Origin of the sequence: Geminicoccus harenae (genome assembly GCF_019800005.1) — a bacterium.
GTDB lineage: Bacteria > Pseudomonadota > Alphaproteobacteria > Geminicoccales > Geminicoccaceae > Geminicoccus > Geminicoccus harenae.
Genome location: NZ_JABGCL010000016.1, coordinates 55334 through 111207, shown reverse-complemented (window position 1 = coordinate 111207; position 55874 = coordinate 55334). Strand labels below are relative to the sequence as shown.

The window sequence follows — 55874 nt, the reverse complement described above, 5'->3', positions numbered from 1 at the left end:
ATTCCCCGCGCAGGCGGGGAATCTACCAGTGCAGGCCTCCACCTGTGGATCCCCGGACGAGCCGGGGGATGACGGATGGTGGCGGGGGCGGCTCGGGTTCGTTTCGTCGTCGCGATGCGCGATGCCGCTCGGGTTCGTTTGGTAGAAATGCTGTTCGGATCGGGTACGAGCGGCATCGGCCATCCGGCGCGGGTGGATCGCGCAGGATGATACGTTTAGGCCTGAATTCCCAGATCCTTCAGCGGACGATCAGTTCCAGCGGCGCCTTCGCCAAAGGCTCGGCCTTCCCTTCGGTGACAAGCGAGGTGCGGGCCAGGGTCATGGCGCGGCCGGTCTCGCTGTTCATCAGGATGATGTGGAGGAAGAAGGTCATGCCCGGGCCGATCACCACCGGGTTGCCGGTGTAGAACATCGGCCAGTCCATCCAGGACGGGGCATAGACCGCACCCAGGGAGTAGCCGGTGGCATTCAGGCGGTGGGCCTGCATGCCGTGGCGGTCAAGGACGGCGGCCTGGGTGTCGAATACCTCGCCCATGGTGCGGCCGGGCACCAGCGCGGCCTCGGCGGCGAGCAGCGCCTCGCGGGCGGCGTCGAACATTCGGCGGTGCTCGTCGTCTGGCTGGCCCACCAGGAGCGTGCGCATCAATGCTGCGTGGTACTGGCGGTAGACGCCGGCGAACTCCAGGGTGAGCTGGTCCTGCGGGTCCAGCCTGCGCCGGCCGCTCTGGTAGCGGCAGAGCAGGGCCTGGGGGCCACTGCCGATGATGAACGGGTTGCCCGGATAGTCGCCGCCACCCTCGAAGATCGCGTCGTGCATCCGCGCCAGGATCACGCCCTCGTCGGCACCGGGGCCGGTGGCCGCGACCGCGGCGTCCAGGGCGGCATCGCCGAGCCTGGCCGCCTCGCGGACATAGGCAAGTTCCTCGTCCGACTTCACCAGCCGGATTCCGGACAGGAGCAGCGAGGCGTCGGCCAGCGTGGCGAAGCCGTCCAGTGCCGCCTCCAGCCGCTTGCCGTTGCGGTAGGTGAGCCCGTGCGTGTCGAACTCCACGCCGATCCGCCGGCCGCGCAGCCCCAGTTCCTCCAGGACCGGCAGGAGGTCGGTCCGGGCGGGATCGGCGCCGTCGCGGTCGACCCAGATCCGGATGTCCTGGATGTTGGAGGTGAGCTGCGCCTGGCGCAGGTCGGCCGAGCGGGTCACCAGCACCTTTTGGCCATCCGCGGTCAGCACCAGGCACTGGAAGAAGCAGAAGCCGAACGTGTCGTAGCCGGTCAGCCAGTACATGCTCTCCTGCTTGAACAGGAGCAGGCCATCCAGCCCTTCTTGGGCCATGGCGGCCCTGGCGGCATCGAGGCGGCGCTCGAACTCGGCGGACGAGAAGTGCAGCGGCAAGGTCGCCTCCCGGGGATCGTGGCACGACCAGGAGCCTTCCGACTTTCCGCCCCGGCTGTCGAGGCTCCAGCGGCAGCCTGCCCGGCATCCCGCTTCGTCTGATGGCGCGGACACGAGGGCGCAGGTCGTTCGCGGCTCTAGCGCTACGCCGTAGAAACCAGCACGATCCGCTACGAAATCGATTTCCGGGGGATTGGTCTTGGCGGGACGGGTAGCGGATCGGGTGGCAGTGGTGTTCGGGGCGGCGCGCGGGATCGGGGCCGCGGTGGCGACCAGGCTGGCGGAGGAAGGGGCAAAGGTCTGGATCGCCGACCGGCGGGTCGAGGGCCAGGCGACCGCGAAGGCGATCGGCGGACGCTATCTCGCCTGCGACCTCGCGGTGGAGGCCGACATCCAGGGCGTGATCGACACGGTCCTGGCCGAGCATGGCCGGCTCGACATCTGCGTCCAGAACGCAGGGATCTTTCCGGAGACCCTGATCGACGGGATCAGTGCTGCCGAATGGGACCAGGTGCTGGGCGTGAACCTGCGCGGCTCGTTCCTGGCGGTCCGCGCCGCGTTTGCGCCGATGAAGCGGCAGCGCTACGGGCGGATCGTGCTGACCAGCTCGATCACCGGGCCGCGCGTGGTGCCGCCGGGCCATGCCCATTATGCCGCGTCCAAGGCCGGGCTGAACGGGCTGATCCGGGCGGCAGCGCTGGAAGGTGCCCCGTTCGGCATCACGGTGAACGGGATCGAGCCCGGCAACGTGCTGACCGAAGGCATGCAGAGCGAGCGCTCGCAAGAGTTCATCGACGGCATGGCGCGCGCCATCCCGCTCGGGCGGCTGGCCGGCCCGCGCGACGTGGCCCATGCCTTCCTGTTCCTGGCCTCCGACGAGGCCGCCTACATCACCGGGACCACCATCGTGGTGGATGGCGGGCAGACCCTGCCGGAGGGCAAGGCATAGGCAGGAGCACGGGCCGGCCAGTCACCTGGCCGGCCGGAGCGATGGGAACCATTGCTTCACGGCGTGGATGATGATGGGTCAGGATCGGGCTGCCAAACTCTGGGCGCGTACAGCCTGGTCGCGCGCTCACCACGGCACGGTGCTCCCCTCTCGGTCGAGAAATCGCAGACCGGGCTTCCCGCGCCGGGAAAGGAGAACGTCCACAACTTTCGGGACCGCTTCCTCAATGGCAAGCGGCGCGTCCGGGCCGCCCAGCGCCGTGCGGATCCAGCCTGGAGCCATCAGGACCATTGCGCGACCCGGCTTGGGTTCTCGTGCTGCGAAGCTGCGCATGAACATGTTCAGCGCGGCCTTGCTGCCTCGATAGACTTCCCGCATCCCTGTTTCGTTATTGCTGATGCTGCCCTGTCCTGATGACATTGCTCCGATCAATCCGTCTGCGGGAACCAGATCCTGCAAGGCCTCGATGGCACGCATCGGACTCAGTGCGTTGGTGACCATCACGCGCGTGAACTCTTCCGTGCTCACCCGCCCGATAGGAACATGCTCGTCATGCGTGGTCGTCCCCGCGTTGACGAACAGTATGTCGAGCGTCGTGCCTGAGAGTCGGTCTCGCAATCCTCTGATCTGCTCCGGTTCGTTGATGTCGAGAGTTTCGATGTCTACCTGGCCGTCGTAATCATCTGCCAGAGCATGCAAGTCGCTCCGGACGCCGGTCCTCACCGTTCCGATCACATGCCAGCCCTTGGCCAGGAACCGAGCAGCCATGGCGTGCCCGATCCCACGCGACGCTCCGACGATCAGGATCGTACCTGCTGCATCGGATGACTTGGAACTCATCGGCGATTCGTCCTTCAGCTCGTTCCGTCAGCGATAAGTCCCCTCGCTTATCCGGCGCCAGACGCACAGGATGCACATTATGGTTGCACGAGGCGCTATGCCACTTGTGGCAGGCGATGTAAGCGTCGCCGATGGCCACCTTGGACTTGAACCTTCTGGCAGCGCTTGATGCGCTGTTGGCCGAAGGCAGTGTTACAGGCGCAGCCCGCCGTCTCGGCCTGAGCTCCTCTGCCATGAGCCGGACCCTCACGCGGCTACGAGCTGCAACCGGCGATCCGCTCCTCGTGCGTGCCGGGCGAGGCCTCGTGCCCACGCCACGAGCCGCTGAAATACGCGACGATGTTCATCGGCTTCATCATCACGTACGTCAGGTTCTGAGCCCGCCGAGCAGCCGATTGGACTTTGCCCGGCTGGAGCGCACCTTCACGATCCGCGCCAGCGAGGGCTTCGTCGCGCTGTTTTCGGTTCCCTTGCTGACCGCCATCGCAGGGATTGCGCCGCACGCTCGCCTGCGCTTCGTACCCAAGCCTGTAAAAGACGCGACACCGCTCCGCGAAGGCCAGATCGATCTCGAGATCGGAGTTCTCGGAGCATCTGCACCGGAGGTGAGGACCCGTCCTCTGTTTCGTGACAAATTCGTGGGCGCGGTCCGGCAGGGACATCCATTGCTGGCCGGCGATATGACGCCGGAACGCTATGCGGCGTGCGGCCACGTCGTCGCGTCTCGCAAGGAAGTCCTCACGGATCCGGTCGGCGAAGCTCTCGACGAAATTGGGCTCAAGCGAGAGATTGCCGCTGTTGTGCCCAGTCACCTGGACGCGATACGGGTTGCCCGGCAGTCAGACCTGGTGGCGCTGGTCCCGCGTTCATGCGTCGGAAGGGCCATGATCGCCATTGAACCGCAGATAGGGGAGCTGGTGAGCTTCGAGCTTCCTGTCCATACGCCGGAAATCCTCATATCCGCCATGTGGCACCCACGCATGAATGCCGATCCAGCCCATCGCTGGCTGCGCGAGCGAGTGAAGACGGTGTGTCATGCGACGTTTCCCGCGGCAGACGATCCAAGATTCGCGGGATTCTAGTGGGCATCGACGTTCACGCCCCAAGCCTCGATGAACCGTAACCTTGCCCCCTGCGCATGCCGCAACGATCAGGCGGGCGTTGCTGCCGGGCCGGAAGCCGCTCTAGGGTCCTGTGGGCAGCCAAGTTCCGTGAGCCATCATGACCACCCCGCTCCTCACCATCGACCATGTCGCCAAGCGCTTCGGCGCGGTAACGGCGCTGGCCGATGTCAGCTTCGACGTGCTGCCGGGCGAGGTGGTGGCGCTGCTGGGCGACAATGGCGCCGGCAAGTCGACGCTCATCAAGATCATCGCCGGGACCCAGCCGCCCTCCTCGGGCCGGCTGCTCTGGAACGGGCAGGAGGTCACGCTCAGCGGCCCGGCCGATGCCAAGGCGCTGGGCATCGAGACGGTCTACCAGGACCTGTCGCTGGCACCCAACGTGGACGTGGTGGGCAACTTCTTCATGGGCCGCGAGCTGACCCGGAGGGTCGCGGGCATCCCCTGGCTGCGCGAGAAGGAGATGGAGGAGGTCACCCGGGCAGCACTGCACCGTTTGGGCACCAAGATCCCGGACGTGCGGGCCAAGGTGGAGAACCTGTCGGGCGGGCAGCGCCAGGCGATCGAGCTTTGCCGCTTCGTCCATTTCGGCGGCAAGCTCGTGCTGCTGGACGAGCCGTTCGCGGCACTCGGCGTCGAGCAGACCCGCAAGGGCCTGGACATGATCGAGCGGGTGCGCCGGGAAGGCATCTCGGTGATCGTGATCACCCACAACGTCCTGCACGCGCTCCAGGTCGCCGACCGGATGGTGGTGATCCGCCAGGGCCGGGTCGAGGGTGTGCGCACCCGCGCGGAGACCTCGCACGACGAGCTGATCGAGCTGATCACCGGCGATACCAGCCTGACCCGCCGTCAGGACGCCGCCTGAGCCGGCTCCAGGCGGCGCCTGGCGTTCACAGCACCGGTATCGATCACCGCGATCATCGCCTGGCGGGCGGCCTCCTGGTCGCCCGCCTCGATCGCCTGGCAGATCGCCTGGTGCTGGAGTGCGGAGCGGTGCAGCTGCCTGGGGTCGTGCAGCGGCGTGGAGCGGGCAAACGCCGCGGCCAGCGCCGCCTCGATCAGCCCACCCAGCGACTGGAGGAACGGGTTGGCCGAGGCGTCGCTGATCAGGACGTGGAAGGCCAGGTCCAGCTCGATGAAGCGACCGGAATCGTCGCACTCGATCATGGCGCCTGCGATCTCGCGGAGCTCCTGGAGCTGCTCCTGCGTGCGCCGCTTGGCCGCCAGGGCCGCCGCCTCGGGCTCCAGTGCCCGGCGGACCTCGAACAGCGAGGCGATGAACTCCGGGTCCATCCCGAGCCGGGTCCGCCATTCCAGCAGCTCGGCGTCGAACATGTTCCATGACCGGGGCGGGGTCACCCAGGTACCGACCTTGGTCTTGGACGCGACCAGCCCCTTGGCGGCCAGGGTCTTGAACGCCTCGCGCTGCACGGTGCGCGACACCTTGTAGCGCAGCGCCAGCTCCTCGGGGCTGGGCAGCAGCTCCCCGCTCTTGAACTCGCCCTTCAGGATGCCGAGGCCGATCCCTTCGGTCACGGCCCGATGAGCCGATCGGGCGCCCGTCTTCGGCCGCCCGCGAGGACCCGTCATGTTCTTCCCTACCTCGCCTGACCCGGACAGGTGATCGCCGGATCGGGCGATCCGTCAAGCGGCGTCGATGCCCATCTGCTCTATCACCCGCGCGAGGTCGGGCTGGCTGGGACTGCATGGACGAGCTGCCCAAGGGGAGCAGTCGGCACGGCCTGCCGGCCATCTTGATGAAGAATTGCGCGCTTGTCATGATTCGCAGGCGCCCGGATCAGCGGTCGGGCCGCGGGGGTGGGATACGAGGGCGCACGGCATGGTCACGATCAGCGGTTCGCTGGGCAGTAGCGGGCGCAGCGGCGCCGAAGGACGGAGCGTCCTGAGCGGCGGCGCCGGCAACGACATCATCGGCGGCAATGCGGCCGACAACTTCATCTATGGCGGTGCCGGCGACGACGTGCTGAAGGGCGGCGGTGGCAATGACCAGCTCTCCGGCGGTGCGGGCGATGACCTCCTGCAGGGGCATGTCGGCGACGACCTCCTGCTTGGCGGGGCCGGCGCCGACCGGCTGGAGGGGATGGAGGGCGACGACGTACTCTGGGGCCATGCCGGCGACGACGTGCTGTTCGACATCCATGGCACCAACCTGCTGCTCGGCGGCGACGGCAACGACCAGTTGCGGGGTGTCGGCGTGCTGCGCGGCGGGAGCGGCGACGACCGCATCGACGGGCGGGGCCGGGATGGCGGCGAGGTCGCGGACGGCAACAGCACGCTGTTCGGCGATGCGGGCGACGATTTCATCACGGCCGGCGAGGACAGCGTGGTGCGTGGCGGGGACGGCGACGACACGCTGTTCGCCAGCCAGTGGGGGCCGAGCCTGCTTTATGGCGGTGCCGGCGACGATACGCTCGTGGCGATGTCGGGCTCGGAGACCAGGGCGACACTGGTGGGCGGCCCCGGCATGGATACCTACGACTTCGTTGCCCATTCGGACGAGGCCAACGCCCTGATCGTCGACGTGGTGGGCGGCTTCCGGCTCTACGTGCAGGACTATCTCAACGAGCTCGACAGCAACGGCGACGGCCTGCTCACCGATGCGGACGACCGGGTCCAGCTGGTGGACGAGATGTTCGAGGGGGTGAGTAGTACCTCCCTGCGCATGACGGTCGCCCACGAGGCCGGCGTCGACATTCCGCCGACGGTCAGCGTGGTCAGCCTGTTCGGCATCACCTCCATCTCGGCGGACGTGCTGGGCTGACGTGGCGATCCCCACGGCCGTGATCACAGCGTTGACGCCGGGACCTGCCCCTCCCAGGACTGAGGGCCGCCGGCCATGGCCGGCGCGCATGCAGCAGGGAAGGGACCGACGTGAAGGCCGTGCGGCTGGAATCCATCGAGAACCTGTTCGTCCGCGAGGTCGACAAGCCGTCGCCGGGGCCCACTGACCTGCTGGTGCGCGTCGAGGCCTGTGGCATCTGCGGCTCGGACCGGCATTTCCTCCATGGCGAGTTCCCGACCTCGCCGCCGGTGACGCTCGGCCATGAATTCTCCGGGATCGTCGAGGCGGTCGGCGCCGAGGTGACGGGGTTCAGGCCGGGCATGCGCGTCACGGTGGACCCGAACATCTCCTGCGGGCGCTGCCCGGCCTGCCAGGACGGGCTGGTCAACCATTGCCGGAACTGGAAGGCGCTGGGCCTGGCGCTGGATGGCGGCTTTGCCGAATACACGGTGGTCCCGGAAGGCCAGGCGGTGGAATTGCCGCTCTCGCTCCATCCCGAGCATGGCGCGTTCTGCGAGCCGCTGGCCTGCTGCCTGCACGCGGTCGATCTGGCCGAGATCAAGGCCGGCGATTCGGTGGTCGTGCTGGGTGGCGGGGTGATCGGCCTGCTCACCCTGCAGCTGGCGAAGCTGGCCGGGGCCACGCGGGTGATCCTGTCGACCCGTCAGGCGGTGCGCCGCGAGCTGGCGGCGGAACTGGGCGCCACCGACACGATCGACCCGTCCGCGGTCGATCCGGTCCAGGCGATCGCCGGGCCGGACGGGCTGGTGCCGGACGGGGTCGACGTGGTGCTGGAATGCGCCGGCGTGCCCGACACGGTCCGCCAGTCGCTGAAGCTGGCCAGGCGGCGCGGCACGGTCGTGATCGTCGGCGTCATGCCGCAGGGCCAGACGATCGAGATGGAGCCTTGCGACATCATGATGCGCGAGCTGCGCATCCAGGGCTCGTTCATCAATCCGTTCGTCCACCGCCGGGCCGCCGCCCTGATCACCTCGGGCGCGATCGAGGTGGGCAGGCTGGTCTCGCAGCGGATCGGGCTGGACCAGGTGCCCGAGGTGATCGGGCGCGACCCGCTGCCGGGCGAGGTCAAGGTCATGGTCATCCCATGAGCGGCACGGGACCGGACGCGCGGTTCGGCGCCGATCCGGCCGCCGTCATCGCCGCCAACCTGGCGGCGGTGCAGGCCCGGATCGCGGCAGCCTGCCGGCGCGCGGGACGGGACCCGGCGAGCGTGCGGCTTTTGCCGGTGAGCAAGACCGTGCCCGCCGCGATCGTCCGCCAGGCGGCCGGCCTGGGCCTGCGCGCGTTCGGCGAGAACAAGGTGCAGGAGGCGGCGGGCAAGGCCGAGGCGCTGGCCGATCTCGACCTGTCCTGGAGCGTGATCGGCCATCTGCAGACCAACAAGGCGAAGCAGGTCGCGCGCTTCGCCGCCGAGTTCCAGGCACTCGACAGCCTGCGCGTCGCGGAGGCGCTGCAGCGCCATCTGGCAGCACAGGGCCGGCAGCTGGACGTGCTGGTCCAGGTCAACAGCTCGGGCGAGGCCAGCAAGTATGGCCTGGAACCCGCCGAGGTGGAGGGCTTCCTGGCAAGGCTGCCGGACTTCCCGGCGCTGCGCGTGCGCGGCCTGATGACCCTGGCCGTGTTCTCGGCGGACGATGCCAAGGTGCGCGCCTGCTTCCGCCTCCTGGCCGAACTGCGCCGCAGGCTTCGCCCACCACGCGGCATCGAGCTCGCCGAACTGTCCATGGGCATGACCGGCGACTTCGAGGCGGCGATCGAGGAGGGAGCGACGGTCGTGCGGGTGGGTCAGGCGATCTTCGGGCCGCGGCCGACTGCCGACAGCGCGTACTGGCCGGGCCTGGCGTGAAGCGCGAGATCCGGGCGGCCGTGAGCGTTGGGCGGCACGGGGGGCCATGTCGACGAATGGATGCGAGCCGCCCAACTCCGTCATCCCCCGGCTTGACGGGGGATCAACAAGTGGACGCTCGCACTGCTAGATTCCCCGCCTGCGCGGGGAATGACATGAGGGCGATGCTTCCCAGATTGTGGGACATGCCTTCGGCAGGAAAGCCCCGGCGGCCGAGGCTCCAGTCCGGCGACCGGGGTTGCATCGGAGACCATGGCGGATGACGGCACCAGGCAGGGCGGCAGACGAGTGGCTTGCGACCTACGGCTCGCTGGCGCCGGGAGAGGTCAACCACCATCAGCTCGCCGGGCTGGCCGGACGCTGGATGGGCGGCACGGTGCGCGGCCGGCTGATGGAGGCCGGCTGGGGCGCTGCCCTGGGCTTTCCGGGGCTGGTTCTCGATCCCGACGGCCAGGAGGTCCCCGTCCACCTGTTCCATTCCCCGGAACTGCCCGGCCACTGGCCCCGGCTCGACGCGTTCGAGGGGAATGGCTATCGGCGGGTGGTGGCACAGGTGGACACGGCCGACGGGCCGGTGGAGGCCTGGATCTACGTGCTGGCGGGGTGAGCCGGCGTGAAGTCCGCCGGGAGCCTTACTCGAAGAAGTCTTCGTCCACCTTCTTGATGTAGAGGGTTTCCTCCACGCGGCAGCCGACCGAGTGGCGGATCATGAGCTTCGCAAGCTGCGGCCCATCGATCAGCACGATGCGCTTGCTCAGGAACTCTGCCGTCTCCCTTGCGGCAGGGGAAAAGGTCGAGGTCGTGACGAACAGGCCCTTGTTGGCCTTGTGCCGGTCGAGGCTGCCGAAGAAGTCCCGGATCGCACCGGCGCCCACCTTGTTGCTCTCGGCGTAGCGCTTGGCCTGGACATAGACCCGGTCGAGACCGAGCGCGTCCTGGTCGATGACGCCATCCACGCCGTCGTCGCCACTGCGACCAAGGGCGCGGCCGGCATCGGCGGCCGAGCCGCCATAGCCCATTTTCAGGAGCAGGTTGACGATCAGCTGCTCGAAGAAGGCAGGCGGTGCCGCACGGATGCGATCCAGCAGCTCCTGCGCGAGCGCAGCCTCGATCTGTGTGTGGGCTGCCCGGATGAGTTCGTCGGGCGTCTGGTTTCCGAGAGCCGGATCGAGCGGTTGTGCTGATGGTTCGGTAGCGTCGTCCGGAGCCGATCTCCCCCTCGCCTCTCTGTACTCCCGGAACTCGGGGAACTGGCTGAGATAGGCGTTGTCGATGCGATCAAGCTGCGAGGCGAGCGCTTGACGGCCGCGGTCGGTGATCTGGAGACAGCCCCACCTGGTACTTTCGACGAGGCCAGCCTTCTCGATGTACCTCTTGGCCCAGTACACCCGAGTGCCGAGCAGTGTCTTCCTGCCAGACGAGAGAAGTTCTGTCCGCTCCTCCGGCGTGAGCTGGAGCTGGTTTGCCACCCGCTCGATGATGTCGCTGAAACGTACCTCGCCGGCCGCGGAAGCTTTCAGGACGGGGAGCATCAGAGACTGATAATCTGGAATGGCCATGTTACCTGAGTAATATAAGTTAGCCAACGTAACTGGGCCGATCATTCCGAATCAGGAAACAACAATAAAGGGCTAAATACTTCGTCCGGCCACCCTCCCCTCATAAAAGGCCAGACTGGCGCGGCGGGAGGCGACGGCGTCGCCGATCAGGCGGGCGGGCTGGCCGGCGGCAGCGGCCTCCTGCATCAGGCGGTCGTCGGCGCGCGGCATGGTGGCCAGGACCAGCGTGTCGAACGGCTCGGTGCGCAGCTGCCCGGCCTGGAGGTCCAGGAGTTCGGCCTGGTCGCCCAGCCAGGCTGAAACAGCGGTGTAGGGCGAGACACGGCCGCCGGCCCTGGCGAAGCGGCGGCGCAGCGGGATGTCGGCGGTGCTGTTGGCGAGACCCTTGGCGACCTCGCCATCGGGCGTGGCGATGGTCACCTGGTGGCCCTGCTCCTGGAGGAGGATGGCGGTGCCGATCGCCCGCCAGTTGCCGAGATCGTCCAGGACCAGGACGCGTTGGCCGATCGGGAGACGCTGTTCGGGCTGGTCGGCCAGGATGTCCTCGATGTCGAGCACGTCCGGCCGGTCGACGCCCGGCAGGCGCAGCCGGTCGGGGAAGGCGCGCTGGTAGCCGTCGCGGGCGGGCACGGCACCGGTGGCGAGGATCACTTCGTCATAGCCTGCGAGGTCGGCGGGCGTGGCTTCCTGGCCCAGGCGCAGCTCGACCTGGAGCTGCATGAGCTGGTGGCGGTGCCAGTCCAGGAGCTTGCCGATCTTCTCGCGCGCGGGCTGGTGGGCGGCCAGGCGGAAGCGGCCGCCCAGCTCCGCCGCTCGCTCGATCAGGGTGACGCGGTGGCCGCGCGACGCGGCGACGCGCGCCGCCTCCAGGCCGGCGGGGCCGCCGCCCACGACCAGGACCCGGCGCGGCGTTGCAGCCGGCTCGAAGCGGTCGCCGCCCCACTCGAACTCGCGGCCGGCCGAGGGGTTGACCAGGCAGGAGATCCAGTAGTCGCGGGCGCGCCGGCCCCAGCAGAGCTGGTTGCAGGCGATGCAGGGGCGGATGTCGTCGGGGCGGCCCGCCTGCGCCTTGGCGGCGAGCCAGGGATCGGCGATCTGGCCGCGCACGATGCTGACGGTGTCGACATGGCCGGCGGCGAGCAGGGCCTCGGCATCGGCGGGCGTGGTGATCCGGCTCTCGGCCTGGACATGGGCGTGGCGGACCACCTGCTTCAGGGCCGCGGCGAACGGCTCGCCCAGCCGGTCGGGATAGGGCGAGGTCGCGATGATGCTGGCGAAGTCGAAATAGCTGCCGGTGCCGCAGGTCACGTAGTCCATCAGATGGCGCTCGTCGTGCCAGGCGATCACCGCTTGCAGCTCGGGCAGGCTCAGGCAGCCGGGTGTGGCCGGGTCGGCGGAGACGGCGAGGCCAATCACGAAATCCTCGCCGCAGGCCTGGCGCAGCCCTGCCATCAGCTCGGCGGAAAAGCGCATCCGGTTCTCGAAGCTGCCGCCATAGGCATCGGTGCGGCGGTTGGTGAGCGGCGTCCAGAACTGGTCGATCAGGGCGTTGTAGGCGGCGAACAGCTCGATCCCGTCGAAGCCGGCGGCCTTGGCGCGGAGCGCGCAGCGGATGAAGCCGTCCTGGATCTCGGCGATCTCGCCAAGCGTCATGGCGTGGCTGCCGTCGGCGTCGTGGAAGGAGCGCATGCCGGAGGGCGACCAGTTCGGCTGGAAGCTGTTGTCGGCATCGCCATGGGCGCCGACATGGTAGAGCTGCTGGATCATGACGGCCCCGTGCGGCCGGCAGGCCTCGACCAGCTGGCGGAAGGCCGGGATCACCCGGTCGTCGTCGGGCAGGTAGTTGCCGCGGGTGAGCACGGCGGTGCGGTGCACCGGGACCGGCTCCACCACGATCATGGCGACCCCGCCGCGGGCGCGTTCCTCGTAATAGCCGATCGTGCGCGCGGATGGCAGGCCGCCTTCCGCCATGTTGTTGGTGTGCGCGCCGAAGACGATCCGGTTCTTCAGCGTGCAGTGGCGGATCGCGAGCGGCGTGAACAGGTTCGGGAACATCCTGGCCTCCGGCGAGGGTGCCGACCCTGACTGTGCTCGGGCAACCGGCTGCCGGCAAGCACCGCGGCTTGACTAAGCATTTGCCGGGTCGTTCGATGCGAGCGTCCAGGAACAATAACTTCGGGGGAGTTTCCATGCGTCTGAGCCGCCGCGATGTCGGCATTCTCCTGTCCGCCGCAGCGGCACTGGCCGCCGCCCGGCCGGCCAGTGCCCAGAACAAGGGCAAGATCGTCTACATGATCCCGACCCTCCTGGACGAGTTCCAGACCGAGAGCCAGAAGGCGGTGGAATCGGTATTCAGCTCGCTGGGCTACGAGGTCACCTCGGTGGACGCCCAGAACGACGCCGCCCGCCAGCTCTCCCAGCTGGAAGACCTGATCAACACCAGGCCCGACGCGGTGATCATCAACGCGGTGGCGTTCGACACGATCGTGCCGGGCATCGAGAAGGCGCGCGAGGCCGGGATCAAGGTCCTGAACTTCGACCGGCTGATCACCTCCACGGAGTTCGAGCTGACCTCGGTGGCCGGCACGGTGGAGATCGGCGAGATCGCCGGCAACGAGGCTACGCGGCTGCTCACCGAGCGGCATGGTTCGCCCAAGGGCAAGGTCCTGCAGATCCTGGGCGATCCCGGCGACGCCTATACACTCGACATCCAGAAGGGCTTCGAGGCGGTGATGGCCGAGAAGGCGCCGGAGGTGGAGATCATCTCCAAGGCGGCACTGCTCTGGGAGCCGACCAATGCCGGCCGGGCGTTCGAGGACCAGCTCCTGGTGACCCAGGACATCGATCTCGTGTTCTGCCATGCCGCGCACCTGACCGTGCCGATCGTCTCGATCATGGAAAGCAAGGGCATGAAGCCCGGCGAGATGATGCTGATGGCATCCAACGGCGCCCCGGTCGGGCTCGACAATATCCGGGCCGGCTGGCAGCAGGTCGAGGTCGAGCAGCCGACCTATGCCCAGGTCTATGGCCTGGCCATGTTCATCGACAAGATCATGGCCGGCGAGGAGCTGCAGACCGGCTCCTACAAGGTGCTGGGGCTGGATTCGACGCTCACGGTCGAGGACTGGGGGCCGAACCTGAAGATCCCGGGGGCGGCGATCACCAAGGAGAATGTCGACGACCCGCGTTTCTGGGGCAATCTGCAGTTCCCGAGCGTGCCGGTCGACGTGGTGAAGTGAGGCCGCCGGCCTGATCCTTGCCGTTTCCTGCGATGCCCCGGCCCGGTCAGCGGCCGGGGCATCCGACGTTCCAGCCAAGAAGCGCCCCATGATCGCCGCGACCCCTGCCCCCTCGGCCAGCCGTATCCGCCTGGTCAAGCTGCTGCTCGACCACCTGGTCTGGTTCATCCTGGCGGTGATCCTGCTGATCTGCTCGCTCAGCATCGAGCATTTCTTCCAGGTCGGCATCTTCATCAACATCGCCCAGCACGCGACCTATGTCGGCCTGCTCTCGCTGGGTCTCGCCTTCTGCGTGATCGCCGGGCATATGGACCTGTCGATCGAGAGCGTCATGGCGTTCGCGGCGATGCTGGCGGCCGGGCTCACCGCCGCGCGCGGCTCGCCCTTCGCCTTTCAGGTGAACACCTGGGTCTCGCTCCTGCTGGTACTGGGCTTCGGCGCGCTGGCCGGGCTGTTCAACGCGATCCTGATCGTGAAGTTCCGGCTCAACGCCTTCGTGGTGACGCTGGCCGCCTATATCGCGATCCGGGGCCTGGGCCTGATCCTGACCGGCGGGCGCTCGATCTACGGCCTGCCCCCGGACTTCCGCGCGGTCGCCAACACCGACCTGTTCGGCCTGCCGATGCTGGTCTGGATCACCATCGTCACCTACCTGGCGTTCGGCCAGATCCTGAAGGGCTCCCTGTTCGGACGGCGGGTCTATCTCGTGGGCGGCAACCCGGTGGCACCGTTCCGCGCCGGTATCAATGTCGAGCGGGTGCTGTTCGGGGTCTTCATCCTGTCCGGCGTGATCGCGGCGTTTGCCGGCTGGCTGCTCGCCGCGCGCACCAATGGCGCCACGCCGAACCTGGGCGTCGGCATGCTGTTCGAGGCATTCGCCGCGGTGGTGATCGGCGGCGTGTCGCTGCGCGGCGGGATCGGCCAGCTGTCCGGCGTGTTCGCCGGCGTGCTGCTGCTTTCCACGATCGACACCGCGATCAACGTGATGGGGCTGGATGCCAGCTACATGCAGGTGATCCGCGGCGGGCTGATGCTGATCGCGGTGCTGCTCGACGGGGTGAAGACCGAGATCGCCAAGCGCCTCGGTTGAGGCTCCGCCTGCGACATTCCGCCACATCCCGATGATGTCGCTTCTGGGAGGAAATCTGCAAGAATCTCCCGGGTATTCGATCGATCTTACCCGATTGTCCCAGAGGCGCAGAACAGTTCGGTTTTTCACGATGAGGCCGAAATTCGGAAAATTCGATCTATTTCTGCAGCTTCGCCACTGTCGAGTTCATCCAACAGCAGCAGTTTCATTGCCCAAGTGAGTACTATTGTTTGAAATTCAACCAGCGATATAGTCCGTGACGTGAAGACGATGCCGCCGCAACGGCAGTGCAGCCGGGTCCTGGTCCCGCTGCCGCCCGGCATCGCGCCGCTTCGGATCGCTACGCGTCATGGGGGACTTTGGGATGAGCAACTACCGTGCGATGGCCGACTGCATCGAGCCGGCCCAGCTCCAGGGCCTGGCCGAGGCCGCACCCGCCTGGACCGGGTTTGCCGTCGACACCATCCACGACGCCGTGGTGAGCGCTGCGGTGCTGACCAGTGCGGCCTTCCGGATGCGCGACGAGGGCGCCCTGATCTCGGCGCTGCGCGGCCTGGCCACCGCGGTGGCCGACCTGGAGCTGGCGCACGCCAACGACAATGGCTGACCGGAGAGTCTGACGGGCTGGACGATCGCTCCAGCCGCTCCGCTGCCCGCTGTGCACCGGCCAGCCCATGAGGCTGGCCGGTGCCGGCGTTTTCGGCTTGCCCGCCGTGCTCACCCGTTGCAGTGCAGCGGCGCATCCCCCACCTGATGCGCCTGCGGGGGATGTCGAAGGAACGACGCGTTGACGGAAAGCTGGCACGGCACGACGATCCTGTGCGTGCGCAAGGGGCCGATGGTGGTGATGGCCGGCGACGGCCAGGTCTCGCTCGGCCAGACCGTGATCAAGGGTAACGCGAAGAAGCTGCGCCGGGTGGGCGATGGCCAGATCCTGGCCGGGTTTGCCGGAGCCACGGCCGATGCCTTCGCCCTGCTGGAGCGGCTGGAGGCCAAGCTGGAGCGCCATCCGGGCCAGCTCGCCCGCGCCTGCGTGGAGCTCGCCAAGGACTGGCGCACCGACCGCTACCTGCGCCGCCTGGAGGCGATGATGGCGGTGGCGGACAAGGACGTCTCGCTGGTGCTCACCGGCCAGGGCGACGTGCTGGAGCCGGAATTCGGCGTGATCGGCATCGGCTCGGGCGGCAGCTTCGCGCTGGCCGCGGCACGCGCACTCCTGCCGGTCGAGGGGCTGGACGCCGAGGAGGTCGCGCGTCGCGCCATGGCGATCGCCGCCGACATCTGCGTCTACACCAATCACCAGCTCACCCTCGAGAAGCTCGCCCTGTCATGACCGCGCTGACCCCCCGGGAGATCGTCTCCGAACTCGACCGCTTCATCGTCGGCCAGAACGCCGCCAAGCGCGCGGTCGCCATTGCGCTGCGCAACCGCTGGCGCCGCCAGCAGATCGACGAGCACCTGCGGGAAGAGGTGCTGCCGAAGAACATCCTGATGATCGGCCCGACCGGCTGCGGCAAGACCGAGATCGCGCGCCGTCTGGCCCGGCTGGCCCAGGCACCCTTCCTCAAGGTCGAGGCCACCAAGTTCACCGAGGTCGGCTATGTCGGCCGGGACGTGGAGAGCATCGTCCGCGACCTGGTCGAGATCGCGATCAAGGAGACCCGCGAGCGGATGCGCCGCGAGGTGGCGGCCAAGGCCGAGACGGCGGCCGAGGAGCGGGTGCTGGACGCGCTGGTCGGCGCCCAGGCATCCAAGGACACGCGCGAGGCGTTCCGCCGCCGCCTGCGGGACGGCCAGTTCGCCGACAAGGAAATCGAGATCGAGGTCGCCGACCAGCCCGGCGCCGGCATGCCGCTGTTCGACATCCCCGGGATGCAGGGCGCCCAGATGGGCATGGTCAATCTCGGCGACATGCTGGGCAAGGCGCTGGGCGGGCGCACCAAGCGGCGCAAGATGACCGTCGCCCAGTCCTACGAGATCCTGATGGCCGAGGAGAGCGACAAGCTGCTCGACCAGGACGCGGTGACCCGGGCCGGGATCAAGGTGGCCGAGCAGAACGGCATCGTCTTCATCGACGAGATCGACAAGATCACGTCCCGCGAGGGCAAGGCCGGCGACGTCAGCCGGGAAGGCGTGCAGCGCGACCTCCTGCCGATCGTGGAAGGCACCTCGGTCGCGACCAAGCACGGCATCGTGCGCACCGAGCATATCCTGTTCATCACGTCCGGCGCCTTCCACCTGAGCAAGCCCGCGGACCTCCTGCCCGAACTGCAGGGCCGCCTGCCGATCCGGGTCGAGCTCGACCCGTTGAGCGAGGCCGACCTGCGCCGGATCCTGGTGGAGCCAGAGGCCAGCCTGATCCGGCAATACGTGGCGCTGCTCGGCACGGAGAACGTCACGCTGGAGTTCGGTGAGGACTCGATCGATGCGATCGCGCGCCTGGCCGACGACATCAACCGCCGGGTCGAGAATATCGGTGCGAGGCGGCTGCAGACCGTGATGGAGAAGCTCCTGGAGGACGTCAGCTTCAGCGCCACCGACATGGGCGGCCAGACCGTCAAGGTCGACGCGGCGCTGGTCCAGGAGAAGGTCGGCTCGCTCTTGGGCAGCCACGACCTGTCGCGCTTCATCCTGTGAAGCACGGGTACCGGTGAGCGGGGGCGCCCGGGCGGTACTGCTCCGCAAGGCCCCATGCCTTCCCGGCACCGTCGCGACGATCCGCTTGGCGGTGCCGGCCGATTTCCCGGCGATTGCAGAGGTCGAGCGGGCGGCGTCCCGGCTGTTCGCCGGTACCCACATGGACTGGGCGGTGAACGCGCCGCCGACCGATCCGAGCTGGCTGGCAGCCGCCTGGGGCCGCGGCTGGCTCTGGGTCGCGGTGGCGGCAGCCGACGGGCGGGTCGTCGGCTTCCTGATGGCGACGCCGCTGGCCCAGGACCTGTTCGTGCAGGAACTGTCGGTGCATCCGGACCTGCATCGCCGGGGCATCGGCACTGCCCTGCTGGCACAGGCGGCCGCCGCCGCGCGCAAGGCGGGCTGCGCCGGCATGGCGCTCACCACCGACCGCACCCTGCCCTGGAACGCGCCATTCTATGCCCGGCTGGGCTTCGTCCTGCAGGAGCGGCCGGCCCCGGCGCTGCGTGAACGGCTGGCCGCCGAGCGTCGTGCCGGTATGGACCCTCGCCAGCGCTGCGCGATGCGCCTCGATCTTCGGGATGTGCCGCCGGACGGGAACAGAGCTTCGTTCTAGAACGCTGGCCGATGCCTTGCGGACGGGGCGGCTTTCCCGAACGGGCGCCGGGCCTGCTGCCTGGACTCACGGCAGCAGCAAGGTTCCGCAGGATGATCATATTCATCCAGAACCGCCTCCTGCGAAAATCACACAAATATTCTTGGATAAAGTGGCGGTTGCCGCGCTGGTCCGCCAGGAGCGGCGACTAGTCGCTGCGTGATCGAGCGGCCCGCACTGCAGGTTCGACCGGTGAATCCCCGTCCAGCAGCGTGATTTTGTTCGGCTGTTTGGAACGAGATGCAGGAATTGCCGTTCTAGCCCCCAGAGGCCGCGGAAATAGCCGGCTTCCGACCACTGCAACGGGTGGGCCCCGGGCCCCGGAGGATGCTTCATGCGCAAGTTGCTCACGACGACGGCTGCCCTGGCATTGCTGCTGCTGCCGAGCCTGGCCATGGCCCAGGATAGCGGTGGCGGTGGCGGTAGCACCGGTGGCGGCGGCACCAGTGCCGGTGGCGATGCTGGCGGTGGTACCGGCGGCAGCGGCAGCGGCGGCGGCAGCGGCCAGGGCGGCGCAGACGGTGACGGCAGCGGCACGGACGGCGGCAGCGGCACGGACGGCGGCACCGGCGCCAGCGGCAGCGGTGGCGGCAGCGGCCAGGGCGGCGATAAGGGTGATGGTAGCGGCACGGTCGGCGGCAGCGGCGACACGACTGCCCCCGCCGGCCCGGCCGACACTGGTTCGGCCACCGGCCAGTCCACCTCCCCGCCCGGCGATGTCGGCGGTGGCGGCTGCGCGCCGGGTGCGGTCGGCTGCGAGGACGGCCCGACCCCGTAATCCCGGCTTTCTTCGAGGCCCCGCCCGACCCATGGTCGGGCGGGGTCTTGCCGTCCAGGCTCAGGCCGCCTGGCTGGAGCGTCTCAACCGGTCGGCGATGAAGCGGGCCAGGAACGGCCCGAGCAGCAGGACGATCAGGAAGCGCACGGTCTGCAGGGCCATCACGAAGGCCAGGTCGACATCGCTGGACGCCGCGATGATCGCCACTGAATCCATGCCGCCGGGGCTGGTCGCCAGATAGGCGGTGAGCGGGTCGATCCCGAGCTGCCAAGTGAGCAGAGCCGCCAGCGCCGCCGAGAACGCCATCAGCGCCAGGATCGAGGCCACGATCTGTGGCAGGGCGCGCGCTGCATGGCGCAGGATCTGCCGGGTGAAGCCCAGCCCGATGCTCCAGCCGAGCACGGCATAGCTGATCGCCAGGAGCCATTCCGGCAGGACCAGCTCGACCAGACCAAAGCCGTTGAGCAGCGCTGCCAGCACCATCGGCAGCAACAGGGCACCGGCCGGGAACCGGGTGAGCCTGCCCAGCGCCACGCCGCCGAACGCGATCAGCAGGGTGAGCAGCAAGGCCAGCGGATCGACCGGCGGGAACCACACGATCGCCGGCAGGGTCGTACCGGATGCGTCGACCCAGAACCGCGCCACCAGCGAGGCGGCCGCGGCGACGGACACCACCCGCAGATACTGCATGAACGCCACCAGCCGGGCGTCGGCGCCATAGGCCTCGGACATCAGCATCATCGCCGAGGCGGCCCCGGGCGAGGAGCCCCAGACCGCGGTGGTGCCCGGCAGGATCCGGCTGCGGCTCATCAGCCAGCCGAGCGTGCTGCTGGCGGCCACGATTGCGGCCACCACCGCCAGGAACAAAGGCCAGCGATCGAGGAACAGGTCGACGAACTCGGCATGGACGGCGGCTGCGATCATGCAGCCGATGATGCCCTGGGCCGCCCAGTAGGGCAGGCGCGGCACGTACAGCGCCGTGCCGTTCACGCCCAGCACGGCACCCGCCAGCATCGGCCCCAGGAGCAGGGCCGCCGGCAGGCCGAACCATTCGAGCAGGGCCGCCAGCAGGGCGGACAGGACCAGGAGGACGGTCCAGTGCAGCAGCACCGGCAGGTGCCGCCGCAGGGCCGGCAGGTAGCGCGACAAGGGCATCGATCTCCGCACGGTCCGGGCGGACCGGAGGCCCCAGATGCGCCTTCAGGCCGGGCCCGGCAAGCCGGGCGTGACGCCGCTGCTCAGGCCGCGCGGTTGCGCAGGCGCTGGGCGTAGACGTTGATGACCAGCGCCAGGAGCAGGATCAGGCCGCGGATCAGCACCTTCAGGAAGCTGTCGATGTCGATATGGTCCAGGCCGTTGTTGAGCACGCCCAGGACCAAAAGGCCCAATATGGTGTTGGGGATGCCGCCCTGGCCGCCGAACAGGCTGGTGCCGCCCACCACCACCGCGGCGATCGAATCCAGCAGGTAGTCGTCGAACTCGTTCTGCTGGGCACTGCCGTAATAGGCCACGCCCAGCATGCCGGCCACGCCGCAGCACATCGCCGAGATGATCATCACCGCGGCGATCACCAGCTTGACGTTGACGCCGGAGAACTCGGCCGCCTCGCGGTTGCCGCCCACCATGTACACGTAGCGCCCGAAGCGCGTGTAGGTGAGCACCAGGTGGCCGATCAGCAGGAACAGGCAGGCCACCACCACGATGGACGGGAACGGCCCGATCATGCCCGAGCCCAGGAAGCGCACCGGGTCGGGGATGGCATAGGCGATCTGGCCGCGCACCAGCATGGCGGAGATGCCCGCACCGATCTGCATCATGGCGAGCGTCATGATGAAGGACGGGATGCCGATGATCGTGACGCCCACAGCGTTCACCGTGCCGAGCGCGAACGCGGCCAGCAGCGCGAACAGGATCGCGACCGCACCCGGCATCGGCACGTTCGCGATGTTCACATACGTTTCCTGGAGCGTGAAATAGGCGACCACGATGCCGACCGCGTTCGCGATGCTCGCCACCGACAAATCGATCTCGGCGGTCAGGATCACGAAGGTCAGGCCGGTCGCGATGATCGCGGTGATCGAGACCTGGCGCATGATGTTGCCGAGATTGTCCACCGTCGCGAACGACGGCGCCATCAGGCTGAACACCAGGACCAGGAACAGGAGGGTGACCAGCGGGGCCAAGTTGGTCAGCCGGCCGGCTACCCAGCGGCCCAAGCCGCCGCCCTCACGCCCTGCCGCACTCGCCACATCAGCATTCATGGGATCCGACTTCCTTCAGGCGGCCGCGAGCAGCTGGTCCTTGCTGACGCCGCGGTCCGCGAATTCCTGCGCGATCTGGCCCTTGCGCATCACCAGGATCCGGTCGGCCATGGTCAGCACCGTCTCGGGCTCGGCCGAGGCCACCACCACCGCCACACCCTTCTCCTTCAGGCCCTTGACGATCTTCACGACGTCGTCCTTGGCGCCGACATCCATGCCCTTGGTGGGCTCCGACAGGACCAGGAGGCGCGGCAGGTGGGTCAGCCAGCGGGCCAGCGCCACCTTCTGCTGGTTGCCGCCCGACAGCTTGCGCACCTCGGGCTCGACCAGGAACGGCCGGATCCGGAGCGCGTCGACATGGCCCTGCGCGATCTTCCGCTCCTCGGCGGGTTTGAGCAGGAGGCGGGAGATCCGCTCCAGGATGCTGATCGAGATGTTCTTGTAGACCGGCTCGTGGGCGAACAGCATGGCGCGCCGGCTCTCGGGCACGAGCGCGATCCCGGCCTTCTTGGCGTCCGCGGTGCTGCGCAGGCGGATCTCCTGGCCGTCCATGCTAACCGTGCCGCCATGCAGCCGTGACTTGCCCATCAGGGCCCGGGCGAGCTCGGTCTGGCCGGAGCCCATGAAGCCGTACAGGCCCACCACCTCGCCGGCCTTCACGTCGAAGCTCACATCCGCGAAGCTCCGCGGGCGGGTCAGGCCCTTGGCCGAGAACACCACCGGGGCGTCCTTCGGGCTCTCCAGCCAAATCTCGCCCAGCATCGCGTCGGCCAGCTCATGGTGGCCGGCGCCGATCATCTGCTCGATCACCCAGGCCTTGTCGACCGAGGCGGCATCGACCGTGGCGACCTTGCGGCTGTTGCGGAACACGGTGACCCGGTCCGAGACTTCCAGGATGTCCTCCAGGAAGTGCGAGATGAACACGAAGGTGGTGCCCTTGGCCTTGAGCCGGCCCAGCACCTCGAACAGGTGCTTCACCTCCGGCGGGGACAGGGCCGAGGTCGGCTCGTCCAGGATGACGATGCGGGCCCCAGAGAACAGGACCCGGCCGATCTCGATGAGCTGCTGCATGCCGATCGGCAGGGTGCCGGTCTCGCGGGTGGGATCGATGTCGATGCCCAGGAGCTGCAGGTGCTCTCTAGCTTCGCGCTTCATCCGGCCCCAGGAGACGACGCCCAGCCCGTTGGTCGGCTGCACGCCCAGGAAGACGTTCTCGGCCACGGAGAGCTGCGGGACGATCGAGAGCTCCTGGTGGACCATGCCGATGCCGGCGGCCAGCGCGTCGCGGGCCGAGCGGAAGTGCACGGGCTGGCCGTCGATGCGCATCTCGCCGTCATAGCCGTGATGGACGCCGGCGATGATCTTCATGAGCGTCGACTTGCCGGCGCCGTTCTCGCCGACCAAGCCATGGACCTCACCGCGCCGCAGGTGGAAATCGATCCCGGTCAATGCCGTGACACCGCCGAAGCGCTTGCCGATCCCGACCATTTCCAGGATCGGGGTGCCATTGCCTACGTTCATCGACCGACCCGACCCTGCCGCATCTTCCATTCCGCTGTTCGACGGCGCGGCCGAAGCCGGCCGCGCCGTCCCGTTTCACCAGACCAGGCCGATCAGATCAGGAAATGCCGCTGCATCCAGAGCATGCCTTCAGCATTGTCCTTGGTCACCACCGGGCCATCGGTGACGACGTGCTTGGGGATGCCCTCGCCGCTCTTCTCGCCGGCCACCACCGCGGCCACGCCAGCCATGATCGCCCCGCCATGGATGCGGCTGGACGGGTTGCGCACGGTAGCGTGCATCCTTCCGTCCAGGACCGCTTCCACCGCCGGCGGCATGGCGTCGACGCCGCCCACCAGGATGTTGTCGCGGCCGCGCGCCTTCATGACGTTCTGGGCGGCCAGCGCCATGTCGTCATTGTGGAAGAAGGCGGCGTCGATCTGGGAATGCTTGGTGAGCAGGCTGTCCCAGATCCGGGTGGCCTTGGTCACGTCCCAGTCGGCGGGCTGCTCGTCCAGCACCTCGATCTCCGGGAACTTCTCGACCACCGACTTGAAGCCGCGGGCTCGGCCCTGGGCACCGGTATGGCCGAGTGCCCCCTGGGTCATCACGATCTTGCCCTTGCCGCCGATCGCGTTGACCAGGGCCTGGGTCACCGAGGCGCCCATGAACTCGTTGTCCGGGGCCAGGAAGCTGTGGACGTCGATCTGCTCGAGCGGGGCGATCAGCGTATCCATGTCGATCACCGGCGTGCCGGCGTCGATCATCCGCTTGACCGGGTCGGTCAGCGTGCCGATGCCGAAGGCCTGGATCGCCACGAAGTCCCACTGCTGGGAGGCCATGTTGTCGATGGCGGCGCGCTGCTTGGGCGCGGAGAGCTCACCGTCGAACCAGGTGACCTCGACGTTGAACAGCTTGCCCCAGTATTCCGCGGCCTGCTTGCCCTGGGCACACCAGGTCGCCTGGAGGCCGGCATTGGAGAAGGCAGCCTTCAAGGGCTTCTCTGAGCGGCCCATCTCCTGGGCGAGCGCTGCACCCATCATCGGGCTCATGCCCATGCCGCCCAGCAGGGCGGCAGCGGCCGCGCTGGAGCCGGTCACCTTGTTGATGAACGAGCGACGAGTTTCCGGCGTCACGCCGAACTTCCGGGTCATCGGTTCCAACCTCCCTGAAGGCGGCCTTCGCGGTCCGCTCTGCCGCCGATTCTTGAGCGAGCCGGAACTGCTTGGCAAGCGGTCCCCGCGGCAAGCCGGGGCAAAAGTCATACTTAAGCCGCATCGTCCGCGAAAGCGGGTACCGTGGCTTCAGCCGGCCCGCCCGGCCGCCGCTGCCAGGGCACGCCGGCGCCCCCAGGCGTCGAGAGCCGTGCGCAGGAAGAAGATCAGCAGCCAGCCGCAGAAGGCGCCGGCCGTGTTGGTGATCACGTCGTCCACCGAGGGGACCCGGCGCGGCACGGTGAGCTGGATGAACTCGATGCTGCCGCTGATGGCGAGCCCGGTCGCCAGCACGGAGAACAGGGTGGCGCCCGGCCAGATCGCCGCGACCATGCCGAGCGGGATGAAGCCCACCACGTTCCGCCAGGCGTCACGGGTCCAGATGTCCTGGAACGGGACGAGGCGCGGCTCGCGGTCGAGGAAGAAGATGCGGTGCGGGCGGGACAGCGCACCGGGCGCCAGCAGGTCGTGGGACTGCTCGCCCACCCTCACCTCGGCATGAGTGATCTCGCCCAGGAAGAAGCGGCGCAGGTTGATGTCGCTGCCGAGTGCCAGCTTGTAGCTGGTGATCCAGCGCCTTCGGGGATCGTCCGGGTAGCGGTGGCGGATCACCGTCCGGCCGTCCACCTGCACGGTGAGATCCGGGCCCACCAGCGCCAGGTCCAGGCGCAATGGACGGCCCTCCTGGAACACGCCACGGGCGCGCAGCGGCGGATAGCCGTCGAGGCTGGTGCCCTTGGCGCGCAGATGCACCAGCAGCACGTCGTCGTCGCGGTCGATCGAGAGCAGGCGGCCGTTCCAGCCCAGCGTGATGGCGAACAGGCGGCCGAGGAAGCGCGGATGCGGCGGGCCAGGGAGGACGTCCAGCCGTACCCGCAAGGGTGCTCCCTGCTTCACGTCCACGAGCCAGGGGGGCGGAGCGTAGCTGCGCAGCACGCCGGGCTTGTCGAACCGCGCCTGGCCGTCTGTGCCGATCTCGACCTGGTTCAGCACCTGGCGCGGCAGCCGCCATTCGAGCGGCCAGAACACGGCGAAGAAATAGCTGACCAGCACCACGACCAGGGCCGCGATGCGCACCGGTGGCGTGAGGACCGCGCTGATCTCCTCGTGGCGGAGGAAGCGGCGGAGCAGGCGGCGCGGCCGGTGCGCATCGAGCTGCGCACGCACCATGCGCAAGGGGCGCCGCCAAGCGGCGCCCCTGCGACCGTTACGGCCGGGATCGTTCAGGCCAGAACCGCTCAGGAGAGCGCCTTGGCCAGCCCCTTGTCGAGGGCGTCGAGGAAGCCGGTGGTGGTGAGCCAGGGCTGGTCGGGGCCGATCAGCACCGCCAGGTCCTTGGTCATCTGGCCGTTCTCGACCGTGTCGATGCAGACCTTCTCCAGCGTCTGGGCGAACTGCTCGACGTCCGGCGTGCCGTCGATCCGGGCGCGGTAGGTGAGGCCGCGGGTCCAGGCGAAGATCGAGGCGATCGGGTTGGTCGAGGTCTGCTTGCCCTTCTGGTGCTCGCGATAATGGCGGGTCACCGTGCCGTGCGCCGCCTCGGCCTCGACCGTGCCGCCATCCGGGGTCATCAGCACCGAGGTCATCAGGCCCAGCGAGCCGAAGCCCTGCGCCACCGTGTCGGACTGCACGTCGCCGTCATAGTTCTTGCAGGCCCAGACATAGCCGCCCGACCACTTCAGCGCCGAGGCCACCATGTCGTCGATCAGCCGGTGCTCGTAGACCGTGCCCGCCGCCTTGAACTTGTCGGCGAACTCGGCGTCGAACACTTCCTGGAACAGGTCCTTGAACCGGCCGTCATAGGCCTTGAGGATCGTGTTCTTGGTGGAGAGGTAGAGCGGCCACTTTCGCTGCAGCGCATAGTTCATGGACGCGCGGGCGAACTCGCGGATGGATTCGTCCAGGTTGTACATGGCCATCGCCACGCCCGAGCCGCCGAAGTCATAGACCTCGTGCTGGATCGGGGCCGAGCCGTCCTCGGGCTGGAAGGTGATGGTGAGCTTGCCCTTGCCCGGCACCTTGAAGTCGGTGGCGCGGTACTGGTCGCCGAACGCATGGCGGCCGATCACGATCGGCTGGGTCCAGCCCGGCACCAGGCGCGGCACGTTCTGGCAGATGATCGGCTCGCGGAAGATCGTGCCGCCCAGGATGTTGCGGATCGTGCCGTTCGGCGACTTCCACATCTTCTTGAGCTTGAACTCCTCCACCCTGGCCTCGTCCGGGGTGATGGTCGCGCACTTCACGCCGACATTGTGCTTCTTGATCGCCTCGGCGGCCTCGACCGTCACCCGGTCGTCCGTGGCGTCGCGATGCTCGATGCCGAGGTCGTAGTAGAGGAGGTCCACGTCCAGGTAGGGCAGGATCAGCTTGTCCTTGATCATCTGCCAGATGATCCGGGTCATCTCGTCGCCGTCGAGCTCGACGATCGGGTTCTTGACCTTGATCTTCGCCATGCGTCACTCCTCTATCGCCGCAGGTCCGGCGTTCCACGCGCGTCGCGGGCCTTCTAGTCGCCCGGGGCGGCAGGGCTCAAGCCGCGTTCCACAGGGCGTCCTTGATCTTGCCGACAAAGGCGGCGTGCGCGGCGAGTTCCTCAGGGGTGGCTTCATGCGGCCGGGCCGGGCGGAACGGCCGCTCGGCGGGCCCCGCCGCAGCCAGGCCCGAACGGGCGTCCATCGCAAAGCCGAGTGCTGCCTGCCGGCCACCCAACAGGTGGACATAGACCTCGGCCAGCAGCTCGCAGTCGAGCAGTGCCCCGTGGAACACGCGCCCGGAATTGTCCACCGAGAAGCGCCGGCACAGGGCATCCAGGCTGGCGGGTGCCCCTGGGAACTTGCGCTGGGCCAGCATCAGCGTGTCGACCGCCCGGTCGAACGGCAGTTCCGGCCGGCGCGCGCGGAACAGCTCGGCGTTCAGGAAGCGCATGTCGAACGGCGCGTTGTGGATGATCAGCGGGTCGTCGCCGATGAAGGCCAGAAACTCGTCGACCATCTCCTTGAAGCGCGGCTGGCCCACCAGCTTGTCCGCGGTGATGCCGTGGATGCGCGCGGCCTCCTCCGGCACGTCGCGCTGCGGGTCGATCAGCGTGTAGAACGTCTTGCCGGTTGGGACCTGGTGGACCAGCTCCAGGCAGGCGATCTCCAGGATCCGGTGGCCGTCGCGCGGGTTCAGCCCGGTGGTCTCGGTATCGAGCACGATCTCACGCATGTCGGGTCCTCTCGCTCAGCCGGGCGTTCATCGCATAGCGCCCGGGCCAGACACCATCGCCCCGATGGCACAGCCCGCCGAGAAAGCCCGCCAGGCGGCGCTGCACCTCGCCCCGATCAAAGCCCGACGGGATGAACAGGTCGGCCCGCCGGCGTTTTTGCGCGGTCGGGACCTGCTGGGCGCGGATCCGGGCCAGGCGCTCGCGGGTCATGCCCGGCCGGCGGAGCGCCCGCTGCTCCTGAATTGCGTCGGAGCAGCTCACCACCACCACGCGGTCGACCCGCCGCTCACCGCCCGTCTCGAACAGGAGCGGGATGTCCAGCACCACGACCGGCGTGGCGTTGCGGGCGGCCCGGGTGAGAAAGCGCTGCTCCTCGGCCCGGACCAGCGGATGGACGATCCCCTCCAGGCGGCGCAGTGCTGCCGGATCGCCGAACACCTGCCGCCCGAGGGCGGCGCGGTCGATCCCGCCATCGGCGGCGACCACCGTCGGGAACGCGGCCAGGACCGGTGCCACCGCGGCGCCATGGGCGCGGAACAGGAGATGCACCGCCAGGTCCGCGTCGAACACCGGCACGCCGAAGGCGCGGAACAGCCTGGCGACATGGCTCTTGCCGGTCGCGATCGACCCGGTGAGGCCTACCAGGATCATGGGGGCAAAATCACGCCGCCAGCACCCCCTGGTCGCGCAGCGCCTGGAGGAGCGGCAGGAGCGGCAGGCCCTGGACCGTGAAATGGTCGCCTTTGACCCTGGCGAACAACTGGGCGCCCAGGCCTTCCAGATGGTAGGCGCCCACCGAATGGAGCACCGCCTCGCCGGCCTCTGCCAGATAGGCGTCGATGAAGCCGTCCGAAAGCGGCCGCATCCACAGCTCGGCCGGCTCGACATGATGCCAGATCCGGCTGCCGGAGCGGAACAGCACCGCGGCGCTCCACAGGCGATGGCGCTTGCCGCGCAGCTCCTGGAGCTGGCGGCGGGCGGCACCCGGCTCCTCCGGCTTGTCCAGCCAGCGCCCGTCCACCTCCAGCATCTGGTCGGCGCCCAGCACCAGCACGTCGCCGGCATGGCGGGCGGCCACGCGCTGCGCCTTGATCTCCGCCAGCGCCACGGCGGCGTCCTCGACCGCGACCCCTTCCGCGGCCAGGGCCGCCTTCACCTCGGCCTCGTCGACCGGCACCGATTCCACGGCGAACGCCAGCCCGGCCGCCTCGAGCAGGCGGGACCTGGCCCGGCTCTGCGAAGCCAGGATCAGCGGGGGAGCGTCGGGAAGCTGCATCGCGCACTCGCGGGCCGAAATTCGCCTGCGGATGTAGAGGGCAGCGGCCGGAGGGACAAGCCGGCCCGCGGTTCAGCGCGGCAGGCGCAGGCTGACCCGCAGGCCGCCCAGCGGCGAGTTGTCCATCTCGATGTCGCCGCCATGGGCCAGCGCCACGTCGCGGGCGATGGTGAGCCCCAGCCCCACCCCGCCGGTGGCGCGGCGCCGGGACGGGTCCAGCCGGTTGAAGGGCTGGAACGCCTGGTCGCGCTGCTCGGCCGGGATGCCCGGCCCGTCATCGTCGACATGGACGGTGACGTAGTGAACGCCCAGTTGCAGGCTGAGGCCCACCCGCTGGCCATGGCGCACGGCGTTGTCGACCAGGTTGGCGAGGCAGGAGCGGATCGCCACCGGGCGCAGCGGCAGGCGGGTTTCCGGCCCCGGCTGGAGCTCGACGAAGGCCCCGGCGCGTCTCGCCCGCTCGGCCATCTCCGCCAGCACCGCCTGGAGGTCGACCAACTCCGGCACCTCGCGGCCCTCGCCGCGGGCGAAGCTCAGATAGGCGTCGATCAGGCGCTGCATCTCCTCGACGTCGCTCATCAGGTCGGCCACGCCCGGCTGGTGCCTGGGCATCATCGCCAGCTCCAGCTTCATCCGGGTGAGCGGGGTGCGCAGGTCGTGGCTGACCGCCGCCAGCATGTCGGTGCGCTGGTGCATGAAGCGCAGGATGCGCTGGCGCATCAGGTTGAAGGCGTGGCCGGCCCGGCGGATCTCGGTGGCGCCCTCCAGGCGGAAGTCGCCGATGTCGCGGCCCTTGCCGAAACTGTCGGCGGCCTCGGCCAGGCGACGGATCGGCCGGACCTGACGGCTCAGGAAGTAGATGGCGATCACCACCAGCACCAGCGACACGCCGACCATCCAGAGCATGAACAGGGTGGTGGTGGTGCTGGTGAGGCGCTTGCGCTCGCCCAGGACGCGCAGGATGCCGCCATCGGTCGCGACCCACACGGCGACCCGGTCGTCCTGGCCGATGCGCAGGTCGAGGCGGAACGGCCGCTTGACCTTCTCGTTGAACACCTCGCGGATGGTCGCGGGCACGTCGCGCTCGTCGATGCCGGCCAGTGTCGCCGCCTCGACGAGATCGGTGTCCGGCTGGAAGGACAGGGCCAGCCCGGTCCGCTTCCTTGCCAGCTCCAGCAGCGCTGCCCGCTCAGGGGGCGGGGTCTGCTCGATCAGGTCGGCGATCAGCGCGGTCTCGCCGGCCAGGCCCAGCGCCAGCCAGCGGGTGACGGTGTCCCAGTGGCGCGCGTAGAAGACATAGGCGACCACGAGCTGCAGGATGATCAGCGGCAGGAGCACGATCAGCAGCGAGCGGCCGAACAGCGAGCGCGGCATGACCCCGCGGGCGGGCGGGCGTCCGGCCGGGCGGGGTGCCGCGGTCACGACCACCGGTCGGTCCCGGTCTTGAGCATGTAGCCCTCGCCGCGCACGGTCACGAGCAGGCGCGGCGCCTTGGGGTCCAGCTCGATCTTGCGGCGCAGGCGGGTGACCGCCACGTCCACCGCCCGGTCGGTCCCGTCCAGCCCGACCCCGGTCGCGATCTCGAAGCGGGTGAGCGGGCGGTCGGCCCGCGCGACCAGGAAGTCGATCAGCGCGGTCTCGCCTTCGGTCAGGCGCACCGGGCCGTCCTCATCGAACAGCTCGCGGGCAACCGGGTCGTAGCGCAGACGGCCGACCGGCAGCGGCTCACTGGCCGGGGGGCGACTGCGGCGCAGGATGGTGGCGATCCGAAGCGCCAGCTCGCGCGGCTCGAAGGGCTTCGCCAGATAGTCCTCCGCCCCCGCTTCCAGCCCGGCGATCCGGTCGTCGGGCTCGCCGCGGGCGGTGAGCAGCAGCACGGGCAGGTCGCGGTGGCGGCGCAGCTCGGCGGTGAAGCCGACCCCGTCGCCGTCGGGCAGCATCACGTCCAGCACGATCAGGTCGAACATCACCGTCTCGAGCGCGTGGCGCGCCTCGGCGAGATCCTGGGCGACCGAGACGCGGTAGCCCTCGCCCATCAGGAAGCGCTGAAGGAGCTGGCGCAGGCGGGGGTCGTCGTCCACCACCAGCAGATGCCGTTCGCCGGCCTCGGTCATCGGCGGCCCCGCCTAGCCTGCCAGCGCCCGGCCGGCGCTGCGCCCGGCCGGCTCCGGGTCGAGCAGGACGGCCAGCACCCGGCGAAAGCCGCCCACCGCCTCGGGTCCCGCCGCACGGAAGGCGCGGCGCAGCCGGCGGCGGCGCTGCTGGTCGAGCTCCGCCAGGGTCGTCTCCCCGGCCTCGGTGACCCGCGCCGGGCGCTGGCGGCGGTCCTCGGCGCGCTGCTCCAGCACCACCAGCCCGCGCGCCTCCAGCTCGGCCAGCACCCGGGACAGGGTCTGCTTGCTGGCGGCGATCTGGCGGCGCAGCTCGGCCATGGTCACGCCCGGCCGGCGGGCCACCAGGCGCAGCACCAGGTCATGGGTGGCGCCCAGGCCGTGCCCGGCGAGCGGATCGGCCACGTCGGCCGCCACCAGGCGCTGCGCCCGCTCGATCATCAGGATCGCCTCGTCCAGGTCCTCGTCCCGGAGGAACAGGGGGTTGCCGCTGCTCATCTGCCCTTGCGTCTTTTTTGGGGTGGCCTGCCCGCGTCAACCCGGTAGCACGTACCCGGTTGCGTTGACATCCCGGGACCTCCGATGATAGCGCGCCCCGACGATCGCCGGAGCATGACGCCCGCCGATGCACGCCTGATGACACCGAGGTTCGCCCACCATGGCAGCGCTGATTCCCTACCACGACCGCGACGGCTGGATCTGGTACGACGGCGAGATGGTACCGTGGCGCGATGCCAGGCTGCACGTGCTGACCCATGGCCTGCACTATGCCAGCTCGGTGTTCGAGGGCGAGCGCGCCTATGCCGGCCGGGTGTTCAAGCTGCGCGAGCACAGCCAGCGGCTGATCGACAGCGGCCGCGTGCTGGGCTTCGAGATCCCCTGGACGGTCGAGCAGATCGACGAGGCGACCAACGCCACGATCGCCAAGAACGGCCTGTCGGACTGCTATGTCCGGCCGATCGCCTGGCGCGGCAGCGAGATGATGGGCGTGGCCGCGCAAGCGTCCAAGATCCACTTGGCGATCGCGGTCTGGGAGTGGGGCGCCTATTATTCCGACCTGCGCCTGACCCGCGCGGTCTATGACCGCCCGGCGCCGAACACCGCCCCGGTCCATGCCAAGGCCGCCGGGCTCTACATGATCTGCACGATCTGCAAGCACGCCGCCGAGGCCAAGGGTTTTGGCGACGCGCTGATGCTCGACTATCGCGGCTATGTCGCCGAGACCACCGGCGCCAACATCTTCCTGGTGATGGACGGCAAGCTGCACACGCCGATCGCCGACTGCATCCTGAACGGCATCACAAGGCGCACGGTGATCGAGCTGGCCAAGGCGCGCGGCATCGAGGTGATCGAGCGGCACATCCGGCCGGAAGAGCTGCCGAACGCCCAGGAGATCTTCGTGACCGGCACGGCTGCCGAGATCACCCCGGTCCGCGCGATCGACGAGCTGACCTACGAGGTGGGTCCCCTCACCCGCCAGCTCCTGGAGGACTTCCACGCGGCGACCCGCGGCCACGCGAAGGCGGCCGCCTGAGCGCCGCCACGGCCGGGCCGGTGGCGCGCCACCGGGTCGCGGTGTTCTGCGGCTCGCGCCCCGGCCGCGACCCGGTTCATGCCGAGCTGGCCGCCGAGCTCGGCCAGGCGATCGGCCGGCGCGGCTGGGAGCTCGTCTATGGCGGCGGCCATGTCGGCCTGATGGGGATCGTCGCCCAGGCGGTGCTGGAGAATGGCGGCGAGGTCCATGGCGTCACCACCCGGCACTTGGTCGGCCGCGAGGTCGCCATGCCCGGCCTGCACCGGCTGGACGTGGTCGACACCATGTTCCAGCGCAAGCGGCTGCTGATCGACGGGGCGGACGGCTACCTGGTCCTGCCCGGCGGCTTCGGCACGATCGACGAGCTGCTGGACGTCATGACGCTCAAGCAGCTCGACGAGCACCGCAAGCCGATCGTGCTGCTCGACCGGACCGGCCGGTTCTGGACGCCCTGGCTGGAGCTCGCCTGCCACGTGGTCGCGGAAGGCTTCGCCGAGCCCTCCGCCCTGGCCCTCGCGACGGTTGCCGGCGAGGTCGAGGAGGCGCTGGAGCTGGTGGCGGCCCGGCACCCGGACCTGCCCCCGACCGGCGCCCCCTGAGACCGGCTCAGGCGGTGGCGTCGTCCGCCTGCGCGCCCTGGCTCGCCGCCGCCAGCCGCTGGCGGTAGAGGGTCACGAAGTCGATCGGGTCGATCATGAGCGGCGGGAAGCCGCCATCGCGGGTCATGTCGGCCACGATCCGCCGCGCGAACGGGAACAGGAGGCGCGGGCACTCGATCATGAGCAGCGGCTGCAGGCTGTCCGGCGGGATGTTCGCGATCTGGAAAACGCCGGCATAGTCCAGCTCCAGCAGGAAGATCGTGTCGCCGGACGCCTTGGCCTCGACCTCCAGGTCGATCACGACCTCGTAGTGGCCCTCGTTGCTGACCTGGGTGGCGCGGGTGTCGACCTTGATCTGGATCTCGGGCCGAACATTGCTCTGCAGCCCGGCCGGCGCCTTCGGGTTCTCGAACGAGATGTCCTTGATGTACTGCAGGACGATGGACAGGCGCGGCGCCTGCTGCTGCTGGGCCTGCCCGGCCTGGCCGTTGGTGGGGGTTTCGTCACTCATCAGATCGGCTCCATCCGGGATGGTCCCGTGGCTATGGCAAGGTGCTCGCGCCGGGAAACCGGTCCCGGCGCCGTCGCGGCGCTTCCTAGCAGGTGGGGCCGGCAGGGGCGACGCCTGATTGCCGCTCTCCCGGGGCCTGATGCCGCCCTCCCGGCGGCCTTCAGGCAGGTACGACCGCTTCCTCGCGGGAAGCACCGCTCACCGGATCATAGCTCACCAGCGTGCCGTTCTCGACCTCGAGCCCGGTGAGTGCGCGCAGGAAGCCCCAGTGCGTGACGACCAGGGTCCGATCCTGGTCCGGCCAGGTACGAGCCTCCTCACGGAACGCAGCCGCGCGGCGCCGGATGCTCGGCTGGCTCTCGATCGCCCGGCCCCACCAGGATTCGTCCAGATGGTCGAAGTCTAGCTCCGGCCAGAGGCGGCCGAGCAGGCCCGGTGGCGAGCCGCGGTCGCAGGAAAAGGCGCAGCGCTCGCGCACCAGCGCATCGACCCGCACCGGGGCGTGGATCCGGTCCGCGATCAGGGCGGCGGTTTCCAGGCAGCGGCGATAGGGGCTGGTGACGATCGCCCGGATCGGCCACCCGGCGAGCAGGGCCGCGGCCGCACCGGCCTGTTCCCGCCCGGCCGGGGTGAGCACCGGGTCGGCTGGCCCGGCATCGATGCGGGTGCGGCTGAAGCGGACGTTCCACTCGGACTGGGCGTGGCGGATCAGCAGCATCGCCGGGAGGTCAGCCGCCCGGCCCGGGCCGGGGGCCTGAGCCGGACCAGGGGTTGTGCGGGCGATCCTCCGGGCCGGCCGGGTGCGGGCCGTCCCCGGGTGGCGGCGCCAGCGTGCCGTCCGGCACCGGCTCGACCTCGTGGAACTCGCCCTCGATCACGCTGCGGCGCGTCACGCGCGGCTGCGGCAGGAGGCTCGCCAGCAGCTTGCGCACCGGCGGCAGGCACAGGAGCAGGGCGACCACGTCGCTGGCGAAGCCCGGCAGGATCAGGAGGAAGCCCGCCGCCACCTTCCAGCCGGCGGCCTGCATCCGCTCCAGCGTGGTGCGCCCGCCGGGATCCGGCCCCACCATCGAGGCCAGCACGCTCAGGCCCGCATGGCGGATCAGGAGGCTGCCCAGCACGGCGGCCAGCAGCAGCAGGCCCACGGTGGCGAGCGCGCCGATCTCCTGGCCGACCTCGATCAGGACGACGACCTCCAGGATGAACCAGGCGAGCGGCAGGAAGCGGAGTAATCGGATCGGCAAGGCTGGCGCTTTGTCTTCGGCGATGGCGACATATATGATGGAGTGAGCCGGGTCCATCCACGGCGGTTCGCCTACGATGGCCGATCCATCGCGGCGCCCATCGGTTCAGGCGGACCGGTGCGCCCATTGGAACGATCTGGCGGGCGCTGCACCTCCCGCCACGTTCAACGAACAGGTATCATGTCCGACGGTTTCGCCTATATCGACATCCTCTTCTTCGCAATGGTGGCGGCATTCATCGCCTACCGGCTGCGCAGCGTGCTCGGACGTCGGACTGGCCTCGAGCGGCATCCCCTGGAGCGCGAGCAGGAGGCGCGGGCGCGCGCGGCGGAGAAGGCCGGCCAGGGTGACGGCGTAGGTGACAATGTCGTGCCGCTGCCCGACCGGCGCGGCCGACCGGTGGACATGCCCCCGGCCGAGCCCGTGGTCGACGGTACGGGCCTGGCCGCCCTGCGCGCGGCCGACCCGGGCTTCGACCTGGCCGGGTTCATGACCGGTGCGAAGAGCGCCTTCGGCATGATCGTCGACGCGTTCGCGCGCGGCGACCTAGCGGCGCTGCGCCCGCTCCTGTCGGACCAGGTGTTCCGCAACTTCAAGGCCGCGATCGACCAGCGCGACGCCGCCGGCGAGCGGCTGGAAACCGAGATCATGGCCGAGCCGGCCAGCGAATTGGTGGAAGCCTCGGTGCGCCATGGCATCGCCCGGGTGACGCTGCGCTTCGTCAGCCGGCAGATCAACGTGACCCGCGACGCGTCCGGCCGCCCGATCGCCGGCGACCCGGCGCGGCCGGAGGAGGTGGTCGACCTCTGGACGTTCGAGCGCCCGGTCCGCTCGCCCGACCCCAACTGGCTGCTCGCCGAGACCGCGACTCCGGAATGACCGTGCCGTCCTGGCTGCAGACCCCGGCCTGTCGGTTCCTGGCAGGCGCCCTCCTGCTGCTCGGCGCCTGCGCTCCCGAGCCGCCCGAGCCCGAGCCCGGCATGGCGCTGGAGCCCGCCGCGTTCACCGAGCTCGCCGGCTGGCCCGGCACCAGCCCGTCCGCGGCGCTGCGCGCCTTCGTCGCGGGCTGCGGCCGGATCGAGAAGGCGGATCCCGATGCCCGGTTCGGCGGCAAGGATTTCGCCGGCAGGCTGTCGGCCTGGCAGGACGCCTGCCGGCAGGCCCGGATCACGCCCACCGACGACGCCTCGGCGCAGGCCTTCTTCGAGGCCTGGTTCCAGCCGTTCGCGATCACCGATGGCGGCAAGCCCGAGGGGCTGATCACCGGCTATTACGAGCCGGTGCTCGAAGGCTCCCGCGAGCCTTCGGAACGCTTCCGCGTCCCGCTGCACGCGCGGCCGGCCGACCTGGTGACCGTGGACCTGGGCGAGTTCGCCGAGGATCTCCAGGGCCGGCGCGTGGCCGGCCGGGTCGAGAACGGCAGGCTGGTGCTCTATCCCGACCGCGCCGCGATCGACCAGGGGGCGCTCAGCGCCCAGAATCTGGAGCTGCTCTGGGTCGACGACCCGATCGGCAAGTTCTTCCTGCAGATCCAGGGCTCCGGCCGGGTACGGCTGCCGGACGGCACGATGCAGCGCATCGGCTATGCCGACCAGAACGGCCGGCTGTACCACGCGATCGGCCGCGAGTTGGTGGCATCCGGCGAGCTCAGCAAGGAAGAGGTGTCGCTGCAGACGATCCGGGCCTGGCTGGAAGCGAATCCGGACAAGGCGGAGGCGCTGATGTGGCGCAACCCGTCCTACGTGTTCTTCCGGCCCCTGCCCGACCTGCCGGACGACCAGGGTGCGCCAGGTGCGCTGGGCATCCCGCTGACCGCCGGCCATTCGCTGGCGGTGGACCGCTCGATCTGGCCGCTGGGGGCGCCCATGTGGCTGGACACCCATCTGCCGCCCGAGGTCGGCGGGGCACCGCTGCGCACCCTGGCGGTGGCCCAGGACACGGGTGGCGCAATCAAGGGTGCCGTGCGGGCCGACCTGTTCCTGGGCGTGGGCCCCACGGCCGAACGGATTGCCGGGCCGATGAAGAGCCAGGGGCGCATGTGGATCCTGCTGCCCAAGGCCGCGGCCCCCACGAGCTGAGGGCCGTGGCTGCCCGTTCCCGTCCAGCCTCAACGTTTTGTGCCTGCGCAAAAGGCTCTAAGGTCGCTTCATGAACTCCGCCCAATCATCCTCTCGTCCCGGCCCCCGGGTGGGCCTGTTCGTGACCTGCCTCGTCGACCTGTTCCGGCCATCGGTGGGCTTTGCCGCGGTGAAGCTGCTGGAGGATGCCGGCTGCACGGTCGAGGTGCCGGAAGCCCAGACCTGCTGCGGCCAGCCCGCCTTCAATTCCGGCGATCGTGCGACCACCGAGGCGCTGGTGCGGGGCCTGATCGACGCGTTCGAGGGCTATGACTATGTGGTGGCGCCGTCCGGCTCCTGTGCCGGGATGCTGCGCACCCATGTGCCGGACCTGTTCGAGGACGATCCGGCCACCGCCGCGCGTGCCAAGGAGTTCGCCGGCCGCTGCCACGAGCTGGTGAGCTTCCTGGTCGACGTGCTGGGGGTCCGGGCCGTGCCGGCGCAGCTGGAGCGGCATGCCACCTATCACGACAGCTGTGCCGGCCTGCGCGAGCTGAAGGTCAAGCGCCAGCCGCGCCTCCTGCTGGAGGGTGTCGCCGGCCTGGCGGTCACCGAGATGAAGGAGCCCGAGGTCTGCTGCGGCTTCGGCGGGACGTTCTGCGTGAAATACCCGCAGGTCTCGACCAAGATGGTCGACAACAAGGCAGCCGACATCGAGGGCACCGGGGCGGACCTCCTGCTCGCGGGCGATCTCGGCTGCCTGATGAACATGGCCGGGCGCCTGGCCAGGCGGGGCAGCGCCGTCGAGGTGCGCCACGTCGCCGAGGTCCTGGCCGGCGAGCTGGACGCGCCGCCGATCGGCCGGCCGGCCGACGCCTGAAGGAGAAGCCAGCCATGCAGCCCACCAGCCTCGCCTTCCAGTCCAAGGCAGCGGCGGCCCTCGCCGACCCGAACCTGCAGACCGCGCTCGGCGGCATCAAGACCGGCTGGCAGCGCGGCCGCATCCTGGCGGCCGAGCGTTTGCCGGAGTTCGAGCAGCTCCGCGACCAAGCACGCGACATCAAGAACCATGCGCTGGCCAACCTGGACTTCTACCTGGAAGCCTTCGAGGCCCGGGTCCTGGACGCGGGCGGCCAGGTGCATTGGGCGCGCGACGCCGCCGAGGCACGGCGGATCGTCCAGGAGATCTGCGAGAGCGCGGATGCGAAGACGGTCACCAAGTCCAAGTCGATGATCGCCGAGGAGATCGGCCTCAACGACCATCTGGAAGCGGCCGGGATCACGCCGGTCGAGACCGATCTCGGTGAGTACATCATCCAGCTGCGCAAGGAGCCGCCCTCGCATCTGGTGGGCCCGGCCGTCCACCTGACCAAGGACCAGGTGGCCGACCTGTTCGAGCAGACCCACGGCCTGCCGCGCACCGACGATCCGACCGAGCTGGTGGGCCAGGCGCGCACCGTGCTGCGCCAGAAATATCTGCAGGCCGATGTCGGCATCACCGGGGCGAACTTCCTGATCGCGGAGACCGGCTCGGCGATCACCGTCACCAACGAGGGCAATGCCGAGCTGACGCAAGGCCTGCCCAAGGTCCATGTCGTGATCGCCAGCCTGGAGAAGGTGATCCCCTCCATGGAGGACGCCTTCACCCTCCTGCGCGTGCTGGCGCGCTCGGCGACCGGCCAGGAATTCTCGGCCTACACGACCGTGATGACGGGCCCCAAGCGCCCGGGCGACCTGGACGGGCCGGAGCAGTTCCACGTGGTGCTGCTGGACAATGGCCGCACCGGCATGATCGGCTCGAAGTTCCAGGACATGCTGCGCTGCATCCGCTGTGGCGCCTGCATGAACAACTGCCCGGTCTATCTGGCCGCCGGCGGCCATGCCTATGGCTGGGTCTATGTCGGGCCGATGGGCTCGGTGCTGACCCCCCAATTCGTGGGCATCGAGAGCGCCCATACCCTGCCCAACGCCTCGACCTTCTGCGGGCGCTGCGAGGAGGTCTGCCCGGTCCGCATCCCGCTGCCCAACCTGATGCGCCACTGGCGCGAGGAGCAGTTCAAGCGCCAGCTGATGCCATCCACCGTCCGCCAGGGCCTGGGTGCGTGGGGCTATCTCGCCCGCCGGCCGGCCCTCTACCGGCTGGCGACCCGGCTGGCGATGGGCGTGCTCGGCCGCCTCGGCAAGAAGCGCGGCCGGTTCGCCAGACTGCCGCTGGCGGAGGGCTGGACGGTCAGCCGCGACCTGCCGGCACCGGAGGGCCGCACCTTCATGCAGCAGTGGCGGCAGCGCCAGAGGAGCCGCCCATGAGCGACAACGAGCGCCGTCGCGCGGCGATCCTCGGCCGGCTGCGCGACGTGTACCGCCGCTCGCCCGAGGACGAGGCGGCGGCGATCGCCACGGTCGAGCAGCGGGTGTTCCATCCAGCGCCGAACCTGATCCCGGCACGCGGCCAGCTCGACCTGGAGGGCCGGATCGAGCTGTTCACCACCATGGCGCGCAACGTCCAGGCCGAGGTCGAACGCCTGCCGCGCCTGGCAGACGTGCCCGCTGCCACCAGTGCCTTCCTGCGCCGGCACAACCTGCCGCAGAAGCTGGTGGTAGCACCGGACCCGGTGCTGCAGGGCGCCGGCTTCGCCAGCCAGCCGCTCCTGCGCCTACGCTTCGGCGATGCCGACCAGCATGACGGGGCGGGCCTCACCCTGGCGTTCGCCGGGATCGCCGAGACCGGCACGCTGATGCTGTGCTCGGCCGCGGAGCGGCCGACCCTCCTGGCCTTCCTGCCGGAGAACAGCCTGATCGTGCTGCCCAGTGCCCGCGTGTTCGGCGCCTATGAGCAGGCCTGGCAGGAGCTGCGCCGAGAGCAGGGCCGCCCACCGCGCTCGGTCAACTTCATCACCGGCCCGTCGCGGACCGGCGACATCGCGCAGAGGCTGGAGCTGGGTGCCCACGGGCCGCGCCGGCTGGCCATCCTGCTCGTCGACGATCTCCAGGCCGGCTGAGCCCCGAGCAGATGCGCCGGCCCCGCCTCCCTTCCGCCGACGAGGCGGCGCTCTGGCGCAACTACGTCAAGGACGTGGCTCCCCTGTCCCGTGACGCGGCGGAGACCGCGCGGCCGGTGGCCCCGCCTGCTCCCCCCGCCGCACCTGCCGCAACGGTGCAGCCCAGGCCGGCTCCCACGAACGCGAGACCCGGCAGGACCGCGAAGCAATCTGCAGGTGCCGCCCAGAAAGCGACCCAGCCCCCGGCCCCCCCGCCCTCACCGATGCCGATGCCACGGCCGGCCGTCTCCCGCCCGGTCACGCGCCGGGCAGACCGCAGCGGCCCAGTCGACCTGGACCGCCGCACCTGGCAGCGCCTCCATCGCGGCGAGATGATCGTGGAGGCGCGCCTGGACCTGCACGGCCTGACCCAGATCGCCGCCTATGACCGCCTGGCCGCCTTCATCGACCATGCCTGGCGGGTAGGCTCGCGCTGCGTGCTGGTGATCACCGGGCGCGGCAGCGGCGATGTCGGCATCCTGCGCACCATGACGCCACGCTGGCTGGACGAGATCCCGATGCGCGACAAGGTCCTGGCCTATACCCAGGCCAAGACCCACCATGGCGGCGCCGGCGCGCTCTACGTCCTGATCCGCCGCCGCCGGATCGGCTGAACGGGCTCCGGACGCTGCTGGGGCCCGCCGGGCCGGTCCGGTTGCGCAGCGTCCTGCCGGCACGCACCTGCTGCAACGGAGGATGGCGGCGATGATGCCGATGGCGGGGTAGTGGGGCTGTTTCCGCCCGTGGGCGAGCCCCGAAATTGGTCCAGCTTGCCGATGCCCCACTCGACGAAGTGCCGCTCCCGGTAGGGTGGCGGCGGACCTGATGACCGCCTCCGCCTCCCTTGGCGGCGCGAAAGCTCGGCGTCACCGGGCTGCCATGGGCCAGCATGATCCAAGTTGGGGCTTCTACCAAGCTCACCTGACCCATGGCCTACACACCATCGGCCACTTGCTGCCTCGATCGGCAGGATCACGAGAGACCAATCAAATCGATTGGTCGCGGCAGTCTCGGAGATGGTGTCGCCGTCCGACCGCACTTTGCGTCCTGCCAGCTGTGGAGGTTGACGGGATACGCGCGCGACGCTGCCGCTGAAGCAACTGTTGGATTCCCGGCGCGGTCAAGGATACCGCCTACATTACCGGTGGAAACGTGAGTGGCCCCCGAGCGATGCTCACCTCGCTCGGTAGGCGATGCCAGCCGTTTCGGCCAGATCGGAGTACCGGACATGCTGGTCCAGTGGCTGCTCGATGCATCGCTCCCGATTGACTGATTCCGGGGCCTGTTCAGCTCAGGCCTGCCGGACACCTGGACCTGCCAGTTGCCCAGCAGTGGGCGCACCGCCGGTTGCCCGCTTGGCAGGAAATGACGGGCACCGGCGGTGGAACCCTCAGTCGCTGCGGTTGCGTGGCCGGCTTGGCCCGGTGCCGATAGCCATGCTCGCACCGGACCGAGCCGGCCCAGGCATCAGTGGTGGACGGGTTCCTGCCGGAACACCCGCGCACCCGGCAGCTTGGCCAGGAGAGCCTTCGCCTCCGCCTCGCTGCCGACGATCGTCTCGCCGCTGGTGTGCACGACCCGGAATCGCGCCGGCCCGGCCGGTTCCTTCAGCTGACCTGCGGAACGGAGCGAGCCGGACGCGCTCGTTATCGAGTCACCAACTTCCACACCAACCACCTGATGAACTCCGGTTAAGAGACACTTCATCAGAATGATACGACCTAATCAGATTAGCAACCCTGTCCACTGCGAAAGAGCACCATCGTGTCCATTTTGCAGCAATGGCACGATCCATGCTTTTGCAGACTGAAGAATGGCCGGCTTCTGGGCATCAGAAAGCGGAGGCAAGATGAACGATTTGTTTACCGATGCCAGGATAAACTCTGCTTCATCGGCTGTGTTCGGAGGACCGGCAATGATACTTACGCCAGCCTGTTGAAATCATCTGGTTGCCTGCCGGTCGTCGGGCTGGACAAGCCCGGCTTCCTTCGCGTAGCCGCGAAGCCGGACCGGCAGGCGCCGCCTGCTTCCTCGGCGGACTCGCCTCGGGCACGACCGGCCAGCAGTGATCAGGGAGCCAGACGATCATGGAGCAGACGCTTTCGGGACGGGTCGCCGTCATCACCGGTGCGACCCAGGGGCTGGGCGAGTGCATCGCCCGCCACTTCGCCGCGCGCGGGGCGGCCGGCCTGGTGCTTTCCGGCCGCAACCGGGAGCGGGGCGAGGCGGTGGCCCGGGACCTGGCGGCCGGTGGCTGCCCGACCCGGTTCGTCGCGGGCGATCTCGGCGAGCTGGAGGTGGCTCGCTCACTAGTCGCCACGGCCGACCAGGCGTTCGGCCGGCTCCACGCGCTGGTGAACGCTGCGGCACTCACCGACCGGGGCACCATCCTCGACACGGAGCCCGAGTTGTTCGACCGGATGTTCGCGATCAATGTCCGAGCACCGTTCTTCCTGATGCAGGACGCGGCACGCCTGATGCGCCGCGAGCAGATCGCCGGGACGATCGTCTCGATCCAGTCGATGTCGGGACATGGCGGCCAGTCGTTCCTGGCCGCATATGCCGCGAGCAAGGGGGCGCTGGGCGTGCTCACCCGCAACGTCGCCTACGCGCTGCTGCCCGACCGCATCCGGGTGAACGGGCTGAACATCGGCTGGATGAACACGCCAGGCGAGCACAGCATCCAGCAGCGCTTCCACGACGCGGCACCCGACTGGCTGGAGCGGGCGGTCCAGGCCCGGCCGTTCGGCCGGCTGATCGACCCGGCCGAGGTGGCGCGGATGGTGGCTTTCCTCAGCTCGGACGAAAGCGGACTGATGACCGGTTCCAACATCGACTACGACCAAATGGTGCTGGGCTGCGCCGACGACCCGCATCTGCCGACCAAGCCCCTGCCGGACCGGGGCTTCTGACGCCGGTCCTGCCGCCTGAGCTTGCATCCGGGGCCGGATCGGGCTCACCTGCCATCTGGCCATATCCACAGCACCGGAACCTGCCGATGCGTCTCCTCCCGCTGGTCCTGACCGCCACCCTCCTCCTGGCCCCGCCGGCACTGCATGCCGACACACTGGTCGAGACCTTCGACGGCGGGCCGGCCCTGGACGGCATCCTCACGCCCGGCAGCGACGGGACCTGGGAGCTCCGGATCGAGAACGGCGTGGCCGAGCTCGAGAACCGCAGCAACGCGGGGGCCATCAAGTTCTACCGGGTCGAGACGCTGCACGGCGGGGCTTCGCCGGAGGGTGCGGCGATCGCGGTCGATATCGGCGGTGAGTTTCCGGACGAGGTCTCCGCCGCCGGCCTGCTCTATCGCTATGACGAGGCCAGCCGCAGCTACCTGGCGTTCGTCGCCGGTGCTGGGCGCTGGACGCTGTACCAGCGTGGGCCCGACGGCATGCGTCCGCGCCTGAGCGGCGTCCTGCCGGAAGGCAAGGAGGGGCGGCACCGGCTGCGCATCCAGCCGGACGGCGACGATCTCCGGTTCGAGATCGACGGCCAGCAGGTCGGCAGCGCCCGGATCTCGGGCATGCCCGGCCACGCGGTCGGCTTGGTGGCGATAAGCCTCGGCCGCTTCGAGTTCGACAATCTGGCGATCGTGCCGAAGGGCTCTTGAAGCGCCTGCTCCGGCGCCGCCATCGATGGGCGACGTCGTTCCGACGCGATGCCGTCCCGCATCGGCCACGGGCGTGGCGCTCGGGCGGGAACGGCCGGATCGGCGGCGGCGACGCGGGCAGGACCGTGGCCGACGCAGGCGGCGCATCGCGGCTGACATCACTGCCGGTCCTCGATGGCCCCACCTAGCCGGTGTCGATATCCCGGACGGCGCCGACGCCCGGGCCATGCCCGCCGCCATTCGCAAGCGCTGGCCAAGCGAGAACGACGCCCAGGCATGTCCACTGCCCATATTGTCGGAAGATTATCAGTTTATACCTGGATACGCAGAAATCCCGTCAGTAGGATTGGTCATGTTCCGGAAATAGTGGCGAACGATCATGTGCATGAGCTGCAGTCTGACGAATGCCTTCGGCCAGCTCATGACGAAAGCAGCCGGCCATCGCTCTCCCCAGGCCATGCCGACGGGTCTGGCGCGCCGCCGGTTCGTCGGTGCCGGCCTCGCCTGCGCGGCCGTCGCGTCGCAGGTGAGGCCGCACGCGGCCCTGGCGCAGGAAGCGCGTCCGGACAACGGAGCGGGCGGGCCGCCGGACACGATCTTCCGGGGAGGAACCGTCCGTACGCTCGCCGCCGACCGCCCTCTGGCCGAAGCGGTCGCGGTCCGCGGCAAGACCATCCTGGCCGTCGGCAGCAATGCCGAGATCGATGCGCTGGCCGGCCCCGAGACCCGGGTGATCGAGCTGGCCGGGCGGACGATGCTGCCCGGCTTCGTCGAAGGGCATATCCATCCCTTCCTGGGCTCGTTCTTCACCGCCGGGCTGGACCTCCAGCTCCCCACCCGCGCGGACGCCCTGGCCGCGATCGCCCGGTTCGCACAGGACCATCCGACCGGGACGCTGCGCGGCTTCGGCTGGCGGGTCGACATGTTCCCGCCGCAGGGGCCGAGCAAGGAAGACCTCGACCGGATCGTGCCCGACCGGCCGGCCTTCTTCTTCGCCATCGACGGCCACAGCATGTGGGCGAACAGCAAGGCGCTGGAGCTGGCCGGTGTGGACCGCGACACGCCCGATCCGATTCCCGGCTTCAGCTATTACGTGCGCGACGCCGAGGGGAACCCGACGGGCTATGTGCTGGAGGTCGCCGCGGTGCTGGCGATGGTGAACAAGATCGAGCCGATCTCGGTCGAGGCCATGGCGGGGCTGCTGGAGGGGTGGCTGCCCAAGGCCGCCGCGGCCGGCATCACCACCATCTACGATGCCGGCGTGCCGCCGGTGGGTGACGACCAGGGTGCCATCATCGAGGTGTACACCGATCTGGAGCGGGAAGGCCGCCTGCCGTTCCGGGTGGTCGCCTCCTACATGATGAAGGGACCGCCGATCGAGCACGCCGTTTCCGGCGTGGAGGACCTGCGCCGGCGCATCGACACCGAGCTGGTGCAGGCGCGCGTGCTGAAGATCGTCGGCGACGGCACGGCCGAAGGGTACACGGCGCTCCTGCTGGAGCCCTACACCGACCGGCCGGACACGATCGGCCAGTCGCCCTTCTCCCAGGAACAATGGACCAGCATGGTCACCGAGGCCGATGCCGCCGGCATCGACGTGCATATCCATGCCTGCGGCGAGGGGACGACGCGCCTGGCCCTGAACGCGATCGAGGCGGCGATCGCCGCCAATCCGCCGCGCGACCGGCGCCATTCGATTGCCCATCTGGTCCTGGTCGACGATGCCGACATGCCGCGCTTCGCCGAACTGGGCGCGAACGCGCAGTTCTCCGCCAACTGGATGTCGGCCGATCCCGACACGGTCGACATCCTGCTGGAACGCTACGGGCCGGAGCGGCAGCGCCAGATCTATCGCCCGCGCTCCATCCTGAACGCGGGCGGGACCATCTCGTTCGGCACGGACTGGCCAGCCGCCGGCTACTTCGCGACCTACAAGCCGCTCGATTCGATCCAGATCGCGGTGACCCGCCAGCTGATCGGCCAGCCGGACGCGCCGGTGCTGGAGCCCGCGGACGAGCGGCTGGAGGTGGAGCAGGCGGTGCATGCCAACACCATGGGTGCGGCCCGCCAGCTTCGCATGGAGGACCGGATCGGCTCCATCGAGCCCGGCAAGCTCGCCGACCTGGTGGTGCTGGAGCAGGATATCTTCGGGGTCGGCAAGCACGACATCGCCAAGGTGAGGGTCGAGATGACCATGATGAACGGCCGCTTCACCCATGGCGGCGGGTGAAGCCGACCGACCTGCCCCTCCCTAGCCCGCGACCGTGATTTCCGCTCCTGCCTGGGCAAGCAGGCGGGCCAGCTCGCCGTCCGGCGGGCGGTCGGTCACGATCCGGCGGATCTCGGGCAGCTCGGCATGGATGGCGAACGCGGCGCGGTTGAACTTGGTGTGGTCGGCCACGATCAGGGTGCGGGTGGCGGCCAGCCGCATCGCCCGGTAGACGGCCGCCGCCTCGTCGTCGACATCGGCAGCGCCGGATGTGGTGATGCCGCTGGCGCCCACGATGGCCATCTCGGCATGGAAGCGGGCGACATGCTCGAGCGTGTCGCTGCCCACCACCATGCCTTCGCGCGGCTCGTAGCGGCCAGGCGCCATCAGCACCCGGATGCCGGGATTGGCGCCCAGTACCGCGGCATGGGCGAAGGCGTGGGTGACCACGGTGCCGCGGGCGAGCGTGGTCGCCAGCAGGCGGGCGACGTGCAGCGTGGTCGAGCCGCCGCCCAGCATCAGCGATTCGGCGGCACCGATCGCCGCCAGCACCGCCTGGGCGATCCGCCGGCGCTCCGGCACCATCTGCCGCTCGCGCTCCGCCACTGCCGGCTCGACCGCCACCGGCCGCGCCGCTCCCCCGTAGGTGCGCGCGATCAGCCCGGCCTGGTCGAGCTCGTCGAGGTCGCGCCGGATCGTCTCGGTCGACACCCGGAACTCCGCGGCGAGTTCGGCAATGCGCAGCGCCGGGGCGGCGCGCAGGGCCGCCACGATCGCCTGCTGGCGGCGCGACTTGGCGTTCGCGGCAGGTACCGGACCGTTCTGGCTGACCATCGGACCGCTCCGGTGCCTCGAGGATGATGCTGGCGCTTACCACAGGCTCGTTGGGCGATCCAACAGGCGGCCATGTTGCCTTCGGGCCACCAGATTGTGACCGGATGCCTCCCCTGATGGGCACCTCCAGGCACGACAGGCGTTGCCTCCGATGCCGGGGCGTGATCTTTTCCGGTAAACACCAGAGCGCGAAGCCGTCGGACCCATGCAATATCACACCTATGAAATGGCCCACGCACTGCTGACCCCCTGGCGGGCGCAGGCCAGGCTCGTGAGCCAGGTGCTGGACAACCCGCTGGTCCCGCTCGCGCACACCAAGCTCGGCCGCACCATCTCGGCCGCCTGCGAGCTGTTCGAGGGGGTGACCCGGCGCTACGGCAAGCCTGAATGGGGGATCGAATCCACCAGGATCGGCGGCCTGACCGTGCCGGTGCGCGAGGAGGTGGTGTTGCGCACCCCTTTCTGCGAGCTGCGCCGTTTCGATCGCGATGAAACGGTTTGCGGCAAGCGCTACGACCCCAAGGTGCTGCTGGTGGCCCCCATGTCCGGGCACTATGCCACGCTGCTCCGCGGCACCGTCCAGGCGATGATCCAGGAGCACGACGTCTACGTCACCGACTGGGTGGATGCCCGGCACGTGCCGGTGTTCGCCGGCAAGTTCGACCTGGACGACTTCATCGAGCACATCATGCAGATGGTGCGCTTCATCGGCCACAACACCCATGTAATCGCGGTCTGCCAGCCCTCGGTCCCGGTGCTGGCCGCCACCGCGATCATGGCGGCGATGCAGGACGAGTGCCGGCCGGCCTCGATCACGCTGATGGGCGGGCCGATCGACACGCGCTGCAACCCGACCGTGGTCAACCACCATGCCATGTCCAAGGACATCGGCTGGTTCGAGCGCAACGTGATCTCGCCGGTACCCTGGCCCAATGCCGGCTGCATGCGCCTGGTCTATCCCGGCTTCATCCAGCTCTCCGGCTTCATGGCGATGAACCTGGACCGCCATGTCGAGGCGCATCGGGGCTACTTCAACTCGCTGATCAAGGGTGACTGCGATTCGGCCGAGCAGCACCGCCGCTTCTACGACGAGTATCTGGCCGTCATGGACCTGCCCGCCGAGTTCTTCCTCCAGACGGTGAGGACGGTCTTCCAGGAGCATGACCTGCCCGAGGGCCGGATGACGTGGCGCGGCCAGCCGGTCGATTGCGGTGCCATCGAGGACACGGTGGTGATGACGGTGGAAGGGGAGCGCGACGACATCTGCGGCCTCGGCCAGACCGAGGCGGCGCACCGCCTATGCCGCAACCTGCCGGCCGAGAACCATGTCCACTACGTCCAGCCGGGCGTGGGCCATTACGGCGTGTTCAACGGCACGCGCTGGCGCACCGAGATCCAGCCGCGCATCCGCGAGATGATCCGCGCGGTCAACTTCCAGCGGCGCCGGACCGCCGTGCATTGAGCGTGCGCGACGTTCCCGGCTCGACGACCCGATAGCTCGTACGTAAGCTTTCCGAATAATCGCGGCCTCCGGCTCCAGGCGGCCGTGCCATCGGCCAGCATCTATTACGAGCTGCTCCAGCGCTATGCCGAGCTGATCGGCAAGATGTCGAACGGGCGGGTCGCGATCGAGGTGCTGCCCGATGGCGCGATCGTCCCGGCCTTCGAGATCCTGGACGCGGTCGACCAGGGCATCGTCGAGGCGGGCTATGCCTGGACCCATTACTGGTCGGGCAAGCATCCAGCGGCCGGCCTGTTCAGCAACCCCATGGCCGGCGCCGGCTCAGGCATGGACCAGCTCTCCCATGTCGCCTGGCTGCTGGAGGGCGACGGCAATGCGCTCTACCAGCGCTTCTATGCCGAGGTGCTGGGTGCGGACGTCGAGCCGTTCATGGTCCAGCCGATGGGGCCGGACCCTTGGGCTGGTTCGCCCGGCCGATCGAGAGCGTGGCCGACTTCCAGAAGCTGAAATACCGCTCCCCGCCCGGAATCACCGGCGAGATCTTCAAGGAGATGGGCATCGCCGCGGTGGGGCTGCCGGGTGGCGAGATCGTGCCGTCCGCCCAGCGCGGCGTGATCGACGCCGCCGAATGGATCGGCCCGGCCGACGACCTCAATCTCGGCCTGAACGCGGTGTGGAAGAACTACTACCTGCAGGCCCTGCACCAGTCGACCGATATCGGCGAGGTGATCGTCAACAAGACGGTGTTCGACGGGCTGCCGGCCGACATCCAGGAAATGTTCCGCACCGCCGCCCTGGCCTCGATGGCCGAGACCTATGCCTTCAATGTCGCGCGCAATGCCCAGGCCATCGTCAAGCTGCGCGACGAGTTCGGCGTGCAGATCCACGACACGCCGCCGGACTTCTTCCCTGAGTTCGTGCGCGCCACCAACATCGTGCTCGACCGGCATGCCGCCGAGGACCCGTTCTTCAAGGAGGTGCTGGAATCCCAGCGCAGCTTCGCGAAGGTCGCGGCGCCCTACTGGACCAAGATCCTCGACCTCTACAGCAACCTCGGCAACGCCGCGCTGCAGACCAAGAACTGACGGCCACGCCGCCTGAAGAAGAACCAGCGCCGCGGGCGTGCGACCCCGACCCGCGGCGGCCCCCTGGAAAGAACGGCGCATGACGGACCCGCTGCTGCGCGCGGCCCGCGCGATCGACCGCCTCAGCCTCTGGAGCGGCCGGCTCGTCGCCTGGCTGATCGTGCCGATGGTGCTGTGCCTCGTCTGGGAGGTGGCCGCCCGCTACCTGTTCATGGCGCCCACGGTCTGGGCCTACGACCTCACCTACATGCTGTATGGCACCTTCTTCATGCTGGGTTCGGCCTACACCCTGGCGAAGAAGGGCCATATCCGCACCGACACCTTCTACGGCGACTGGTCGCCGCGCACCCAGGGGATCGTAGACAGCCTCTGCTACCTACTGTTCATCCCGGCCTTGGTCGCGATGCTCTGGGTCGGCTGGTTCTACTTCCAGCGCTCGTTCCTGCAGGGCGAGCGGATCGTCACCAGCCCCTGGATGCCGATCGTCTGGCCGTTCAAGTTCGTGATCCCGCTCACCGCAGCCATGCTCCTGCTGCAGAGCCTGTCCGAGCTGATCAAGAGCCTCCATGCGGCGCGCACCGGCCACTGGCCCGCCGGTGACGCACGATGAGCCAGGAACTCCTGGGCCTGGTCTCAATCGGCATCCTGTTCGTCGCGATCTTCATCGGCTTTCCCATCGCCTTCACCCTGATCGTGATCTCGCTGGCCGTCGGCTGGTTCGCGCTGGGCGGACTGGTCGTGAACCTGATGACCCTGCAGATCTTCGCGGTCATGCGGGATCCCACCCTCACCTCGATCCCGTTCTTCCTGGCGATGGGCTATCTCCTGGAACAGTCCGGCCTGATGGACCGGCTGTTCCGCGGCTTCCAGCTGATGTTCGCGAGCCTGCGCGGCTCGCTCTATCTGGCGGTCCTGGTCACCGCGACCATCTTCGCCGCCGCCACCGGCATCGTCGGCTCCTCGGTGACGCTCTTAGGGGTGATGGCGGCGCCGGCCATGCGCCGCAGCGGCTATGACGTGCGCATGTCGGCGGGTGCCATCGCGGCCGGCGGCACGCTCGGCATCCTGATCCCGCCCTCGGTCATGCTGATCGTGATGGGCCCGGTGGTGGGCGTGCCGGTGACCGACCTGTTCGCCGGGGCGATCCTGCCGGGCCTGATGCTGGCCGGGCTCTACGCCGCCTACTGCCTGATCCGCTGCCACCTGAACCCGGAACTGGGGCCGCCGCTGCCGCGCGAGGAGCATGCCGCCTCGGTGGGCGTGATCCTGAAGGAACTGGTGCTCGGCATGGCGCCGGTGGTCGTGATCCTCCTGGCGACGCTGGGCGTGATCATGGCCGGGATCGCCACGCCCACCGATGCCGGGGCGGTCGGCTGCTTCGCGGTGTTCGTCCTGACCCTGCTCTACCGCCGGCTGACCTGGCCGGGCTTCATCCAGGCGAGCCGGGCCACGCTCGAGACCTCCTGCATGATCCTCCTACTGGTGGTGGCCTCCAACCTGTTCGGCGCGGTGTTCTCGCGCCTCGGCAGCGCCAGCTATATCACGTCCCTGCTGCTGGGCCTGAACCTGTCGCCGACCATGCTGCTGCTGCTGATCCTGGGGGTGATCTTCGTCCTGGGCTGGCCGCTGGAATGGGTCCCGATCGTGCTGGTGGTGGTCCCGATCATGCTGCCGCTGGTCAGGCAGCTCGGCATCGACCTGGTCTGGTTCAGCATCCTGGTGGCGGTGTGCATGCAGACCGCCTGGCTGTCCCCGCCCGTGGCGCTGTCCGCCTATTTCCTGCGCGGCGTGGTGCCCGACTGGCCGCTGATGAAGATCTACCAGGGCATGATGCAGTTCATGGTGCTGCAGATCCTGGGCGTGCTGATCCTGCTGGCCTTCCCCGCCCTGGCGCTGTACCTGCCGAGCCTCCTGCACGACTGAGCTCGGCCGGCTGCGCCGACGCGAAACGGTGATCCTGTGGCCGACCGGCTGGTCTTCGTCGTCATCCTCATGGCCAGCGTGTTCGCGATGGCCCAGGGCCTCTCCTACCCGCTGCTGGCCTTCATCCTGGAGCGCCAGGGCGTGCCGCCGGCCCTGATCGGGCTGAACACCGCGATGACGCCGCTCGGCATCATCGCCTCCTCGCCGCTGATCCCCTGGTTCGCACAGCGGCTGGGGGCCGCCCGGCTGGCGCTCTGCAGCGCGCTGGCCCTGGCCGTTCTCCTCTTCACCATCGGGGCCTGGCAATCGCTGCCGGTGTGGTTCGTGGCCCGCTTCCTCCTGGGCTTCGTGGTCAACGGCCTGTTCGTCACCAGCGAGACCTGGGTCAACCTGCTGGCTCCCCCCGACCGGCGCGGACGCCTGCTCGGCATCTTCGCGTCGAGCCTCTCCGCCGGCTTCGCCCTGGGCCCCTTCACCCTGACGCTGACCGGCACCGAGGGCTGGCCACCCTTCCTGGTGGGCGTCGTCGTGTTCCTGGCGACCGCGCTCATCCTGTTCCTCGCCCGCAGGCGGCTGCCGGAGATTCATGGTGGGCATGACGGGCAGATGGGCTCGCTGCTGGCCTTCCTGCCGCTGGCCCCCTTCCTCCTCCTGAGCATCGGGGTCGTGGCGGCGTTCGACCAGTCGGTCCTGGCCCTCCTGCCGTCCTACGGCATGAGCTTCGGCATGCCCGAGACGAGCATGGCGACGGCACTGGGCATCCTGATCGTCGGCAACATCCTGTTCCAGATCCCGATCGGCTGGCTGGCCGACCGCTGGTCCAGGCGCGGCACCAGCTTGCTGCTGTGCGGGCTCACCGTGCTGGGGGCCCTGCTCCTGCCGCTGGTGATCCGGGCCGAGGCCCTGACCTACGCCATGTTCTTTCTGTGGGGCTCGGCCGCCTTCGGCCTCTACACGGTGGCGCTGATCGAGCTGGGCGAGCGCTTCACCGGCTCGATGCTGCTGGCCGGCAACGCCGCCTTCTCCCTCATGTGGGGGATCGGCGGCATGATCGGCCCGCCGCTGGCCGGCATGGCCATGACCGGGCTCGGCCCGAACGGCCTGCCGCTCGCGATGGGCGCGCTCTACCTCCTGGTCATGGTCACCGGCGCCGTCCCGGCCCGCCTCAGCCGAGCCGGCGATAGTGGGCGGCCATGAAGTCGTGCCAGCTCCCATCCGGCTGCCGCACGGCCGAGCGCAGCACGCGGTGGTCCGGAGCCACGATCTCCAACTCGTCGCGATAGCGCGCGGTCCCACCCTCCTCGGCGAAGCTTGGGCCCTCGGCCTCCAGCTGCAGCCTGGTCCTGCCCGGATCCAGCCGGCCATCCTGGTAGACGCAGTGCCAGCTCATCATCGAGCCGATCCAGGTGCCGACGAAGCGTTCCTGGCGGACGTCGTAGCCGAGCGTCAGGAGCATGGTCGCATCGCCGCCGCCGGGCATGGTCCCCCGGCCCTCGGCCAGGATCCAGAACTCGCCCAGCGGCCGGACCGTCTCGGTGCCGCTCGCCTTGAACGGCGGCTGGCCCTCGCCCATCTGCGCCTCGGACTCGTAGGTCCATTCGCCGACCAGCTTCTGCAGCCAGGCATGTTCCTGCTGCGGCGTCTCGTTCATGACGATCTCCCTGTGGTGCCCATGTTGTATTCCGAAAATATATAACCATACAGTTAAGTGATTGATGACCGCGTCCGGCTGTCCGGGCGGTGGCCTTCCTCCGCCCGGCCGTGCTAGACGCCTCCGACCTTCCAGCCTTGGATCCACACCCTTGGACCTCGATCAGAGCAGGACCGCCGACGGCCTCGGCGCCGAGGTGGCGCGCCGGCGAACCTTCGCCATCATCAGCCATCCGGACGCCGGCAAGACCACGCTCACCGAGAAGCTGCTGCTGTTCGGCGGTGCCATCCATCTGGCCGGCGAGGTCAAGGCCAAGGGCGAGCGGCGCCGGGCGCGCTCGGACTGGATGCGCATCGAGCAGCAGCGCGGCATCTCGGTGACCACCTCGGTCATGACCTTCGAGTATGGCGGGCACACCTTCAACCTGCTCGACACGCCGGGTCACGAGGACTTCTCCGAGGACACCTACCGCACGCTGACCGCGGTGGATTCGGCGGTCATGGTGATCGACGCGGCCAAGGGCATCGAGACGCAGACCTTGAAGCTGTTCGAGGTCTGCCGGATGCGCGACGTCCCGATCATGACCTTCATCAACAAGATGGACCGCGAAACCCAGGACCCGCTCGACCTGCTCGACGAGATCGCGTCCAAGCTCGCCCTGGACGTGACCCCCGCGAACTGGCCGATCGGCATGGGTCAGAGCTTTCGCGGCGTCTGGTCGGTCTGGGACGACCGGGCGGTGCTGATGCGGCCGGATGCCAATGGCCGCGACGTGGAGGAGGTCGTGGGCGACAACGCGCTGCGCGACCGGGTCGACCCGGCCGTGCTCGCCGCTTTCGAGGAGCAGCGCGAGCTGGCGCAGGGCGCCCTGCCCGAGTTCGACCTGCAGAGCTATCGCGAGGGCCACCTGACCCCGGTGTTCTTCGGCTCGGCCCTGCGCAATTTCGGCGTGCGGGCACTCCTGGACGCACTGGGCGCCCATGCCCCGGCACCCCGGGCGCAGACCGCCGGCGAGGCCGAGATCCTGCCGACCCGGGACGACGTGTCCGGCTTCGTGTTCAAGATCCAGGCGAACATGGACCCCAAGCATCGCGACCGGGTCGCGTTCATGCGGGTCTGCTCAGGCCGCTTCAAGCGCGGCATGCGCCTGGCGCCGGTGCGGACCGGCAAGCCGCTCACCATCTCCGCCCCGATCTTCTTCTTCGCCCAGGACCGGGCGATCGCGGAGGAGGCGGTGGCCGGCGACGTGATCGGCATCCCCAACCACGGGACGCTGCGGGTCGGCGACACGCTGACCGAAGGGGCGCCGATCCGCTTCACCGGTCTGCCGAACTTCGCGCCGGAGATCCTGATGCGGGTGGTGCTGGACGACCCGATGAAGGCCAAGCACCTGCAAAAGGCCCTGGGCGACCTCGCCGAGGAGGGCGTGACCCAGGTGTTCAAGCCGATGCTGGGCGCGGGCTTCGTCGTGGGCGTGGTCGGCCAGCTCCAGCTCGACGTGCTGCGCTCGCGGCTGGATGCCGAGTACGGCCTGCCGGTGCGCTTCGACGAGGCGCCGTTCATCACTGCGCGCTGGGTGGACGGCGACCAGGACCTGCTCGACCAGTTCGTGCGCACCAAGTCGGCGAGCCTGGCCGAGGACCGCGACGGCAACCCGGTCTACATGGCGCGCAACAACTGGGACCTGAACCGGGTGAAGGACGACCACCCGAAGCTGAAGTTCACCGCGACGCGGGAGCGGAGCTGAGCCGTCAGAGGAGCCTGACCAGCACGGTCACCACGCCCAGCGCCACGACGATCATCGAGCCGAGCTTGATGGTCATGCGCTGTTCCAGGGACTCGAAGCGGGCGTCGACCTTGTCGAAGCGAGACTCGATCTGGGTGAAGCGGGTCTCGATCTTGGCGAAGCGCGCCTCCATCTCGGCGCGCAGCTCCATGAACTCGCTGCGCAGACTGGCCGTGTCGCCTTTGAGTTCCGCCCGAAGCTCACGCAGATCGGCCTTGGTCGCCAGCTCGCCAAGCGCCCCCGCCTCCTGCTGGTGCAGCACGTCCGCGGTCGCCTCGGCCTGCTGCCGGTCGATCTTGGCCGCTTCGAGGCGACGGACGATGGTGAGGGTGTCGAGCGCCATGCCTCACCTTACCGGGTGGGCAGGGCGGCGTCACCTTGGGTCAGCGCCCGCCACGACCAGGCGATCAGCCCGCTGGTGAGCGCGATGAACAGGAGGGTCAGGAGGTGGCCGACGATCCGCAGCGAGGGATGGTCGGCCAGCGCCGCGCCCGGGTCGACCGCCATGATCATGGTGCCGATCGGGATCACCAGCAGCAGGGTGACCACATAGCCGGACACCGCGGTGAGCACGAAGGCGGCGAGCAGGCGCCACCAGCTCCCGGCCCCGGCCTCCCAGCCCGCCTGCAGCTTGGAACCCGGTGCCTCGATCGCCGCTGGCGCGAACACCAGGGCCAGCCGTGCTACGAACGGGAGGGCGATCAGCAGGGCGGCGATCTTGGCCAGGCCGACATAGGTCGGCACGGTGCCGAACAGGGCATAGGCGATCGCCGGGGCGGCCGGCAGTGCCGCCAGCAGGATCAGCACGAAGTTCCAGACGAGGTAGCGCACGGCACCGCCATTCAGGGGTGCGGGGCCGGCCCGGCGCTCGTCCAGCAGGACGTGGCGGATCCAGGCCCGCGCCAGGATCAGCCCGGCGAGATAGGCGATGCCTGCCTCGATCCGGCCGTACCAGGGCTCCAGCCCGTCGGCGAGGAAGCGTGAGGCCGCGGCCATCGCGGCCGGGATCAGGAACCAGGGCAGGCCCAGCTTCAACAGGTCGAGCTTGTGGCGGATCACGTGGAGCCAGGCGAGGCCGACCACCCGGTAGACCGGCAATCTGTGCAAGGGACCCTCGTCGTCAAACGGAAGTGTTGATCGCCGGCCGCTGCTGCCCCTGGGACAGCTGCCGCCAGGTGAGCGAGAAATAGATGGCGAGCAGGCAGGCCTCGAGCAGATCGGTCAGCAGTGCCAGGGCCTGCGGCAGGTTCTGCAGGATCGGCACGCCGGCAAAGCCGTTGCCCAGCACCAGGAGCAGCAGCGTGCTGGCGATCATCACCGGGGCCAGCAGGATGATCGCCCCCAGCAGCAGGCGAAAACCCTGGTTGCGGGTCTGCTCCCAGGCCTGGAAAAAACTGCATTTCAGGTCCAGGGCCGCCGCCGGCAAGACCGGGTGGAGCCGGCAGATCACCAGCAGCATGGCGAACATGCTGGGCAGGATCGCGAGCTGGATCGAGGCCAGGCCCCCGCCACCCAGCACGATCGCGAGCAGCACGATCACCATGACCGGCAGCATCGACGCCAGCAGCACGCCCAGCATGCGTAGCGCATAGCGCACGCTGCGCCCGTCGATCGGCAGGAGCGGCGGCAGGGGCTCGGACAGCAGCACCGAGCGGTGCAGCGCCACCGAGGCCGCCGCCAGCACCAGGGCCTCGACCAGCTTCAGGACGATCAGGCTGCCCATGCCGGGCGGCAGGATCATGGCGGCGTCGCCGAGAGCCTCGGGATCGGGCAGTTCCACCGGGCCCGCCAGCCCGCGCACCACCACCGCCACCAGCAGGAGCAGCA

The 55874-nt window shown here is 69.2% G+C and carries 57 protein-coding genes (1 of these 57 cut by a window edge); 32 read left to right on the top strand and 25 right to left on the bottom strand.

Translation table 11 applies throughout. The annotated features are described in order from the left end of the window. Positions 1-238 precede the first annotated feature (238 nt). On the bottom strand, positions 239-1393 hold the full coding sequence (locus HLA95_RS16180; protein WP_191058598.1) for a M24 family metallopeptidase: 1155 nt from the start codon (positions 1391-1393) through the stop codon (positions 239-241). A gap of 199 nt (positions 1394-1592) precedes the next feature. Here HLA95_RS16180 and HLA95_RS16175 point away from each other — a divergent pair, with 199 nt between their 5' ends. Further along, positions 1593-2342: an SDR family oxidoreductase gene (locus HLA95_RS16175; protein ID WP_191058597.1), complete on the top strand. Its 750-nt coding sequence runs from the start codon at positions 1593-1595 to the stop codon at positions 2340-2342. A 126-nt stretch (positions 2343-2468) separates the two neighbouring features. Here the strand turns inward: HLA95_RS16175 and HLA95_RS16170 are convergent, their stop codons facing one another. Beyond that, entirely contained in the window at positions 2469-3182 is a 714-nt protein-coding gene (locus HLA95_RS16170) for an SDR family NAD(P)-dependent oxidoreductase (protein WP_191058596.1), read from the bottom strand. A 131-nt stretch (positions 3183-3313) separates the two neighbouring features. Between HLA95_RS16170 and HLA95_RS16165 the strand changes: the two genes are divergently transcribed. Together HLA95_RS16165 and HLA95_RS16160 are read left to right on the top strand one after the other, a co-directional pair. Further along, on the top strand, positions 3314-4264 hold the full coding sequence (locus HLA95_RS16165) for a LysR family transcriptional regulator (protein WP_191058595.1): 951 nt from the start codon (positions 3314-3316) through the stop codon (positions 4262-4264). 139 nt (positions 4265-4403) lie between these two features. Further along, positions 4404-5171, top strand: a complete 768-nt coding sequence (locus HLA95_RS16160) for an ATP-binding cassette domain-containing protein (protein WP_191058594.1) — start codon at positions 4404-4406, stop codon at positions 5169-5171. On the opposite strand, the gene HLA95_RS16155 is transcribed toward HLA95_RS16160, so the two are convergent. Further along, positions 5156-5842 (bottom strand): FadR/GntR family transcriptional regulator, encoded by a 687-nt coding sequence (locus HLA95_RS16155; RefSeq protein ID WP_191058593.1) that lies wholly within the window; start codon positions 5840-5842, stop codon positions 5156-5158. The genes HLA95_RS16160 and HLA95_RS16155 overlap by 16 nt on opposite strands. A 304-nt stretch (positions 5843-6146) precedes the next feature. On the opposite strand from HLA95_RS16155, the gene HLA95_RS16150 reads away from it, so the two are divergent. From HLA95_RS16150 to HLA95_RS16135, 4 genes are all read left to right on the top strand, one after another. Next, the gene (locus HLA95_RS16150) at positions 6147-7088 is read left to right on the top strand and encodes a calcium-binding protein (protein ID WP_191058592.1); all 942 of its coding nucleotides are present in this window, start codon (positions 6147-6149) and stop codon (positions 7086-7088) included. Positions 7089-7198: 110 nt separating this feature from the next. Then, the gene (locus HLA95_RS16145; protein WP_191058591.1) at positions 7199-8218 is read left to right on the top strand and encodes a zinc-dependent alcohol dehydrogenase family protein; all 1020 of its coding nucleotides are present in this window, start codon (positions 7199-7201) and stop codon (positions 8216-8218) included. Then, positions 8215-8976 carry a YggS family pyridoxal phosphate-dependent enzyme gene (locus HLA95_RS16140; protein WP_222183846.1) on the top strand — a complete coding sequence of 254 codons (762 nt, stop codon included), beginning with the start codon at positions 8215-8217 and terminating at the stop codon, positions 8974-8976. The genes HLA95_RS16145 and HLA95_RS16140 overlap by 4 nt, the downstream gene beginning before the upstream one ends. Positions 8977-9235: 259 nt before the next feature. Beyond that, complete coding sequence (locus HLA95_RS16135) at positions 9236-9583, top strand: gamma-glutamylcyclotransferase family protein (protein WP_191061559.1); 348 nt, start codon at positions 9236-9238, stop codon at positions 9581-9583. Positions 9584-9608: 25 nt separating this feature from the next. On the opposite strand, the gene HLA95_RS16130 is transcribed toward HLA95_RS16135, so the two are convergent. Both HLA95_RS16130 and HLA95_RS16125 read right to left on the bottom strand, forming a co-directional pair. Beyond that, positions 9609-10535 carry a restriction endonuclease gene (locus HLA95_RS16130; RefSeq protein ID WP_191061560.1) on the bottom strand — a complete coding sequence of 309 codons (927 nt, stop codon included), beginning with the start codon at positions 10533-10535 and terminating at the stop codon, positions 9609-9611. A gap of 72 nt (positions 10536-10607) precedes the next feature. Continuing rightward, on the bottom strand, positions 10608-12590 hold the full coding sequence (locus HLA95_RS16125; protein WP_222183844.1) for an oxidoreductase: 1983 nt from the start codon (positions 12588-12590) through the stop codon (positions 10608-10610). A 134-nt stretch (positions 12591-12724) separates the two neighbouring features. Here HLA95_RS16125 and HLA95_RS16120 point away from each other — a divergent pair, with 134 nt between their 5' ends. The 7 genes from HLA95_RS16120 to HLA95_RS16090 all read left to right on the top strand — a co-directional run bounded on the left by HLA95_RS16120 (position 12725) and on the right by HLA95_RS16090 (position 18931). After that, positions 12725-13774 (top strand): sugar ABC transporter substrate-binding protein, encoded by a 1050-nt coding sequence (locus tag HLA95_RS16120; RefSeq protein ID WP_191060056.1) that lies wholly within the window; start codon positions 12725-12727, stop codon positions 13772-13774. An 88-nt stretch (positions 13775-13862) separates the two neighbouring features. Further along, positions 13863-14864 carry an ABC transporter permease gene (locus tag HLA95_RS16115; RefSeq protein WP_191060055.1) on the top strand — a complete coding sequence of 334 codons (1002 nt, stop codon included), beginning with the start codon at positions 13863-13865 and terminating at the stop codon, positions 14862-14864. A 364-nt stretch (positions 14865-15228) separates the two neighbouring features. Next, positions 15229-15471, top strand: a complete 243-nt coding sequence (locus HLA95_RS16110) for a hypothetical protein (RefSeq protein ID WP_191060054.1) — start codon at positions 15229-15231, stop codon at positions 15469-15471. A 180-nt stretch (positions 15472-15651) separates the two neighbouring features. Further along, positions 15652-16197, top strand: coding sequence for an ATP-dependent protease subunit HslV (hslV, locus tag HLA95_RS16105; RefSeq protein WP_223861543.1), 546 nt, complete (start codon positions 15652-15654; stop codon positions 16195-16197). Continuing rightward, on the top strand, positions 16194-17501 hold the full coding sequence (hslU, locus tag HLA95_RS16100) for an ATP-dependent protease ATPase subunit HslU (protein WP_191060053.1): 1308 nt from the start codon (positions 16194-16196) through the stop codon (positions 17499-17501). The genes hslV and hslU overlap by 4 nt, the downstream gene beginning before the upstream one ends. A gap of 13 nt (positions 17502-17514) precedes the next feature. Continuing rightward, positions 17515-18114: a GNAT family N-acetyltransferase gene (locus HLA95_RS16095; RefSeq protein ID WP_222183842.1), complete on the top strand. Its 600-nt coding sequence runs from the start codon at positions 17515-17517 to the stop codon at positions 18112-18114. Positions 18115-18487: 373 nt separating this feature from the next. Next, positions 18488-18931, top strand: coding sequence for a hypothetical protein (locus HLA95_RS16090; protein WP_222183840.1), 444 nt, complete (start codon positions 18488-18490; stop codon positions 18929-18931). A 60-nt stretch (positions 18932-18991) separates the two neighbouring features. Here HLA95_RS16090 and HLA95_RS16085 read toward each other — a convergent pair whose 3' ends face one another. From HLA95_RS16085 to HLA95_RS16030, 12 genes are all read right to left on the bottom strand, one after another. Beyond that, positions 18992-20086 carry an AbrB family transcriptional regulator gene (locus HLA95_RS16085; protein ID WP_191059304.1) on the bottom strand — a complete coding sequence of 365 codons (1095 nt, stop codon included), beginning with the start codon at positions 20084-20086 and terminating at the stop codon, positions 18992-18994. Between the two features lie 83 nt (positions 20087-20169). After that, the gene (locus tag HLA95_RS16080) at positions 20170-21192 is read right to left on the bottom strand and encodes an ABC transporter permease (RefSeq protein WP_191059303.1); all 1023 of its coding nucleotides are present in this window, start codon (positions 21190-21192) and stop codon (positions 20170-20172) included. 15 nt (positions 21193-21207) lie between these two features. After that, complete coding sequence (locus HLA95_RS16075; protein WP_222183838.1) at positions 21208-22713, bottom strand: sugar ABC transporter ATP-binding protein; 1506 nt, start codon at positions 22711-22713, stop codon at positions 21208-21210. 92 nt (positions 22714-22805) lie between these two features. After that, positions 22806-23750 (bottom strand): sugar ABC transporter substrate-binding protein, encoded by a 945-nt coding sequence (locus HLA95_RS16070; RefSeq protein WP_322100141.1) that lies wholly within the window; start codon positions 23748-23750, stop codon positions 22806-22808. Between the two features lie 246 nt (positions 23751-23996). Next, positions 23997-25076: a VanZ family protein gene (locus HLA95_RS16065; protein ID WP_223861478.1), complete on the bottom strand. Its 1080-nt coding sequence runs from the start codon at positions 25074-25076 to the stop codon at positions 23997-23999. Between the two features lie 68 nt (positions 25077-25144). Then, on the bottom strand, positions 25145-26359 hold the full coding sequence (locus HLA95_RS16060) for an NADP-dependent isocitrate dehydrogenase (RefSeq protein WP_191059300.1): 1215 nt from the start codon (positions 26357-26359) through the stop codon (positions 25145-25147). 76 nt (positions 26360-26435) lie between these two features. Then, complete coding sequence (dnaQ, locus tag HLA95_RS16055) at positions 26436-27113, bottom strand: DNA polymerase III subunit epsilon (protein ID WP_191059299.1); 678 nt, start codon at positions 27111-27113, stop codon at positions 26436-26438. Further along, entirely contained in the window at positions 27106-27765 is a 660-nt protein-coding gene (gene coaE, locus HLA95_RS16050; protein WP_191059298.1) for a dephospho-CoA kinase, read from the bottom strand. Before coaE ends, dnaQ begins: the two co-directional genes overlap by 8 nt. Before the next feature lie 10 nt (positions 27766-27775). After that, on the bottom strand, positions 27776-28390 hold the full coding sequence (locus HLA95_RS16045; RefSeq protein WP_222183836.1) for a Maf family protein: 615 nt from the start codon (positions 28388-28390) through the stop codon (positions 27776-27778). A gap of 72 nt (positions 28391-28462) precedes the next feature. Further along, positions 28463-29818 (bottom strand): ATP-binding protein, encoded by a 1356-nt coding sequence (locus HLA95_RS16040; RefSeq protein ID WP_223861792.1) that lies wholly within the window; start codon positions 29816-29818, stop codon positions 28463-28465. Beyond that, positions 29809-30504, bottom strand: coding sequence for a response regulator (locus HLA95_RS16035; protein ID WP_222183834.1), 696 nt, complete (start codon positions 30502-30504; stop codon positions 29809-29811). The genes HLA95_RS16040 and HLA95_RS16035 overlap by 10 nt, the downstream gene beginning before the upstream one ends. 12 nt (positions 30505-30516) lie before the next feature. Continuing rightward, a complete protein-coding gene (locus HLA95_RS16030) occupies positions 30517-30999 on the bottom strand; it encodes a MarR family winged helix-turn-helix transcriptional regulator (RefSeq protein ID WP_222183832.1) in 483 nt (160 codons plus the stop codon). A 160-nt stretch (positions 31000-31159) separates the two neighbouring features. On the opposite strand from HLA95_RS16030, the gene HLA95_RS16025 reads away from it, so the two are divergent. Continuing rightward, positions 31160-32035 (top strand): branched-chain amino acid aminotransferase, encoded by an 876-nt coding sequence (locus tag HLA95_RS16025; RefSeq protein ID WP_191062543.1) that lies wholly within the window; start codon positions 31160-31162, stop codon positions 32033-32035. Positions 32036-32055: 20 nt separating this feature from the next. After that, complete coding sequence (locus HLA95_RS16020; RefSeq protein WP_222183830.1) at positions 32056-32634, top strand: LOG family protein; 579 nt, start codon at positions 32056-32058, stop codon at positions 32632-32634. A 7-nt stretch (positions 32635-32641) separates the two neighbouring features. Here HLA95_RS16020 and secB read toward each other — a convergent pair whose 3' ends face one another. The 3 genes from secB to HLA95_RS16005 all read right to left on the bottom strand — a co-directional run bounded on the left by secB (position 32642) and on the right by HLA95_RS16005 (position 34389). Continuing rightward, complete coding sequence (gene secB / locus HLA95_RS16015) at positions 32642-33145, bottom strand: protein-export chaperone SecB (RefSeq protein ID WP_191062522.1); 504 nt, start codon at positions 33143-33145, stop codon at positions 32642-32644. A gap of 160 nt (positions 33146-33305) precedes the next feature. Then, positions 33306-33863: a histidine phosphatase family protein gene (locus tag HLA95_RS16010; RefSeq protein ID WP_222183828.1), complete on the bottom strand. Its 558-nt coding sequence runs from the start codon at positions 33861-33863 to the stop codon at positions 33306-33308. A gap of 10 nt (positions 33864-33873) precedes the next feature. Next, positions 33874-34389 carry an FxsA family protein gene (locus HLA95_RS16005; protein WP_222183826.1) on the bottom strand — a complete coding sequence of 172 codons (516 nt, stop codon included), beginning with the start codon at positions 34387-34389 and terminating at the stop codon, positions 33874-33876. A 180-nt stretch (positions 34390-34569) separates the two neighbouring features. On the opposite strand from HLA95_RS16005, the gene HLA95_RS16000 reads away from it, so the two are divergent. The 9 genes from HLA95_RS16000 (at position 34570) to HLA95_RS15960 (ending at position 45327) form a co-directional block, all read left to right on the top strand. Then, positions 34570-35268 (top strand): Tim44/TimA family putative adaptor protein, encoded by a 699-nt coding sequence (locus tag HLA95_RS16000; protein ID WP_222183824.1) that lies wholly within the window; start codon positions 34570-34572, stop codon positions 35266-35268. After that, positions 35265-36467, top strand: coding sequence for a murein transglycosylase A (gene mltA / locus HLA95_RS15995; RefSeq protein WP_222183822.1), 1203 nt, complete (start codon positions 35265-35267; stop codon positions 36465-36467). The genes HLA95_RS16000 and mltA overlap by 4 nt, the downstream gene beginning before the upstream one ends. A 70-nt stretch (positions 36468-36537) precedes the next feature. Further along, positions 36538-37326, top strand: coding sequence for a (Fe-S)-binding protein (locus HLA95_RS15990; RefSeq protein ID WP_222183821.1), 789 nt, complete (start codon positions 36538-36540; stop codon positions 37324-37326). A 14-nt stretch (positions 37327-37340) separates the two neighbouring features. Continuing rightward, the gene (locus HLA95_RS15985) at positions 37341-38753 is read left to right on the top strand and encodes a LutB/LldF family L-lactate oxidation iron-sulfur protein (RefSeq protein WP_222183819.1); all 1413 of its coding nucleotides are present in this window, start codon (positions 37341-37343) and stop codon (positions 38751-38753) included. Beyond that, positions 38750-39445, top strand: coding sequence for a LutC/YkgG family protein (locus HLA95_RS15980; protein ID WP_222183817.1), 696 nt, complete (start codon positions 38750-38752; stop codon positions 39443-39445). The genes HLA95_RS15985 and HLA95_RS15980 overlap by 4 nt, the downstream gene beginning before the upstream one ends. 269 nt (positions 39446-39714) lie before the next feature. Further along, a complete protein-coding gene (locus HLA95_RS15975; protein WP_191062096.1) occupies positions 39715-40098 on the top strand; it encodes a Smr/MutS family protein in 384 nt (127 codons plus the stop codon). Positions 40099-41571: 1473 nt separating this feature from the next. Beyond that, positions 41572-42396: an SDR family oxidoreductase gene (locus HLA95_RS15970; RefSeq protein ID WP_222183815.1), complete on the top strand. Its 825-nt coding sequence runs from the start codon at positions 41572-41574 to the stop codon at positions 42394-42396. A gap of 86 nt (positions 42397-42482) precedes the next feature. Next, positions 42483-43097, top strand: coding sequence for a hypothetical protein (locus HLA95_RS15965; protein ID WP_191062147.1), 615 nt, complete (start codon positions 42483-42485; stop codon positions 43095-43097). A gap of 379 nt (positions 43098-43476) precedes the next feature. Further along, a complete protein-coding gene (locus tag HLA95_RS15960) occupies positions 43477-45327 on the top strand; it encodes an amidohydrolase (RefSeq protein WP_322100140.1) in 1851 nt (616 codons plus the stop codon). 21 nt (positions 45328-45348) lie between these two features. Here the strand turns inward: HLA95_RS15960 and HLA95_RS15955 are convergent, their stop codons facing one another. After that, on the bottom strand, positions 45349-46140 hold the full coding sequence (locus HLA95_RS15955) for a DeoR/GlpR family DNA-binding transcription regulator (RefSeq protein ID WP_222183812.1): 792 nt from the start codon (positions 46138-46140) through the stop codon (positions 45349-45351). 205 nt (positions 46141-46345) lie between these two features. On the opposite strand from HLA95_RS15955, the gene HLA95_RS15950 reads away from it, so the two are divergent. The 6 genes from HLA95_RS15950 (at position 46346) to HLA95_RS15925 (ending at position 51807) form a co-directional block, all read left to right on the top strand. Further along, positions 46346-47602 carry a polyhydroxyalkanoate depolymerase gene (locus HLA95_RS15950; protein ID WP_191058808.1) on the top strand — a complete coding sequence of 419 codons (1257 nt, stop codon included), beginning with the start codon at positions 46346-46348 and terminating at the stop codon, positions 47600-47602. Positions 47603-47686: 84 nt separating this feature from the next. Continuing rightward, complete coding sequence (locus HLA95_RS15945; protein ID WP_191058809.1) at positions 47687-48109, top strand: type 2 periplasmic-binding domain-containing protein; 423 nt, start codon at positions 47687-47689, stop codon at positions 48107-48109. Continuing rightward, positions 48058-48687 carry a type 2 periplasmic-binding domain-containing protein gene (locus HLA95_RS15940; protein ID WP_191058810.1) on the top strand — a complete coding sequence of 210 codons (630 nt, stop codon included), beginning with the start codon at positions 48058-48060 and terminating at the stop codon, positions 48685-48687. The genes HLA95_RS15945 and HLA95_RS15940 overlap by 52 nt, the downstream gene beginning before the upstream one ends. A gap of 79 nt (positions 48688-48766) precedes the next feature. Then, on the top strand, positions 48767-49297 hold the full coding sequence (locus HLA95_RS15935) for a TRAP transporter small permease subunit (protein WP_191058811.1): 531 nt from the start codon (positions 48767-48769) through the stop codon (positions 49295-49297). Next, positions 49294-50610 (top strand): TRAP transporter large permease, encoded by a 1317-nt coding sequence (locus tag HLA95_RS15930; RefSeq protein ID WP_191058812.1) that lies wholly within the window; start codon positions 49294-49296, stop codon positions 50608-50610. Before HLA95_RS15935 ends, HLA95_RS15930 begins: the two co-directional genes overlap by 4 nt. 36 nt (positions 50611-50646) lie before the next feature. Continuing rightward, positions 50647-51807 carry an MFS transporter gene (locus HLA95_RS15925; protein ID WP_222183811.1) on the top strand — a complete coding sequence of 387 codons (1161 nt, stop codon included), beginning with the start codon at positions 50647-50649 and terminating at the stop codon, positions 51805-51807. Here HLA95_RS15925 and HLA95_RS15920 read toward each other — a convergent pair. Further along, positions 51776-52261 carry a DUF1579 domain-containing protein gene (locus HLA95_RS15920; RefSeq protein WP_191058813.1) on the bottom strand — a complete coding sequence of 162 codons (486 nt, stop codon included), beginning with the start codon at positions 52259-52261 and terminating at the stop codon, positions 51776-51778. The two genes, HLA95_RS15925 and HLA95_RS15920, sit on opposite strands and share 32 nt — an antisense overlap. A 64-nt stretch (positions 52262-52325) precedes the next feature. On the opposite strand from HLA95_RS15920, the gene HLA95_RS15915 reads away from it, so the two are divergent. Further along, positions 52326-54008, top strand: coding sequence for a peptide chain release factor 3 (locus HLA95_RS15915; RefSeq protein WP_191058814.1), 1683 nt, complete (start codon positions 52326-52328; stop codon positions 54006-54008). A gap of 4 nt (positions 54009-54012) precedes the next feature. On the opposite strand, the gene HLA95_RS15910 is transcribed toward HLA95_RS15915, so the two are convergent. The 3 genes in view from HLA95_RS15910 to HLA95_RS15900 are tightly spaced (at most 13 nt apart) and all read right to left on the bottom strand, a layout consistent with a single transcriptional unit that may run on beyond the window. Further along, the gene (locus HLA95_RS15910) at positions 54013-54390 is read right to left on the bottom strand and encodes a CCDC90 family protein (protein ID WP_191058815.1); all 378 of its coding nucleotides are present in this window, start codon (positions 54388-54390) and stop codon (positions 54013-54015) included. Between the two features lie 8 nt (positions 54391-54398). Beyond that, positions 54399-55154 (bottom strand): hypothetical protein, encoded by a 756-nt coding sequence (locus HLA95_RS15905; protein WP_191058816.1) that lies wholly within the window; start codon positions 55152-55154, stop codon positions 54399-54401. A 13-nt stretch (positions 55155-55167) separates the two neighbouring features. Next, a protein-coding gene (locus HLA95_RS15900; RefSeq protein ID WP_191058817.1) for a hypothetical protein crosses the window boundary here: on the bottom strand, positions 55168-55874 show its 3' portion. It continues 82 nt past the right edge of the window; only the last 707 of its 789 coding nucleotides appear in the window; its start codon lies beyond the right edge, outside the window — the gene reads right to left on this strand; it ends in the stop codon at positions 55168-55170.

Bases quoted from the DNA above. Each gene is read 5' to 3' on its own strand.
- HLA95_RS16170 (WP_191058596.1), bottom strand. From the start codon at position 3,182: ATGAGTTCCAAGTCATCCGATGCAGCAGGTACGATCCTGATCGTCGGA.
- HLA95_RS16165 (WP_191058595.1), top strand. From the start codon at position 3,314: ATGGCCACCTTGGACTTGAACCTTCTGGCAGCGCTTGATGCGCTGTTG.
- HLA95_RS16160 (WP_191058594.1), top strand. From the start codon at position 4,404: ATGACCACCCCGCTCCTCACCATCGACCATGTCGCCAAGCGCTTCGGC.
- HLA95_RS16150 (WP_191058592.1), top strand. From the start codon at position 6,147: ATGGTCACGATCAGCGGTTCGCTGGGCAGTAGCGGGCGCAGCGGCGCC.
- HLA95_RS16140 (WP_222183846.1), top strand. From the start codon at position 8,215: ATGAGCGGCACGGGACCGGACGCGCGGTTCGGCGCCGATCCGGCCGCC.
- HLA95_RS16135 (WP_191061559.1), top strand. From the start codon at position 9,236: ATGACGGCACCAGGCAGGGCGGCAGACGAGTGGCTTGCGACCTACGGC.
- HLA95_RS16130 (WP_191061560.1), bottom strand. From the start codon at position 10,535: ATGGCCATTCCAGATTATCAGTCTCTGATGCTCCCCGTCCTGAAAGCT.
- HLA95_RS16125 (WP_222183844.1), bottom strand. From the start codon at position 12,590: ATGTTCCCGAACCTGTTCACGCCGCTCGCGATCCGCCACTGCACGCTG.
- HLA95_RS16120 (WP_191060056.1), top strand. From the start codon at position 12,725: ATGCGTCTGAGCCGCCGCGATGTCGGCATTCTCCTGTCCGCCGCAGCG.
- HLA95_RS16115 (WP_191060055.1), top strand. From the start codon at position 13,863: ATGATCGCCGCGACCCCTGCCCCCTCGGCCAGCCGTATCCGCCTGGTC.
- HLA95_RS16110 (WP_191060054.1), top strand. From the start codon at position 15,229: ATGAGCAACTACCGTGCGATGGCCGACTGCATCGAGCCGGCCCAGCTC.
- hslU (WP_191060053.1), top strand. From the start codon at position 16,194: ATGACCGCGCTGACCCCCCGGGAGATCGTCTCCGAACTCGACCGCTTC.
- HLA95_RS16090 (WP_222183840.1), top strand. From the start codon at position 18,488: ATGCGCAAGTTGCTCACGACGACGGCTGCCCTGGCATTGCTGCTGCTG.
- HLA95_RS16085 (WP_191059304.1), bottom strand. From the start codon at position 20,086: ATGCCCTTGTCGCGCTACCTGCCGGCCCTGCGGCGGCACCTGCCGGTG.
- HLA95_RS16080 (WP_191059303.1), bottom strand. From the start codon at position 21,192: ATGAATGCTGATGTGGCGAGTGCGGCAGGGCGTGAGGGCGGCGGCTTG.
- HLA95_RS16075 (WP_222183838.1), bottom strand. From the start codon at position 22,713: ATGAACGTAGGCAATGGCACCCCGATCCTGGAAATGGTCGGGATCGGC.
- HLA95_RS16070 (WP_322100141.1), bottom strand. From the start codon at position 23,750: ATGGGCATGAGCCCGATGATGGGTGCAGCGCTCGCCCAGGAGATGGGC.
- HLA95_RS16065 (WP_223861478.1), bottom strand. From the start codon at position 25,076: ATGGTGCGTGCGCAGCTCGATGCGCACCGGCCGCGCCGCCTGCTCCGC.
- HLA95_RS16060 (WP_191059300.1), bottom strand. From the start codon at position 26,359: ATGGCGAAGATCAAGGTCAAGAACCCGATCGTCGAGCTCGACGGCGAC.
- dnaQ (WP_191059299.1), bottom strand. From the start codon at position 27,113: ATGCGTGAGATCGTGCTCGATACCGAGACCACCGGGCTGAACCCGCGC.
- coaE (WP_191059298.1), bottom strand. From the start codon at position 27,765: ATGATCCTGGTAGGCCTCACCGGGTCGATCGCGACCGGCAAGAGCCAT.
- HLA95_RS16045 (WP_222183836.1), bottom strand. From the start codon at position 28,390: ATGCAGCTTCCCGACGCTCCCCCGCTGATCCTGGCTTCGCAGAGCCGG.
- HLA95_RS16035 (WP_222183834.1), bottom strand. From the start codon at position 30,504: ATGACCGAGGCCGGCGAACGGCATCTGCTGGTGGTGGACGACGACCCC.
- HLA95_RS16030 (WP_222183832.1), bottom strand. From the start codon at position 30,999: ATGAGCAGCGGCAACCCCCTGTTCCTCCGGGACGAGGACCTGGACGAG.
- HLA95_RS16025 (WP_191062543.1), top strand. From the start codon at position 31,160: ATGGCAGCGCTGATTCCCTACCACGACCGCGACGGCTGGATCTGGTAC.
- secB (WP_191062522.1), bottom strand. From the start codon at position 33,145: ATGAGTGACGAAACCCCCACCAACGGCCAGGCCGGGCAGGCCCAGCAG.
- HLA95_RS16010 (WP_222183828.1), bottom strand. From the start codon at position 33,863: ATGCTGCTGATCCGCCACGCCCAGTCCGAGTGGAACGTCCGCTTCAGC.
- HLA95_RS16000 (WP_222183824.1), top strand. From the start codon at position 34,570: ATGTCCGACGGTTTCGCCTATATCGACATCCTCTTCTTCGCAATGGTG.
- mltA (WP_222183822.1), top strand. From the start codon at position 35,265: ATGACCGTGCCGTCCTGGCTGCAGACCCCGGCCTGTCGGTTCCTGGCA.
- HLA95_RS15990 (WP_222183821.1), top strand. From the start codon at position 36,538: ATGAACTCCGCCCAATCATCCTCTCGTCCCGGCCCCCGGGTGGGCCTG.
- HLA95_RS15985 (WP_222183819.1), top strand. From the start codon at position 37,341: ATGCAGCCCACCAGCCTCGCCTTCCAGTCCAAGGCAGCGGCGGCCCTC.
- HLA95_RS15980 (WP_222183817.1), top strand. From the start codon at position 38,750: ATGAGCGACAACGAGCGCCGTCGCGCGGCGATCCTCGGCCGGCTGCGC.
- HLA95_RS15975 (WP_191062096.1), top strand. From the start codon at position 39,715: ATGCCACGGCCGGCCGTCTCCCGCCCGGTCACGCGCCGGGCAGACCGC.
- HLA95_RS15970 (WP_222183815.1), top strand. From the start codon at position 41,572: ATGGAGCAGACGCTTTCGGGACGGGTCGCCGTCATCACCGGTGCGACC.
- HLA95_RS15965 (WP_191062147.1), top strand. From the start codon at position 42,483: ATGCGTCTCCTCCCGCTGGTCCTGACCGCCACCCTCCTCCTGGCCCCG.
- HLA95_RS15960 (WP_322100140.1), top strand. From the start codon at position 43,477: ATGTGCATGAGCTGCAGTCTGACGAATGCCTTCGGCCAGCTCATGACG.
- HLA95_RS15955 (WP_222183812.1), bottom strand. From the start codon at position 46,140: ATGGTCAGCCAGAACGGTCCGGTACCTGCCGCGAACGCCAAGTCGCGC.
- HLA95_RS15950 (WP_191058808.1), top strand. From the start codon at position 46,346: ATGCAATATCACACCTATGAAATGGCCCACGCACTGCTGACCCCCTGG.
- HLA95_RS15935 (WP_191058811.1), top strand. From the start codon at position 48,767: ATGACGGACCCGCTGCTGCGCGCGGCCCGCGCGATCGACCGCCTCAGC.
- HLA95_RS15930 (WP_191058812.1), top strand. From the start codon at position 49,294: ATGAGCCAGGAACTCCTGGGCCTGGTCTCAATCGGCATCCTGTTCGTC.
- HLA95_RS15920 (WP_191058813.1), bottom strand. From the start codon at position 52,261: ATGAACGAGACGCCGCAGCAGGAACATGCCTGGCTGCAGAAGCTGGTC.
- HLA95_RS15915 (WP_191058814.1), top strand. From the start codon at position 52,326: ATGACCGCGTCCGGCTGTCCGGGCGGTGGCCTTCCTCCGCCCGGCCGT.
- HLA95_RS15910 (WP_191058815.1), bottom strand. From the start codon at position 54,390: ATGGCGCTCGACACCCTCACCATCGTCCGTCGCCTCGAAGCGGCCAAG.